Annotated in this window: 43 protein-coding genes and 1 riboswitch (1 of these 44 running past the window's edge); of the genes, 19 read left to right on the forward strand and 24 right to left on the reverse strand. The window is 57.4% G+C overall.

Features of this window, described 5'->3' with window-relative positions; translation table 11 throughout:
- Positions 1 to 338: 338 nt before the first annotated feature.
- Entirely contained in the window at positions 339 to 1,676 is a 1,338-nt protein-coding gene (locus LPC22_RS07080; protein ID WP_229133287.1) for an ABC transporter substrate-binding protein, read from the reverse strand.
- 554 nt (positions 1,677 to 2,230) lie between these two features.
- Between LPC22_RS07080 and LPC22_RS08530 the strand changes: the two genes are divergently transcribed.
- From LPC22_RS08530 to LPC22_RS07100, 7 genes are all read left to right on the forward strand, one after another.
- Positions 2,231 to 2,347: a DUF8813 domain-containing protein gene (locus LPC22_RS08530; RefSeq protein ID WP_505661129.1), complete on the forward strand. Its 117-nt coding sequence runs from the start codon at positions 2,231 to 2,233 to the stop codon at positions 2,345 to 2,347.
- Complete coding sequence (locus LPC22_RS08490) at positions 2,344 to 2,562, forward strand: DUF4411 family protein (protein WP_373312917.1); 219 nt, start codon at positions 2,344 to 2,346, stop codon at positions 2,560 to 2,562. The genes LPC22_RS08530 and LPC22_RS08490 overlap by 4 nt, the downstream gene beginning before the upstream one ends.
- Before the next feature lie 128 nt (positions 2,563 to 2,690).
- Entirely contained in the window at positions 2,691 to 2,783 is a 93-nt protein-coding gene (locus LPC22_RS08495; RefSeq protein WP_373312921.1) for a DUF4411 family protein, read from the forward strand.
- Positions 2,784 to 2,991: 208 nt separating this feature from the next.
- Positions 2,992 to 3,387: a VOC family protein gene (locus LPC22_RS07085; protein WP_373312918.1), complete on the forward strand. Its 396-nt coding sequence runs from the start codon at positions 2,992 to 2,994 to the stop codon at positions 3,385 to 3,387.
- A 272-nt stretch (positions 3,388 to 3,659) separates the two neighbouring features.
- Complete coding sequence (locus tag LPC22_RS07090; RefSeq protein WP_024627040.1) at positions 3,660 to 4,553, forward strand: 3-hydroxyacyl-CoA dehydrogenase; 894 nt, start codon at positions 3,660 to 3,662, stop codon at positions 4,551 to 4,553.
- A gap of 101 nt (positions 4,554 to 4,654) precedes the next feature.
- Positions 4,655 to 5,548 carry a 3-hydroxyacyl-CoA dehydrogenase gene (locus LPC22_RS07095; protein WP_024627041.1) on the forward strand — a complete coding sequence of 298 codons (894 nt, stop codon included), beginning with the start codon at positions 4,655 to 4,657 and terminating at the stop codon, positions 5,546 to 5,548.
- A 474-nt stretch (positions 5,549 to 6,022) separates the two neighbouring features.
- A complete protein-coding gene (locus LPC22_RS07100) occupies positions 6,023 to 7,681 on the forward strand; it encodes an MFS transporter (protein ID WP_229133288.1) in 1,659 nt (552 codons plus the stop codon).
- 226 nt (positions 7,682 to 7,907) lie between these two features.
- On the opposite strand, the gene LPC22_RS07105 is transcribed toward LPC22_RS07100, so the two are convergent.
- From LPC22_RS07105 to LPC22_RS07120, 4 genes are all read right to left on the reverse strand, one after another.
- Complete coding sequence (locus tag LPC22_RS07105) at positions 7,908 to 10,055, reverse strand: glycoside hydrolase family 2 protein (RefSeq protein ID WP_229133289.1); 2,148 nt, start codon at positions 10,053 to 10,055, stop codon at positions 7,908 to 7,910.
- Between the two features lie 29 nt (positions 10,056 to 10,084).
- Complete coding sequence (locus LPC22_RS07110) at positions 10,085 to 10,924, reverse strand: carbohydrate ABC transporter permease (protein WP_229133290.1); 840 nt, start codon at positions 10,922 to 10,924, stop codon at positions 10,085 to 10,087.
- Positions 10,921 to 11,658: a carbohydrate ABC transporter permease gene (locus LPC22_RS07115; protein WP_229133291.1), complete on the reverse strand. Its 738-nt coding sequence runs from the start codon at positions 11,656 to 11,658 to the stop codon at positions 10,921 to 10,923. The genes LPC22_RS07110 and LPC22_RS07115 overlap by 4 nt, the downstream gene beginning before the upstream one ends.
- Positions 11,659 to 11,882: 224 nt before the next feature.
- Positions 11,883 to 13,169: an ABC transporter substrate-binding protein gene (locus LPC22_RS07120; protein WP_229133292.1), complete on the reverse strand. Its 1,287-nt coding sequence runs from the start codon at positions 13,167 to 13,169 to the stop codon at positions 11,883 to 11,885.
- 131 nt (positions 13,170 to 13,300) lie between these two features.
- Here LPC22_RS07120 and LPC22_RS07125 point away from each other — a divergent pair, with 131 nt between their 5' ends.
- The 6 genes from LPC22_RS07125 to LPC22_RS07150 all read left to right on the forward strand — a co-directional run bounded on the left by LPC22_RS07125 (position 13,301) and on the right by LPC22_RS07150 (position 20,566).
- Positions 13,301 to 14,341 carry a LacI family DNA-binding transcriptional regulator gene (locus tag LPC22_RS07125; RefSeq protein WP_229133293.1) on the forward strand — a complete coding sequence of 347 codons (1,041 nt, stop codon included), beginning with the start codon at positions 13,301 to 13,303 and terminating at the stop codon, positions 14,339 to 14,341.
- 148 nt (positions 14,342 to 14,489) lie between these two features.
- Positions 14,490 to 15,581 (forward strand): LacI family DNA-binding transcriptional regulator, encoded by a 1,092-nt coding sequence (locus tag LPC22_RS07130; protein ID WP_229133294.1) that lies wholly within the window; start codon positions 14,490 to 14,492, stop codon positions 15,579 to 15,581.
- Between the two features lie 26 nt (positions 15,582 to 15,607).
- Positions 15,608 to 16,567, forward strand: a complete 960-nt coding sequence (locus LPC22_RS07135) for an ABC transporter substrate-binding protein (protein ID WP_229133295.1) — start codon at positions 15,608 to 15,610, stop codon at positions 16,565 to 16,567.
- 2 nt (positions 16,568 to 16,569) lie between these two features.
- Complete coding sequence (locus tag LPC22_RS07140) at positions 16,570 to 18,087, forward strand: sugar ABC transporter ATP-binding protein (protein ID WP_229133296.1); 1,518 nt, start codon at positions 16,570 to 16,572, stop codon at positions 18,085 to 18,087.
- 93 nt (positions 18,088 to 18,180) lie between these two features.
- Positions 18,181 to 19,170 carry an ABC transporter permease gene (locus LPC22_RS07145; RefSeq protein WP_029676084.1) on the forward strand — a complete coding sequence of 330 codons (990 nt, stop codon included), beginning with the start codon at positions 18,181 to 18,183 and terminating at the stop codon, positions 19,168 to 19,170.
- 13 nt (positions 19,171 to 19,183) lie between these two features.
- Entirely contained in the window at positions 19,184 to 20,566 is a 1,383-nt protein-coding gene (locus LPC22_RS07150; protein ID WP_229133297.1) for a hypothetical protein, read from the forward strand.
- Positions 20,567 to 20,583: 17 nt separating this feature from the next.
- Here LPC22_RS07150 and LPC22_RS07155 read toward each other — a convergent pair whose 3' ends face one another.
- Positions 20,584 to 20,994 carry a DUF4186 domain-containing protein gene (locus tag LPC22_RS07155; RefSeq protein ID WP_229133298.1) on the reverse strand — a complete coding sequence of 137 codons (411 nt, stop codon included), beginning with the start codon at positions 20,992 to 20,994 and terminating at the stop codon, positions 20,584 to 20,586.
- Positions 20,995 to 21,183: 189 nt separating this feature from the next.
- On the opposite strand from LPC22_RS07155, the gene LPC22_RS07160 reads away from it, so the two are divergent.
- A complete protein-coding gene (locus tag LPC22_RS07160) occupies positions 21,184 to 22,473 on the forward strand; it encodes a class I SAM-dependent methyltransferase (RefSeq protein ID WP_024627059.1) in 1,290 nt (429 codons plus the stop codon).
- Positions 22,474 to 22,546: 73 nt separating this feature from the next.
- On the opposite strand, the gene LPC22_RS07165 is transcribed toward LPC22_RS07160, so the two are convergent.
- From LPC22_RS07165 to LPC22_RS07200, 8 genes are all read right to left on the reverse strand, one after another.
- Entirely contained in the window at positions 22,547 to 23,098 is a 552-nt protein-coding gene (locus tag LPC22_RS07165; protein ID WP_229133299.1) for an FMN-binding protein, read from the reverse strand.
- A gap of 1 nt (position 23,099) precedes the next feature.
- On the reverse strand, positions 23,100 to 23,927 hold the full coding sequence (locus LPC22_RS07170) for an ABC transporter ATP-binding protein (protein ID WP_229133358.1): 828 nt from the start codon (positions 23,925 to 23,927) through the stop codon (positions 23,100 to 23,102).
- A gap of 44 nt (positions 23,928 to 23,971) precedes the next feature.
- Positions 23,972 to 25,138 (reverse strand): ABC transporter permease, encoded by a 1,167-nt coding sequence (locus LPC22_RS07175; RefSeq protein WP_183129821.1) that lies wholly within the window; start codon positions 25,136 to 25,138, stop codon positions 23,972 to 23,974.
- A 16-nt stretch (positions 25,139 to 25,154) separates the two neighbouring features.
- A complete protein-coding gene (locus tag LPC22_RS07180; RefSeq protein ID WP_121914906.1) occupies positions 25,155 to 26,465 on the reverse strand; it encodes an ABC transporter permease in 1,311 nt (436 codons plus the stop codon).
- A gap of 21 nt (positions 26,466 to 26,486) precedes the next feature.
- Complete coding sequence (locus LPC22_RS07185) at positions 26,487 to 27,761, reverse strand: DUF2318 domain-containing protein (protein ID WP_229133300.1); 1,275 nt, start codon at positions 27,759 to 27,761, stop codon at positions 26,487 to 26,489.
- 13 nt (positions 27,762 to 27,774) lie between these two features.
- The gene (locus LPC22_RS07190) at positions 27,775 to 28,398 is read right to left on the reverse strand and encodes an iron transporter (protein WP_029678340.1); all 624 of its coding nucleotides are present in this window, start codon (positions 28,396 to 28,398) and stop codon (positions 27,775 to 27,777) included.
- Positions 28,395 to 30,209 (reverse strand): FTR1 family iron permease, encoded by a 1,815-nt coding sequence (locus LPC22_RS07195; RefSeq protein ID WP_229133301.1) that lies wholly within the window; start codon positions 30,207 to 30,209, stop codon positions 28,395 to 28,397. Before LPC22_RS07195 ends, LPC22_RS07190 begins: the two co-directional genes overlap by 4 nt.
- Before the next feature lie 159 nt (positions 30,210 to 30,368).
- Positions 30,369 to 31,859 (reverse strand): amino acid permease, encoded by a 1,491-nt coding sequence (locus LPC22_RS07200; RefSeq protein ID WP_229133302.1) that lies wholly within the window; start codon positions 31,857 to 31,859, stop codon positions 30,369 to 30,371.
- A 302-nt stretch (positions 31,860 to 32,161) separates the two neighbouring features.
- On the opposite strand from LPC22_RS07200, the gene LPC22_RS07205 reads away from it, so the two are divergent.
- The gene (locus LPC22_RS07205; protein ID WP_229133303.1) at positions 32,162 to 33,619 is read left to right on the forward strand and encodes an amino acid permease; all 1,458 of its coding nucleotides are present in this window, start codon (positions 32,162 to 32,164) and stop codon (positions 33,617 to 33,619) included.
- An 82-nt stretch (positions 33,620 to 33,701) separates the two neighbouring features.
- Here LPC22_RS07205 and LPC22_RS07210 read toward each other — a convergent pair whose 3' ends face one another.
- A complete protein-coding gene (locus LPC22_RS07210) occupies positions 33,702 to 34,712 on the reverse strand; it encodes a LacI family DNA-binding transcriptional regulator (protein ID WP_229133304.1) in 1,011 nt (336 codons plus the stop codon).
- A gap of 120 nt (positions 34,713 to 34,832) precedes the next feature.
- Between LPC22_RS07210 and LPC22_RS07215 the strand changes: the two genes are divergently transcribed.
- Together LPC22_RS07215 and LPC22_RS07220 are read left to right on the forward strand one after the other, a co-directional pair.
- A complete protein-coding gene (locus LPC22_RS07215; protein ID WP_229133305.1) occupies positions 34,833 to 36,092 on the forward strand; it encodes an MFS transporter in 1,260 nt (419 codons plus the stop codon).
- Positions 36,093 to 36,134: 42 nt separating this feature from the next.
- Positions 36,135 to 36,998, forward strand: coding sequence for an alpha/beta fold hydrolase (locus LPC22_RS07220; RefSeq protein ID WP_229133306.1), 864 nt, complete (start codon positions 36,135 to 36,137; stop codon positions 36,996 to 36,998).
- Positions 36,999 to 37,066: 68 nt separating this feature from the next.
- Here LPC22_RS07220 and LPC22_RS07225 read toward each other — a convergent pair whose 3' ends face one another.
- The 7 genes from LPC22_RS07225 to LPC22_RS07255 form a co-directional block, all read right to left on the reverse strand.
- On the reverse strand, positions 37,067 to 40,453 hold the full coding sequence (locus LPC22_RS07225; RefSeq protein ID WP_229133307.1) for an endo-alpha-N-acetylgalactosaminidase family protein: 3,387 nt from the start codon (positions 40,451 to 40,453) through the stop codon (positions 37,067 to 37,069).
- A 39-nt stretch (positions 40,454 to 40,492) separates the two neighbouring features.
- On the reverse strand, positions 40,493 to 41,965 hold the full coding sequence (locus LPC22_RS07230; protein ID WP_229133308.1) for a UDP-glucose--hexose-1-phosphate uridylyltransferase: 1,473 nt from the start codon (positions 41,963 to 41,965) through the stop codon (positions 40,493 to 40,495).
- Positions 41,965 to 43,050 carry a phosphotransferase enzyme family protein gene (locus tag LPC22_RS07235; protein ID WP_229133309.1) on the reverse strand — a complete coding sequence of 362 codons (1,086 nt, stop codon included), beginning with the start codon at positions 43,048 to 43,050 and terminating at the stop codon, positions 41,965 to 41,967. Before LPC22_RS07235 ends, LPC22_RS07230 begins: the two co-directional genes overlap by 1 nt.
- A gap of 28 nt (positions 43,051 to 43,078) precedes the next feature.
- The gene (gene gnpA / locus LPC22_RS07240; protein WP_229133310.1) at positions 43,079 to 45,244 is read right to left on the reverse strand and encodes a 1,3-beta-galactosyl-N-acetylhexosamine phosphorylase; all 2,166 of its coding nucleotides are present in this window, start codon (positions 45,242 to 45,244) and stop codon (positions 43,079 to 43,081) included.
- A 66-nt stretch (positions 45,245 to 45,310) separates the two neighbouring features.
- On the reverse strand, positions 45,311 to 46,246 hold the full coding sequence (locus LPC22_RS07245) for a carbohydrate ABC transporter permease (protein ID WP_024627072.1): 936 nt from the start codon (positions 46,244 to 46,246) through the stop codon (positions 45,311 to 45,313).
- Positions 46,243 to 47,199: a carbohydrate ABC transporter permease gene (locus LPC22_RS07250; RefSeq protein WP_229133311.1), complete on the reverse strand. Its 957-nt coding sequence runs from the start codon at positions 47,197 to 47,199 to the stop codon at positions 46,243 to 46,245. Before LPC22_RS07250 ends, LPC22_RS07245 begins: the two co-directional genes overlap by 4 nt.
- A gap of 143 nt (positions 47,200 to 47,342) precedes the next feature.
- A complete protein-coding gene (locus LPC22_RS07255; RefSeq protein ID WP_229133312.1) occupies positions 47,343 to 48,668 on the reverse strand; it encodes an ABC transporter substrate-binding protein in 1,326 nt (441 codons plus the stop codon).
- 314 nt (positions 48,669 to 48,982) lie between these two features.
- Positions 48,983 to 49,161: riboswitch (Lysine riboswitch) on the forward strand.
- Between the two features lie 96 nt (positions 49,162 to 49,257).
- Here LPC22_RS07255 and LPC22_RS07260 point away from each other — a divergent pair.
- Entirely contained in the window at positions 49,258 to 50,733 is a 1,476-nt protein-coding gene (locus tag LPC22_RS07260) for an amino acid permease (protein ID WP_229133313.1), read from the forward strand.
- A 204-nt stretch (positions 50,734 to 50,937) separates the two neighbouring features.
- On the forward strand, positions 50,938 to 52,443 hold the full coding sequence (locus tag LPC22_RS07265) for an amino acid permease (RefSeq protein ID WP_229133314.1): 1,506 nt from the start codon (positions 50,938 to 50,940) through the stop codon (positions 52,441 to 52,443).
- 85 nt (positions 52,444 to 52,528) lie between these two features.
- On the opposite strand, the gene LPC22_RS07270 is transcribed toward LPC22_RS07265, so the two are convergent.
- A complete protein-coding gene (locus LPC22_RS07270; RefSeq protein WP_229133315.1) occupies positions 52,529 to 56,242 on the reverse strand; it encodes a family 43 glycosylhydrolase in 3,714 nt (1,237 codons plus the stop codon).
- A 29-nt stretch (positions 56,243 to 56,271) separates the two neighbouring features.
- Positions 56,272 to 57,671, reverse strand: the 3' end of a protein-coding gene (locus LPC22_RS07275) for an immunoglobulin-like domain-containing protein (protein ID WP_229133316.1). Its footprint extends 1,774 nt past the window's final position; 1,400 of the gene's 3,174 nt are visible here — the last part of the coding sequence; its start codon lies off the right edge, out of view; its stop codon occupies positions 56,272 to 56,274.

Consider the following 57,671-nt stretch of genomic DNA (forward strand, 5'->3'; position numbering starts at 1 on the left):
CGATAATTCGCCAACCCCACAAACACCGTCCCACCAACCATCCGATGCTGAAACAACGAAATCCACACCGCATACACCACCGGCACCACAAACACCACCACAAACACCACCGCAAACGGCCCCATAAACAACCAACCACGCCAACGAGCGGCCGTCCGCGAACGATGCGGCACTGATGCCGTATGACCGCTTGCGCTTACAACTCCCCTACCCATATCTTGACCCTTTTCAACAAACTCAAAATATCAACGTGGTTGGCCGTCTCTCGACAGAAATGTTTGCATGCGGGCAAACGCTTCTGTCGAGAACGGCAGAATATTGTTTACGTGTGCTAATAGCTATTTAACTGTGAAGCCCTGCTGACTTGCATATTTCTTCAAGCTATTCTGCCAATCAGTAATTGCTTGCTTAAAGGTAGATTGGCCATAATAAGCCTTAGAAGCATAGTCGCCATAGATGCTGCTTGCATAAACATTAAACAGTATATTCTTGAAATTAGGATCGACATCTTTTGCTGCCTGCGACAATACTTCATTGAACTTTTGCCCGCCAAAATACTCAACGGCCTTACCGTCGCCTCCCTTGACGGATGTTGAATCCAAAAACTGCTTGTCCGCCAAAGTCTTGGTATCCGCAGGGAATGCCCCAGCTCCAACACGCAATTTAATAGCTTCACGGTCGTGAGAGGCATATTCCACGAATTTGTAGGCGGCATCAGCCTTAGCGGTCTTATCAATCACAGCCAATACCGACCCGCCATTTTCAGAATTATGCTTATCGCCTTCATGCAGCACAGGCATGGGAGCAACTCTCCATTTACCAGCGGCTTGAGGAGCCGAGGAGAGCAAATTCGGCGGCATCCAAGCCCCGATCAAAAGCGCCGCAGTAGAGCCATCTCCTAAGCTCCTATTCCACTCATCCGACCATACAGACAGCTTTTTGTTGACCAGATTTTCATCAGACATGCGCTGCCAAAACTCCAAAAAACGCTGAGTACCTTTGTCGGTGGACAAATTAATCGTTATATTTTGCCCATCTTTTGAATAATCATATGGATGACCGCCAAAGGCCCATATCATTGATTTGAAGAATCCAGCATCGCCGGAATCAGCCTCAATGTATGATCCGGCAGCCTTTACTTTCTTGGCTGCCTCATAATACTCATCCCAGGTCTTCGGTGGTTCGTTCACGCCGGCCTTGTCAAAAACTTCCTTGTTGTAGAACATAGCCATGGGGCCAGAGTCCATTGGCAGCCCATAAATACCACCATTAATGGCTGATGAAGCCCATGTTCCCTTTGTATAGTCATTCTTGAAATTACTGGGAACATACTTGCTGATATCTTTGACGATATGCTTAATCTGGAACTCGGGAAGATCTTCATAGCTGAATTGGGCTACATCCGGCAAACCTGAGCCAGCCTCCGAGGCATTATTCAATGCCTTGTACTGATCATTGCCAACCCCAACATTGACTAATTTGACTTTAATATTGGGATACTTGGCCTCAAACGGCTTTATTACAGTTTGATATGTCTTTTCCCAAGCCCAAACGGTAATTTCCGTAGGCCCTTCGGCATTTGACTTTCCTCCGGATTGAGAACCGCCGCACGCAGCCAAACCCAATACCGACAACACAACTGTTCCACTCGTCAGTATCTTTTTTACCGATACCATTGTTCCTCCCGCAATCTAGCGGCAATCACATGACGCTTATATGAACGACATCACTTTTGACTTCACGAGGTAACTTCAACATCAACGTTGATTTGACGTTAAACCACACTTTAGCACTTGCCTGCTAATACGCAACTACGCCATCCGATTGAAACAACGCTGAATAACACACCTCATTAATGAGAACAAAGCCAATGCAGGACACTGGCTTTCTGCACAGAACAAACAAAGAATAAATAACCAATACCGTGTTCTTCTAGCGGTAATTCAACAGAGGTATGCGTTATTTAGGCTGTCAACCTCTGAAGCCAGTTGCTCCAAAAACTTGTCGTCCTCAATCGCGACATTTGACTGAGCTGATTCAAAATGCAGACTTCCCCGGCGCCCTTAGGAATCTAGGGGGGGGGGGGGGGTAACAACTTGCGGACATAGATAAGCCTGAAGACACCCAATATTTTCATATGGACCGGCCTGATCTGATTGTATTTTTCAACAACGCAGTCTTCTAAAAGTACTTTTACAACGCTGAACTGAGCAGATTCGATTCCCGATTCCTGGAACAACTAGCAAGCAGCGTGGCCAAAGGGGGAACCACATATTTAGATGCCTATCATCTCACAGGTATCACAGACGACACTTTCACTAAGCTCATGAAGAGGGTCGTCTCATGATACAAGAGCAACTTATCAGCCCTCCCTTTCTAGACGATGCAAACTGCCTGATCGAACCCTACAACCCGTATTACAACCCTCAGTTCGATTTGTCAGCACCTTTTTGGCAGCATCTGCAGGATTTGGTTAGCAAGGACCAAGTGGCAATCATCGACAAGGTAACGAGGTATACGGCCACAACTGCCCGGAGATCGATACCTGGTTGGACGAAGTAAAAAATACTATGGTTATCTGCGAGGAAGTGGACGGCATTGTAGAAGCGTATAGGACAGTGCTCAACCAAATCACCCACCCTGAAAACAGTTACCAACCCACAGCGGTACGTGAATGAGCCAACAAACATATCGCTGATCCCTGGTTAATTGCTACGGCCAAGTTTTATGACGCTACTATCGTGACTTTCGAGCAACCTCAAGCTGAATCGGATCGCCCATAGAGACATTCCAAGATTCCGACTGTCGCCTCCCAGCTCTCGATTAATACTGAGAGCCTGTTCACTTTCATGCAGAACGATGGAGGCTTCTAAAAATTCAGACTACGAAGTTTGTTGCACTTTTTATCTCGCCACCATCTCCAGACGCACCACCGCCTAGAGTAGATGCAAGGAAGCATCGCAGGATCAAGGTACCAAAGGAGCGGCCATCATGAGACCAATGTCGGACTACGTCAAGGATTTGCAACACTCGGGCATGATTGCCCGCGATCTGGACGAGACCATCGACTTCTACACCAACAAACTCGGGTTCGAGCTGGTCGGCATCTACCCCAACGGAGAGAACCGCTGCGCCTTTTTGCGTCTGGGCCATCTGACCATCGAAACCTGGGAGGGCGAGCCTGCGCCCATGCGCACCGGGGCCATCAACCACTGGGCGCTGGATACGCCAGACATCGATGCCGCATACGAGCATGCCCTGGAGATGGGATTGAAGATCAGAGAGGACTCCATCCAGTCCATTCCCACCTTCTGGCAGCACGGAATCCGCTACTTCAACGTCATCGGCCCCAACCAGGAGACCATCGAGTTCTGCCAGATTCTCTGACCGCCACCCGCCCAGGCGAATCGTGCATGCAGCGAGCGCGCGGTTCGCTGCCCGGATGTTGCCCCAAGCTCGGGCAGAACCGCTCCATACGGGCAATCCCATGTGAGCAATGCAACATATTTATCTGCAACCGGCAAGGCACTGAACTCACCCCAATTTCCCTAGAAAATAGCCATTTTTGACACAAAACTCCTTTCAATTCCGCCTGTTTCTCTCCACTAGAATGAGCATTGCGTCCAATGCGGGGCGCCCGATAATGAAAGAAGTTTCTCATGACGAACATTGAGAATGTCACGGTTGCCGGCGGCGGGGTGCTGGGCAGCCAGATCGCCTTCCAATCAGCATTCAAGGGCAAGAAAGTCACAGTCTACGACATCAATGATGAGGCCATTGCAGCGGCTGAGCAGCGGATCAAGAACCGTCGAGACCTCTACAAGCGGGACATCAACGCCACCGACGAGCAGTTCGATGCTGGGCTGAACAATCTGACCTACAGCGCAGACCTCGCTGACGCCGTTAAGAATGCCGACCTGGTCATCGAAGCCGTTCCCGAGAAACCCTCCATCAAGCACAACTTCTACCAGAGTCTGGCCAAGGTAGCCCCCGAGAAGACCATCTTCGCCAGCAACTCCTCCACCTATGTACCCAGCACCTATGCTGCCGACACCGGTCGTCCGACTAAGTTCCTCTGCCTTCACTTCGCCAATCACGTATGGCGCATGAACACCGCAGAGATTATGGGTTCCAACCAGACCGACCCCGACATCTTCAACGAGATTGTGGACTATGCCAAGGAAATCGGCATGGTTCCCATCCCTCTCCATAAGGAGCAGCCCGGGTACATCCTCAACAGCCTGCTGGTTCCCTTCCTGGAGGATGCCGGCTACCTCTGGGGCAATGACATAGCAGACCCTGAAACCATCGACAAGACCTGGATGATCGGCACTGGCTCGCCAGTTGGCCCCTTCGGCGCCTACGACGCGGTCGGCCTGCGGACCATCTACAACATCATTGAGGAACAGAAAGGCGACGACCCCGGCTTCAAGCCCTTCCTGGAGAAGGTCCGGAAGATGCTTGACGAGGGCAAGACCGGCAGTGACGCAGGCCACGGATTCTACGACTATCCGAACCCGCGTTACAAGGATGAGGACTTCCTCAAGGCCTGATCGTCTGTCTGCCGAATCTGTGAGCCAGGCCCCGTTCAAGACCTGGCTCTACTATGGAAGAGCGTATCCGAGGATGGATACCACGAATGAAAGAGGTTTCTATGACGAACATTCATAATGTTACGGTTGCCGGCGGCGGGGTGCTTGGCAGCCAGATCGCCTATCAGTCAGCCTTCAAAGGCAAGAAAGTGACGATCTACGACATCAACGACCAGGCTGTGGCGGCAGCAGAGGAGCGCGTCAAGAACCTGCGGGATTCCTACAAGCACGATATCAACGCCACTGATGAGCAGTTCGACGCAGGCCTGAACAACATGTCGTACAGCTCGGACATGGCCGAGGCTGTCAAGAACGCCGACCTGGTCATCGAGGCTGTCCCCGAGAAGCCTTCCATCAAGCACGACTTCTACCAGAGCCTGGCCAAACTGGCGCCCAAGGACACCATCTTCACCAGCAACTCGTCCACCTACGTGCCCAGCACCTTCGCACCCGACACGGGCAGGCCGGACAAGTTCCTGAACATGCACTTCGCCAACCAGGTCTGGCTGAACAACACCGCAGAGATCATGGGCTCCGAGCAGACCGACCCCAAGGTCTTCAACGAGATCGTGGACTATGCCAAGGAAATCGGCATGGTTCCCATCGTCCTGAAGAAGGAGCAGCCAGGATACGTCCTGAACACCCTTCTCATCCCCCTGCTCAACGCCGCCGCCCACCTCTGGGGCCACGACATCGCAGATCCGGAGACCGTGGACAAGACCTGGATGATCGGCACGGGCGCCCCCATGGGACCCTTTGCCATCTTTGACGTTGTGGGGCTGCGGACCGCCTTCAACATCACCAAGGAGCAGCAGGGCGACAACCCTGACTTCAAGCCCTTCATGGATAAGATCCAGAAGATGATGGACGAGGGCAAGACCGGCAAGGACTCTGGACAAGGCTTCTACACCTATCCGAACCCCGCCTTTGCTGATCCTAACTTCCTGAAGGCCTGATAGGACCGCTTTCCGCCAAACAGAGCCCGCCCGTTCTGAGGGACCGCGTTGCGACGCACCTCCCCCTCAACCGGCGGGCCCACTTTTCATCAGTCATTCTCGATCGGAGCCTATCGTCACGCAGCTCTCAGGCGTACCCAAGGGCTCCTTCGGACCGCCTACAGCATCCTCTGCTAGCACAAGGGCGGCAATCTTCGAGCCAAGCCCTTCCTGGACAAGCTGTGAGAAGAGACTGATAGGACTTCTTCCACTTCCCAGATAACGACTACCGGGGTCCCGGATTTCTCAAGGTCTGAATCGAATCCTCCCAAGTGAGCTGTGAGGGCGAAGCTTGGCCTTTCACAGCTCACAACAGGGGGCGTGGTAAGCTGTGTATTTATGGCATTTTTGTGAAAACCGCTAAAGGAAGAGGCAGACAGGGAAATCACAAAGGCGGAAAAGACGAACAACGGCCTAGTGGCCGGAGAAGGAACAATGGCAGAGGACGATAAGATTTCGGCTGCATCCAGCAGCCAACATGAGCAGAAACAGCGTGATCGACAGACAGCCAAGCAGATCAAGAAGCAGCAGGCCGCAGCCAAGCGCAAGGCCCGCAAGCAAAATCCCAAACCCCATCGGGGCTGGAGCGAACGCCTGCATCTGACCGACATCAACGTGGTGGACAGGTCCACCCTCAAGCGGGCCATCGCCGGCACCGTGGTCGGCAACTTCATGGAATGGTACGACGTGGGGGTCTACGGCTACCTGGCAGTGACGATAGGCCGTGTCTTCCTGTCCGACGCATCCGATGCCGTGCAACGACTCTTCTCCTTGGGTGTCTTCGCTGTCACCTTCATCGCTCGACCCTTGGGCGGCGTGGTCCTGGGCCAGCTGGGCGACAAGATCGGCCGCCAGCGCATCCTGGCCTTTACCCTGCTGAGTATGTCCGCAGCCACCCTGTTGATCGGCCTTCTGCCCAGTTATGCGGCCGTCGGTCCCCTGGCACCTATTCTTCTCATCCTGCTCAAGCTGATCCAGGGCTTCTCCACCGGTGGCGAGTACGCGGGCGCCTCGACCATGGTCACTGAATACTCCCCTGACCGGCACCGCGGCTTCTTCGCCTCTCTGCTGGATGTGGGATCCTACCTGGGCTACGCCTTCGGAGCAGCTTTGGTCTCTTTGCTTGAGTTCTCCATCTCCCCGCAGGCCATGCTGGCCTGGGGCTGGCGCATCCCCTTCATCATTGCCCTGCCGCTGGCCGCCATCGCAGTCTACTTCCGGGCCAAGGTCCAGGACACCCCTGCCTTCCGTCAGGCCCAGGATGCCAGCGACGAGAAGACCAAGAGCCAGCACAAGAGCCTGCTGGATCTGATCCGGGGCTATTGGCGGGAACTACTCATGGCCTTCATCCTGGTAGCAGCGGCCAACACCCTGAGCTACACGCTGACCGCCTACATGCCCACCTACCTGTCGGGCACTCTGCACTACAACACGGCCCAGGCCAACCTGCTCTCCCTGCCGGTTTTGCTCCTAGTGGCCTGCTGCATCCCCATCACCGGGGCTCTTTCCGACCGCTTTGGCCGCAAGAAGGTCTTGTTCATGGGAGCCATCACCGGACTATGCCTGTCTCTGCCGGCCTTCCGACTGTTGGAGCACGAGACCACGGGTGCCGTCTTCGGTGGACTGGTTCTGCTGGCCATCCCGGTCATCTTCTTCGTGGCCAACCTAGCCTCCACCCTGCCAGCCCTCTTCCCCACCGCTTCCCGTTACGGCGGCATGGGACTGTCATACAACCTGGCCGTGGCCGTCTTCGGCGGAACCGCGCCTGTCATCATGGAGGGACTGGTGACCGCGACCGGCAAGTCCCTGGCACCCGCCTATTGGATCATGTTCACCTCAACTTGCGGTCTGATCACCGTGCTCTTCCTGGCGGAGACCGCCCGGCGCCCCATGCCCGGCACCCTGCCCACCGTGCTCAACCGGCAGGAGGCACGCGACCTGGTGGCCACACAAGACCATAACCCCGACCTGGACGTGAAGACCATCATCAAGGATGCCGAAGAGAGCGGCGTGCGCAAGACACCGAAAAAGCTGGTTGCCGAGACTCGCAAACTTCTGGGCATTCCCCGCTCCGGAGCCAAAAACAAGAAGTAGCTACCACCGTCAAGTCGCGTAAACATCCAGGCTCTGCTTAGGCGACTATGTCTGAGCTGCATACGGGAGATCTCTTTCTCCTTTGAGAATAAGGCGACAGCTTAGCTGCTTCACTGTCGATGTGTCGAGAATACGACAGGCAAAGTATTCGGCCGGCGACTTGAAAAGAAAATTATTTCAAGCCACCGGCCGATTCTCGATTCCATCACCACTCTCTTACTGCCGTTCAGGCAGAATATAGGCGGACTCCAAACTCATGGCTGAGCCTTACAGGATGGCCAGACGGATGCTCAGGATGGCTGAAGACACTGTCATAGCTGTTTGATGCCAGAACTCTTTTTTCTCCATCACACAGGGTCAGGTAAGCCGATAAATCGTCGCCATCATTTTGCTGTGAGGCGAGTGAGACCTCCTGTATCTGAACGCTTGAAAAAGGCGCGAGTGAAATAGATGCATTTCCTTTCAGCACCTCGCGCCCTTGCAAATTCACGAATCGCCAGGTAACGGAAACCTGACCTAGATCCTTGGGGGAGTCATTGGCAACAACCAATCCAGAGACCTTTTTGCTGCACCTATTCAAGAAAACACCTATGGGTTGATTGATCCTGGCAACCACCTCGTATGCAGGTTTCGGCTGCCCCCACCAATCCAACAGCCCATAGAAGCTTTGCGGGCACAGGTCTATGAACATGAACTGTACATATCCCCAATTGGGTGCAGCTCTTTGACAGCGATAGTGCTCGATGTAATACTTGAGCAGCTCAGTCTGATAACGTTGCAATGTTCCTGTCAAAGGCTCCAAGGCCGCTATACGCTCTGTCAACGTCCCGAGATTCCTCAAATTTCCAAAGTAGCCGGGGGCGTCGAAACCAAATTCTGTATTGAACTTCTCTTTCGTGCCGTCAATCAACGTATACGACGTGGGAGGAGTATCCAGCGATCCCGTATAGTTGTGGCTGTCTCCACTGGTCAGATCATCAGCGCAATACGAGCCTTTGATAACTGGACGAGTCGGGTCTGTCTGAGTGACCCGTCGATAGATGGCAGGGCCTGGACTCACTTGCATAGCCGTGCCCTGTGTGCCCTTCGGCACATCCACCACGCCTGGTTCATTAAGACATATCCAGCTAAAAATACTGGCATGTCTATCGAGGGTTTTGACGGTACTGACAAACAACCGTACAAACGTTTCCGCCCACTCAGAAGTCCTGGGCTGGTTCCAGTTGTATTCTGAATCCTGGATCACGGCAATGCCCATGCGGTCGCATAAATCGTACAATTCCGGCTTCTCGACATGCACATGCACCCGGATCAAGTTGAATCCAGCCATTTTGATAGCCTGCAAATCACGCAGGTACCGCATTCTGTGCATTCGAGATATATAGACATCAGGGAAATAGGATGTCCCACGCACATACAGGGGCTTTCCATTAAGCACGAACCGGGTTGTCGATTCATCACGATCAAGTTTGACATTCCGGAATCCGATCTTCCGGCTTTCCACCTGTTCGCCGTCCAAGCTCAATGTCATGTCATAGAGCTTCGGCTCTCCCAGATCCCAAGTGAACCAAGGCGTCACGTCATCAACGGCAGCTTTGAACTCGAAAGGTCCCTGGACCTGCTTATCCGCGTCAAGCAGCACACGGCCATCAGCTGGATCCCGCACCAGGGTTCTCAGCACAGATGGATGATCATTACCGCAACCGAGTGCTTTCCCTCTGACGATTATTCTTCCACGACCCTGATCATCCATCCACACGCTCAGGCGCGGATCTTCAGCCAGACAAGCAGACTCATGAATCGATAGGGTGACCTTGCCATAAATGCCCACGGGATTCACGTCACGGGCTATAAGGCCGTCATCATGCTCGTAGGTTCCTTTGACCAATCTCCTTTCAACCATATAGGTACGGTTCTCAACGTCATCATTCCTTATCTGCCTATCCCAAGGTGACCAGACCTTGACCATCAGGATATTCGTGCCGGAGTGTACGACATTGCTGACATCAAAGACGAACGACTCACTGTAGCCCTCATGGGAGCCAAGGAGTTGCCCGTTCATCCACACCTTGCAAAAGTAATCGACATTGCTGAACCGCAGCAGAATCTTGCCGTCCGTCTCAGAATTATCAAGCTTAATGAGCCGACGATACCACCAAGGTGCCTGATTGAAATACCGCAGCCGGCGTCCCCAATAAGGCTGTTCATCCAACAGACACTGGAGATGCTCCAGAGCCGGCAACGGCTCCCACTCTGATATCTGCGGTCCGACCTGCGTACAGTCGCGATCCTCATAGAGTTTTAATTTTTCACCGACATCATTGACGTCCTGTAGAACGCTCCAATCACTACTGATGTCCAATTGCTTGTTCATTATTTTCCTTAATTCTGTTCCCAGTGCCTTTACCCACGGACCGCTCCGGCCACCATGCCGGAAATAACCTGTCTGTTCAGGAAGAAGTAGAGTATAAGGGTCGGAATCATAGACACGACTATTGCTGAGTATGTGGCTCCCAAGTCGGTCTGCCCATACATACCGACAAAGTCGTTCAAACCTATCGGGAGGGTTTTCATATCGCTGCGAACCATAAAGGTGTTGGCAAATACGAATTCATTCCAGATGAAGACAAAGTTGTAGGTCGCCACAGTCACAGTGGTGTTGCGGGAAAGCGGCATGACGATCTTCGAAAAGATCTGCCAGGTTCCGGCTCCATCGATACGAGCGGCCTCCAGTAACGAATCCGGTATCTCCTTCATGAATCCTGCGTACAGATAGACGCACATCGGCAGATTGAAAGCCAATTGCGGAATGATAAGGGCCAGATAGGTGTCCGTAATGCCGATTTTGTTAAACACTTCGAACAGAGGCAACAAAGCTGCGAATGAAGGCACCAGAAGTCCTACCAGCAAATAGGAAAGCACCTTATCCGCACCCCGGAACCGCAGCTTTTCAATGGCAAACGCCGCAGGAGCTCCGACCATGACGGTGACCAGAATGGTCAGCACCGCAACTATGGTGCTGTTAATCAAATATCGCAGTAGACCCGATGTGGCAAAGGCTCTCACGTAGTTACCCAGATACAGACCCTTGGGCAGTTGATAAGCCAAGCTATCTGCGAGCTCATCGGGGCTTTTCAACGAAGAGAGTGTGACCCAAAGAATCGGGTATATCTGCACCAGGACGAAAACTGCGATAATCGCATATACCAATCCCCTGGTTTTCCTGCCTGGCTTCGTAGTCATGCTTTGTCCCCTCTCCCGAACAGGCGGCGCAGAATAAGAAGCGTTACCAGGCACTCCACCGCTAGGAAGATGCTAATAGCGCTACCGTAGCCAAAATTCCCGGATATGAAGATTGTCTTGTACAGGTAGGTAGACACCAGCTCGCTGGACGAACCGGGACCACCTCCAGTAAGCACATAGGAGACATCGAACCCCTTCAAGCATCCAGAAACCAGCATCACCAACGTCACCTCCAAGACCGCCCTGATTAGAGGCACCCTTATGTAGACGAGCTGTTGCCACCAATTGCAGCCGTCAATCAATGCCGCTTCCAGCACTTCGGCATCGACTGACTCCAGAGCTGCATAGTAGATGACCATGTATATGCCGGCGAACTTATAAGCATCTATGAGCGTCACCAACACCAAGGCCCAGTGAGGATCCGAGAGCAAAGCGTGAGGGGCCAGCCCGAACAGGCTGCCTACCGCCGGCACGACCCCCGGCGGATTGACAGCCAGCATCTGGGCGAAGATCTGGCTGATAGCAACTGAGGAAATGACGCACGGAATGAAATAAACCGTTCTGATGATGGTCCGAAATCGGTCAATGCACAAGACCAACAGGGCCATCACCAAACCCATAAGCATCTGAACGCAGGTACCTAGAAGGGTGAAGAAAATGGTGTTGAGGAAAGCCGCGCGGAACACCTTGTCGGTCAGCATCAGTTTGAAATTCGCCAAGCCCGAGAATCGCATGGCTCCTATCCCATTCCAGTCAAACAGACTCGCGCCGAACGACCAGATGATAGGGACAACCACTATGAGCGTAAAGATGAGGACCGCAGGCAGGTAATAGGGCCACGCCGCTCCCGAACTGATGGCCCTGTTCCCCCTGGACGGATGACCCGGCCAGAACCGCCTCCGACGCACTATCCGTGGCGGGATGGAATCCGCTGGATTAGATCTTTGCATATCCGCCTTCACTTGGCCTTGTTGTATTGAGCGATGGCTTTGTCGACATTGGCCGCAAACTCATGCGTTGAGGTATTGTCCACTAGCAGGCTTTGGCACTGTCGTCCAAGTACACTGACCGTATTTGCATCAAGTTGCACATCCCAAACTTGTGCATAATCGTTGACCTTGGCTATGTCGGACAGGACGTCCTGATATATGCGGGGGGTCTTGACGCTGCCCTTGGGCTTGACTGAAGGGATGACTCGATAATCATTCAAAGCCACATCACCGTATTTGCCAAATAGATATTTGAGAAAATCCTTCAGCTGGGGAGTTAGCTTGCCCTTGCTGACGGCAGTACCGATGCCCGAATTGGCAAAGAAGTCCGAGGGTGCAGTCTTGTCCCCCTTACCAAGCATGGGTAGACGGAAATAGCCGATATCCGATTTCAGATTGCCGGAATCGTCAACGTAGGACGGGAGGTTCCAAGTTCCGTCATACGTTATCGCAGCGCGCTTGCTCTTGAACAGATTCAAGGTAGCAGTGGCATCCGAATTCGTGAAGCCAGGCTGGAAATATGTAGACATTTTTTGTAAGAAGGTAATTCCTGCTTGACCAGTCGGACTGGCCATAGACTCCTTTCCGACCTTGAGCTTGGCCAGGAACTCATTGCCGGTTTCCCTGTATGGAATCATCCCCAGGAACCTGTAAAAAGGCCACTGGTCCTTGCCATCAAGAGCGATCGGAATAACGCCCATGTCCTTAAGCTTCTGAAGGTCAGTCAGCAACTCGTCGAAGGTCTTAGGTTCCTCTGCAATTCCTGCTTTGCGGAAGGCATCTTTGTTGTACCAAAAGTACTCCGCATTAGCGTTGAAAGTCATTAGGTGCAGACTGCCATCAGCCATTGTCGGGTATTTGGTGGATATGTTATAAAAGCGGTTGGTTACGCCAATGTCCTTGTAGAGTTTTCCGATATCTTCGGCACGGCCGTCCTTGACAAGCTTGGCGAAGTACGGGTCGGGATCGGCATCCCATAACTCCGGCAAACGGTTACTGGATGCCAGCACTTTCAACTTTTGGTTATATGACGGCCGATCAGAGATATTCTGAAACTCCAACTTGAAACCCTGATGCGACTTCGCGTACTCATCAGCGATCTGTTTGATTGCTTTTATGCTTCCTTCGCTGGCGGGCCTCGCACTGAGCCAAGTAATGGTACCCGACTGCTGGGAAGAACCGCACCCCCCAAAACCGAATAAGGACAGGACAGCCACTGCACAGGTGCATGCCCTCTTGGCGAACGATAGTTTCATGGTCTCTCCTTCATTGGACGTAACCAACGCCACCTCATAGTGACATATGTCAACGTTGTCTGACAACGTTGACATATGTAAAACTATACTAATTACAGACCGTTGTCAATTCACGGGGGACAATGCTAGATATGACACAGAACAGTGGCAATGCGAACAGCCACCCCACGATCAAGGACGTGGCGGCCCTTGCACAAGTCGCGCCAAAGACGGTATCCCGCGTGATCAATGAAGAGCCCTATGTATCTTCGACAACCAAGGAGCGAGTCCTTTCGGCCATTGAGGAACTGCACTATCGGCCCGACGTGCATGCAGCCGATCTGAAACGTGGCAAAAGCCACAGCAGAACCCTCGGGGTTCTGCTGGGAGCCAGACCCAATCCCTTCTCCTCATCGGTGCACTGGTCCATTGACAGCGTCGCCGTGCAGCACTCCAGTCTGGTTCTGGCCTCGGCGTTGACCGGTAATCAAGACAGGGACTCCAATACCGTAGACGAAATGCTGAGCCGGCGGATAGACGGACTGATCCTGGTCACAGCCGCCAGCTCACAGGACTACCTGATTCCCGAAATGCGTCGTGGACTGGCCGTCGTCTTTGCCGACAGTACTTCTATGGGATTACCTTCAGACACCGTCATGTCTGACAACTATGCCGGTGCAATCAGTGGAACCCGGGCGCTTTTATCCATCGGGCACAGGAACATGGCCTACCTAGGGGCCAAGAAAAACGTGTATACCGTAAGCCAACGGAGAAAAGGCTTCCTCGCTGCCATCAAGGAGAGCTACCTGCCGATGGACAATATTGACCTCGTTGACGACATGGATGAACGCAAAGCATACACCGTCACATGCAGACTGTTAGACCGGGCACGAGCCAAACGGCCTACCGCGATTTTTGCAGGACAGAACCTTATCGCCCGAGGTGTGATTCGCGCCCTAAGAACAAGAGGATTGGAAAAGAGCATAGCAATCATCAGCTTCGATGACGCCGATATGTTTGACATGCTTGATCCCGGAATCACGGTCATCAAGCAGAATCCTGAGAACATCGGCCGAATAGCCGCAAACATGGCGTTCGAACGCATCGATGGCTTAACTGCCGAACCCCGCCACATCCTGCTTCCTACTGAATTGATCGCCAGAGGTTCAGGCGAGATACCCCCGAGCCAGTAAAGCACTTCGTTAACAGCAAAAGGCTACAGGGCCCGGCACCATTAGAAAGATGCCATCATCGCCCATCGCCTCCGGATATAACTTGACCCGACAAAATTAACCTGATAGTATTCTTATATTGCTAATAATAAACGTTTAGGATTCGATGATGAAACACACTGGCGTTACCTTGAAGGACATTGCGGACGAGCTGAACCTTTCCGTGTATGCCGTGTCAAGGGCCATCAACGACCTAAGCGGGGTCTCCAAAACCACACGTGCCGCCGTACTGAAAGTCGCTAAAGAAAAGGGCTACATTCCCAACGTCAATGCCAGGGATCTGCGCAAGGGACTTCACCACTCAGTCAGTCTCCTTACAGCAGGAATGTCAAATCCCTACTATCTGGATCTGATTAGCGGAATCGAAAGCATATTCCAAATACGGGGCGAAAACCTGCTCATATCAGACATCGCCATTGACGGCCACTACTCAGAGTCTGCCGAGAGCCTGCTGCTCCAGCATGTCTTGGAAACGCGACCCGGAGGGATAATATCAACCCTGGGACTGAGCGACTCATCCCGGCAGCGGCTGCGGGAGTGGAAGATGCCTGTAGTCTTCGTCGATTCGACTCCTGGATCAACTCACGAGGACTTCTCCTATGTCACAACAGATAACAAGGATGCCTCGAACAAACTGGGGAGCCATCTGGCGGGGCATCACTTCAAACGATGGTTGTTGGTCATCTACCCATCAGTCTGGAACAGCCGATATATCAGAGAATCAGGACTCCGCCAAGCAGCTGCGCGATGCGGAGCCGCCATCCGTGTTCTAGAATGCGGCAACGATCAGTTCTCCACACGGAAAGCACTCGACGGGTTTTTGGATCATGACAAATTCCAGCCCGATGTCATTATCGCCGGCAACAACCCAATACTGTTGGGGATCATGACTGCCTTGCAGGCAAGGGCAATTGAAGTTCCCGACGATTTGGCGCTAGTGGCGTTTGACGACTTCATATGGTCCGATCTGCTAAAACCGCGCATCACCCTGGTTGCGGAAGACAGCTATGGAATCGGCGCCAAGGCCGCTGAACACATTCTTGCACTGATTGATCAGAAACAAGACAGAAAAGGAGGTGACGACGATTCGAAACCGGATGGGAAACCGCAAATGACGATGGGGCCCATCCATCAAACGATTGAAGCATCACTGAAGATCAGAGAATCGTGCGGTTGCAGGTATCCAACGGGGGCTGCCTGACCGTTTTGCGAAAGGTAAATTAAATTATGAGATCCAAGAAAATCATCACTGCGATGGTGGCAATTCTGGCCGCATCGCTCGCTCTAACCGGCTGCAGCAATGGCGATGAAGACAGACAGTCTGCACCAAAACGCACAGAAATCAAAAGCATTGGCCTGATGGTCCAAGATATGTCGAATCCCTTCTTCTCCTCCATGGACAAGGAAGCAAAAAAGGAGGCAAAACGAATCGGGGCACGTCTGAACGTTCAGGATGCCCAACTCGATTTGGCTACCCAGGATAACCAAATCTCTGCTTTCATCGAGCAGAACGTGGATCTGATTATCGTATCCGCCGTCGATGAAAGCGGCCTGCAACCGGCAATCAAGAGAGCTAGAGACGCGGGCATAATCGTTGTGGCTGTTGACACCCCAGCCAAAGGAGCTGATGCGATCGTGACAACCGATGGCGTACAGGCTGGGCAACTTTCCTGCTCTTACCTCTCAGAGAAGCTGGAAGGCAAAGGTAACATCCTAATCGTTGATGGAACACCCATTCAAACCATCACTGATAGGATCAAAGGCTGCAAGCAAGCGCTCAAGAAATACCCTGGAATCAAAGTGGTAGCCCAGCAGGCCTCAAAGAACGACAGAGCCACAGGGTTGACAGTGACCACTGATATGCTCACCGCCAACAAGGACGTGCAGGGCATCTTCGGCATGAACGACCCCTCTGCCCTCGGGGCAGCCCTGGCTGTGGAACAAGCCGGGCGGCAGGACCAGATCATCGTCACAGGCATCGATGCCAGCCCACAAGGAGTGGACGAGCTCAAGCGGGCAGGTTCGCCTTTCATCGGTGCAGCAACCCAGAATCCAAGGGCCATGGTTGATCAGGCCGTGAAGTTCGCCCAGGACAAGGTCAAAGGAAAGACACCCAAGAAAACGACCATCCTGATTCCCAGCGAAATGATCACTCGCGATAACGTCAACAAGTACAAAGGGTGGTGAGCATGTCTGAGAATAAAGCCGCCTTGTTAGAGCTGCGGAACATCTGCAAGAGCTTTTCGGGTGTAACAGTCCTTGACAATGTCAGCCTAAACCTTTATGACCATGAGGTTCTGGCTCTAATGGGTGAAAACGGAGCAGGAAAATCGACACTGATGAACATCCTGTCAGGCAACCTCAGTCTCGATTCCGGCTCCATTGCCATCGAAGGCGAGCCTGTTGAAATCCGAACCCCCAAGCAGGCAACGGATCAAGGTATTGCCATCATCCATCAGGAGCTCAACGTCGTGCCAACCATGACTGTCGCCGAAAACCTGGCCTTGGGCCAAGAGCCAAAGACACGGTACGGTCTGATAGACAAAAAGCGCCTCAAGGATGAAGCCAGAAGCAAGCTTGAGGTCATCAAGGCGGACATCGATCCAAATACGGAGTTGGGCAAACTAGGCGTCGGCGAACAGCAAATGGTCGAAATAGCCAAGGCCCTCGCCCAGAAGGCCCGAATACTCATTCTGGACGAGCCCACTGCTTCCCTATCGAAAGCAGAATCGGAGCAGCTGTTCACCCTGATCAGCACTCTTCGCGACGAGGGCACTGGACTGATCTACATCTCGCACCGCATGGAGGAGGTCTGGCGTCTGGCTGATCGGATTACCGTGCTCCGCGATGGCCAGACTGTGTTGACCGACAAGCTCTCCCAGGTCGACCAATCTCAGGTCGTGTCCAAAATGGTCGGCAGAAAGGTTGAAAAACTCTATGAGCACGATGCCCGACAGAAAGGCGCCGAGGTTCTGAGGGTCGAAAATCTCAGAATCAAGGAAGACGACCAGCCCGTATCATTCAGCGTCCACGCCGGCGAAGTTGTGGGCATGTCCGGGCTGGTCGGCGCCGGAAGGACAGAAATGGCACGTGCCATAATTGGCGCCGACCGCTGCGCCTCCATCAGCGTCCAGCTTCAGGGGAACAAGGTTCTTTTCCACTCTCCAAAATCAGCAATCAATCATGGAGTGGCCTACCTGCCGGAAAGCCGAAAGACCCAGAGCATCTTCCCCGTCATGAGCGTCGAAGAAAATATCGCCATCTCATCACTGGATCAGTTCCAATATCTGCATCTTCTACGCAAGGGCAAGATGCGGGCATCCGTCCGGAACATCATGCAGGAGGTCAACATCGACCAGACCATGGAGCATACCGAGATCAACAATTTGTCCGGCGGCAATCAGCAGAAGGCCGTTCTAGCCCGATGGCTGCTCAAGCAATCGGACTTGCTCATCCTTGACGAGCCGACCCGTGGAGTCGATGTGGGCGCCAAGCAAGAGATATATGGCTTGATCAATTCCCTCGCAAAAGCAGGGAAGGCAATCCTGATGATTTCCTCTGATCTGCCTGAGGTATTGGGAGTCAGTGACCGGATTCTGGTAGTCCGGCAGAACGAGGTGGTAGCCAACATCCCGGCCACAGAAGCGACTGAGGAAAACGTGATGTCATATGCCACCGGGGTGAGCAAACCGCAGTTGCTCGACTGACTCATAAGACAGCAAACACATGGTTCCGCTCCACCGTCCGTATGCATCGTCCGGGAAGCCGGCAACCGTAACTTGAAACATGAAAGAAGCATCATGAAAGGCAAAAACGTCAATATTGCGGCAATCTGGGAGAAGGTTGGCATGCCCTTCGTCCTTTTGCTGCTCATACTCTTCATGCTGGTAAAGGCACCGAATTTCGGCACGTTGAGCAATTTGTTCAACGTAGCCAGGGCCATATCCATCAACGCCATTCTGGCGGCAGGCATGACGCTGGTGATTATTACGGCCGGCATCGACCTGTCTGTGGGATCGACAATCGCTGTCAGCGGATGTGTGGCTGTACTGGCAGCCCGCTCAGGCATGAATCCTTTGATTGCCGTTTCTCTTGGCATCATCGTTGGGGCAATAGCAGGACTAGTCAATGGATTGCTGATTGCCTATTGCAACCTGGCCGCTTTCATCGTCACTCTCGGGACCATGACATTCCTGAGAGGGCTGGCATACACGATCACCGGCGGACTGCCGATCGTTGACAATAATCTGTCTTTTAGAGCGATCGGCAACGGATACATCTGGCACATACCGATCCCCTTCATCATCATGGTCGTCGTATATCTGGTCATGTGGGTGGTCCTGGACAAAACTCGGTATGGAGCTCATGTCTACGCAGTAGGAGGCAATCCAGAAGCCGCCCGTCTGGCAGGCATCAATGTCAAGTCAGTCCTTATGTCCGTCTACCTGATTGCCGGGCTGTGCGCCGGTCTGGCAGGCTGCATTTTTGCCGCCAGGGTCGTATCAGCACAACCAACGGCTGGCAATGGCTATGAAATGGATGCCATCGCTGCAACGGTGCTCGGCGGCACCTCGCTTGCCGGAGGCAAAGGACGCATATCAGGCACTGTCATCGGTTCGGTCATCTTCGGAGTCTTAACAACCGGTCTGGTGCTCATGAATGTGCCATTCTTCACTCAGCAGCTGATCAAAGGCGTAGTCATCATCATTGCAGTCCTGATTGATGGAATGAAACAGAATTCCTTCTCATTCTCCTTCTTGAGGAGAAGAGCAGCCAGCATAGACGCATAAGGAGGCAACAGCCATGAATATATCCGCTAGCTATCGGATTCATTATTCCGGACCAGCACACTCGGGCCCCAGACCGATTCGCATACGTCTGCCTAGCTCAATCAACCAGCCGATTCTGACTGCTCAAGTCGAGCAAGAAGGTGCTGTCCCCTTTCAACGCCTGGCTGGGGAGAGCACACCCGAAAAATCGGTCTATCTGGGCATAGTAGAACCGCATGACGGCCAAATTATAGTCTTTGACGATTCATCGTCTGAAGCCACCGGAGGTATCAAGTCATTACATTCAGTTCACGAGCGTGATGCCGTATGCAGACTGGATACTGGATACTTCGACCTCGAACTGTGCAGAGGTACAGGATCGGGAGAAGGCGCATCCAAGTGGGGAATTCGTCACTTTATGAGCAAGGAGGAGCAAGTCGACCTGCTTAAGAGCGGCAACAACGCCATGGGCGGTTTCTATGGGCCATTCTTCACCCCGGAAAATGGGCTCATCAACCCGCCCGAACATGTGGTGGCAAACGTAACGGTTGAGGAATGCGGACCGGTCATGCACCGCTATTTGCTGAGCGGACGCATTCCGGATGGTCTCCGTCCAGAGCTGCGTGGCAAGTCCTTCTCGGTCGAATTTACTTTCTACCGTGATGTCGACTTTTTCGACCGCCGATACCAGGTGGATCACTTCGAAACCGAGGTCAACGGCCGCTGTGCTTTGGATCGCATCACCGTTGGGGATGAGTTTGAAGGCGGCGAAGGAGGACTGGTCTTTGACCGCTTTGATTCCTATAACCGCTCCCCCTACAGAGAAGGCGACCCCTATGCAACTCTGTTGAAGCAAGAGGTGGCTTCCATCATCAACGAGGCCAAGAACCCGGAAAACCACCAGGAAGAACCAGAAAGATTCGCATACTTCCGCAATCTTCTGGACAGGGATTTAACCAATGCACACTGGGATTTGTACTGGCGGCTGTTCTCATACTGGGAGCACGCTCTCACCGATGTGCAGATTCGAGAGCATCTGGCTCAGGTGACCGACCAGGCACACGTGGCCGCCGATGCGAATGAACGTCCATGGCACATGCCAAGTCAGGCAATTGATGTCTCATCCCTGCAAGACCAAACCATCTTCCCCGGGGCCGCTGATTGCACTGCAGAATTCAACACCAGCAATGGGCGATGCATGATCTGGCTGACATCACAACCATCAGGCGGTTTTCAGATCGTCCAACGGCCACAATCTGGCTGGGTTAACTGGGGAACCAATACAGAGAACGAATCTCCAGCCCTGCCCGTAGGTACTCGGATCCGCACCATCTATGGTAACTATGCTCAATCTTGGCGGGAAAGAGCTGATTTGGAGACTCAGACAAACATACAAGTCCAGAAGCAAGCCTCCTGACTAAATCATCCGGTCCGTCAGGCCGGACGGACCGGATGATTGACCAGGTCGCGCTCGATCCAGGCCATGACCAACTCGGCCAGGGCATCCACCTCGACATCGGTCAGAGCACGGCCGCGCGGGATGTGATGCCAGCGCTCGATGCATCCGCGGCAGCAGGTGGCCGTAGCATGCTGGGCTGTGAAGACCGGATGCCCGCGGTAGGGGGTCTGCTTGCCGTCCTTCAAAGGGTTGGCAGGCCCCACACGCTTGGCCAGCATCTCATGGGCATGGCGGTCGATGGTATCCCTGCCCTTGGCCCGGGCGTAGGCGCGATCCTTGGCCGATAAAGAGAATCCAGCGCGGAAGCGCGAATGTCCCAACCTGGCAAGCGTGTCCTGAATCCAGGCCTCATCTGCCCGGGCCGACGCTGATCCGCTGCTGGTCATTTCCTGCTCGCCTCCATGTTCAGCCTTACCAAAGAGTCTGTACCCAGGCAAGGTTTCCCATGCGGAATAATTCACCGAACATGACACCGATAGGGACCAGTGTCAGGGGTAGGGTGAAGACAGTACTTGTATCCACTAACTACCAGACCCGCCATGTTCGGTCATGTCCGGGTCACACAAGGGGGCTTCATGGCCAAAAGCAAGATGACTGTAGCCGAGATGATTGGGCTCTTCCTCACCCCTGACGCGCCTGTGCAGGTGACCGCCTTCGACGGGTCGGTCTTCGGGCAGGACCAGGCGCCGCTGCATCTGGAAGTCAAGAATTCCCGTGCCATGTACTACATCACGGAAAATCCCAACGACCTTGGTCTGGCCCGCGCCTACCTGCAGGGTGATCTGGATTCTCCCGAGCTGCTGCCAGGCAACCCCTACCAGGTCCTCAAGGAACTGATGGGGCTCAAGCACTTCGTCAAGCACCCCAGCAAGATGGAGCTGGCCCGGGCAGCTGCGGCCGTCTTCTCACACGGAGTGCGCGTGCCCGAGCCGCCGGCCATCGAAGGACCTTCCCTGGCCAAGCGACTGACCGAAGGCATCCGCCCCCACACCCGCCGGGGTGACGCAGCCACCGTCAGCTACCACTACGACCAGTCCAACGACTTCTACCGGCTCTTCCTGGGTTCCTCCATGACTTACACCTGCGCCGTCTTCGAGAAGGCCGACGGCAGCCTGGAGGATGCTCAGTGGCATAAGCTCAACATGGTCCTGGACAAGATGCACCTGAACAAGGGTGACCGTCTGCTGGACGTGGGCTGCGGCTGGGGCTCCATGGAGATCGCGGCCGCCCGCCGCGGCATCCACGTCATCGGCGTGACCTTGGCTGAGGAGCAGGTCGAGTGGGCCCAGAACTGGATTCGCCAGGAGGGCCTGCAGGATCTGGCCGAGGTCAGGCTGATGGACTACCGCGACGTACCCGAGTCCGGATTCGACGGAATCTGTTCCATCGGCATGATGGAGCACGTGGGCTACAAGCAGTACCCCTCCTACTTCAAGGAGATGATGGACAAGCTGCGTCCGGGCGGCATCCTGCTCAACCACCAAATCACCCGCACCAACTCCCACGACCACAAGCGGGCCGGCGGATTCATCGACCGCTACATCTTCCCCGACGGCGAGCTGGCCAGCCCGGCCGAGATCGAACTGGCCATCCAGGACACCGGCTTCGAGGTCATCACCCAGGAGAACCTGCGTCAGCACTATGCGCTGACCCTCAAGCACTGGACCGAGAACCTCCAGGAGCATTGGGACCAGGCCAAGCCCATGGTGGGCGCGCCCAAGGCGCGGCTCTGGGGCCTGTACATGGCCGGAGCGCGGCTCAACTTCGAGCTCGACAACATTCAGATACACCAGTTCCAGTGCATCAAGCCCGATCCCGAGACCGGCACGGACACCTATCCGCTGCGGCCCTGGTGGGATCGGTAGTATAAAGATCTGAAAAGGGGCGAGGAGTTGAATCCTCGCCCCTTTTTGTTTCCGCCGCCGTACAACCCAGTTTTCAGGACGACCTATCCGCCGAAGCCTCCAGCCGTGCCAGGTCCAGGGCCTTGTTGAAGGCGTCCGAGGTCCAGCTGGCCCCAGCCACCTTCTGCACCTTGAGGTCCCTGAGCGGGCGTCCTTGGACTACACCAGGCACAGCCTGAGCGAAGCGTTCCATGTGACCCCGCGAAATGGGCGAGTCCGAATGTCCCTGAACCTGGACCCGGGTCACCTGGCCTCCCGACAGATCCAGATCCACATCGATGCTGTCAGACCCGTCATGGCCGTACTTGCCCGTCAGAGCGTAGGTGCCGTCGTGATAGTTGCCCGTATCAGCCGGAGCGGTCGGCAGTCCATCGCGGGAGACGGCCGTGGGCTTGCCCTCGCCCGCCTCACCTGATCCTTCCGCTGACCCTGGAGCAGAGCTGGACTCGGCGCTCGATCCGGCGAACTCGTCGTCCATGGGTTTGGCCTGTTGGCTTCCGCAACCGCCTAGGAGGGAGCCGACCGCCACCAGGGTTGCCAATGTTGCCGAGGCCGTGACCAACCCCCGAGACTTGCTTGTGGCCATCTCAGCGTCCTCCTTCTGATTCAGCGGTCGATCCCGGCAGAGACCCACCTGTCTTGGCCATCTTAGTGGGGTCATGGAAGCCCACGGGAATATCCTGATCCTCGGTGTCGCCAGGAGCCCCACTGAAGGCCGGACGACCTCCGGCTGCCAGGTAGGCCCGCTTGGCCTCCTCATCATTCCACTGCTCGCCGGCCAGCACACCGTGGTTGAGCATGATCTCCCGCTGAGCACACGAGGCCACCAAGGCATCGTGGGTGACCACGATCAGGGAGGTCCCCTGATCATGCAATTGCCGGAAGAGGTCCAGCACAATCCGCTCATTGGCCTCGTCCAGGTTGCCAGTGGGCTCGTCAGCCAGAATCAGCTTGGGCTCGTTGATCAGCGCCCGGGCCACGCAGACCCGCTGCTGCTCGCCGCCCGAAAGCTGGCTGGGCAGATGGCGGGCTCGATCCGCCAGACCCACTCGATCCAGGGCCTTCATGGCCTGGTCCTCATCCACCACCGAGTGGTAGTACTGAGCCACCATGACGTTCTCCAGGGCGGTCAGATGCGGAACCAGGTAGAACTTCTGGAAGACCAGACCGATCACGTTCTTGCGCACATCGGCCAGCTGGGACTGGCTCAGATCCTCCAACGGCCGCCCCTGCAGGCGGACCGAGCCCCGGCTGGGCGTGTCCATGCAGCCCAGAATGTTCATCAGCGTGGTCTTGCCTGAGCCGGAGGACCCCACCACAGCCAGCCACTGACCCTGCGGGACGCTCAGATTCAGATCATCCAGGGCGTGCAGATCGCCGTAGATCTTGGAAACATGGTCCAGATCCAGCAGCATGTCGCCGCCCGACTGGGACTCGCTCGCCTTTGCCTGCGTCATTGTCATTCCTCCCTCAAAACCAGGGCCGGGTCGATACGCGAAGCCCGGAGGACCGGCCGGATGGATGCGATCATGGATATGGCCACGCTCAGCAGTACCGTGCCCAGGGCCAGCCACCAGTTGAAGCCCAGCGGCCGCTGGAAGACGGACAGGCAGAGCAACCGGGCGAAGCCATAGCCCAGGGCGGTACCGATCAGGCCTCCAGCCAATCCGTAGCAGGCCGACTCAGCCAAAAACTCCATGGCTATCCCCCGCGATGAGGCACCCAGGGCCTTGCGCAGGCCGATCTCGCTGCGCCGCTGGGAGACGATGGATGCCATGGTGGTCCCCACACCAACAAAGGTCAGGACCAGCACCACCACCGAAACCAGCCAGAAGAGCGACTGGAGCATGGCGATGGTGTGGCTGTCGCCTGCTGTGATCCTGGTGACCGGTCGAGCCTTGACCCCCATGGAGGTCATGTCGTTGATGCTGGCAGCGATGGTCTTCAGCCCCGAAGTCATGGTGTTGACCGAGTATTCGATGACATCAGTGCCCCGCTTGGCCCCGGTCAGGAGCTCCAGGTCAGCCAGGTCGGCGTAAATGATCCGATCTTCAGAACCGCCAGTATCGACAATGCCTCCCACACGAAAGTCACGACCCTGCCCCCCGGCCTTGCCTGTGGCGGTGACCTTTCCAGCGGGGTAACCAATAGTTATCTGCTTGCCGGTGGTCAGCCCCAGTGAATCTGCCAGATCCCGCCCTACCATGACTGAACCGGACTGCGGCCAGGATCCCTCAACACTCCAGTGGCGGTTGAGCTGACGCACCTGGTCGGGGTGGATGCCGGCCATCTCGCGGGCGCCGGCATTGACCTGCACCGTCTCATATCGATAGGTGGCGTACCGGGCCGGGGCCTTGGCAGTCACCATGTGGGTGGTGTGATCCACCATGCCCTGTTCGATGCCGGAGCCGGACCGGTTGCCCCCCTGAATGGGCGAGACGACCAGATTGGCCCCGTAGGAGCGCATCTCCTGGTTGATCTGCCTGGGAGCCTCGATACAAACCGCCGCCAGGCAGAAGAGGGTGGCCGCACCCACCAGGGAGGCTACAACAGCCATCAGGGCCCGGCCCCGACGACGGAAGACGGCCCCAAAGAGCATGGTCAGGAACATGCGGGTATTGGTCATATGGCTTGTATGGCGATCAGCGGCCATGAAGCACCTCCGCCGGCCGAAGCCGCAGAATCGATCTGATGGACGAGATGGATGCCAGCAGCACGGTCAGGGCCAGCAGCACGAAGACCAGCACAAAGACCATGGGCCTCATGGTGATACCCGAGCCGAAGACCACCCTGCCTACGATCTGGGCCACGCCGGAACCCAGCAGAGCGCCGACCAGAGCTCCGGCCAGGGCGATCAGGGCCGTCTCGGCCAGCACCAGTCTGGACACGGCCCCATCGGTGGCGCCCAAGGCCTTGAGCAGGGCGAACTCCGAGGACCGCTCGCTTATGGAGGACGCCATCAGGTTGGCCACGGCGATGGCTGCCGCCAGCAGGCTGAGCACGGTCATCAGGATCATGACTGCCTGGGTCTTCTGCAGGACATCGCCCTGCAGGGCTGCCACCTGTCTGACCTGCTTGGCCATGGACCCGGGGATGGCCTCCTCGATCTGGTAGGCGATGGAGGACGGATAAGCCGTGCAGTACCAGGTCTCCCACTCGTCCTGGGAGAGGGCAGCTGGGTTTCGTGCGGCCTTGCGGGCCAGGTCGTTCTCGGGCGTGGTCAGGGCCTTGACTTCCACCTGATCGATCTGATCGGTCAGGCCGGACATCTCCTGCAACGCCTTGGTGGGCAGGTAGAGGGAGGAGGCATCAGCATCACCGGAGTCGAAGATGCCCACAATGGTGACGGTCTGCTGTTTACCATCCAGACCCACCTTGACCTGGTCGCCGACCTGACGGCCACCCAGTCGTGCAGCCAGCTCTTTGCCCATCATGGCCTCGGTCCTGCCGCCGGACCCAGCCTCGTCCTTGGGCCAGCGTCCTTGAACCTTCCACCAGGGCCGAAGGCCTTTCAGACCTGCGGTGCTGCTCTCGCCGCTGTCTACCTTGACGGTCCGGCCGAACCAGGTGCCCACCAGGGGGGCGCCGACCTGGTCTACGGTGCCGCGCAGATCCAGGCGGGGGGCAAAGTCGGTGATGTTGTAGGCCCAGAAGATGGTCTTGATCTTGGGCACCTGGGACTCCTTGAGGAAGGCTGTCGGCGTTGACTCGTCGCCTGATGGGCCGCCCTCCTGGTCGCCGTAGAGGTCGGAGACCACGGCATCAGCCTTGGCCTGGACCGTGATGTTGGATCCGTAGGTGGACAGTTCTGCGTTGAGCTTGTCGCCAACGTCAAAGACCACCCCCAGCATGGCCGTAGCCACGCAGGCCGACAGGCAGACCGTGACGGCAATGAGCATTCTTCGCCCGAACTGGCGGCTGAATGACCGCAGCATCATTCGCATGAAGAACATACCAACCGCTCCTTCCCTTTTTCAGCTCTTGAAGTGCGAAGACAGCGCATCCAGATCGGCGGTGCTGATCAGTATGGCGCCCCGGCCGGTCTTGTAAGGCAAGGGAACGGGATTGCAGCCGCCCTTGAACCCGATGGTGGCCAGGTTGATGGCTACGTCGCACTTCTTGCAGATGATCTTGCCGTCTTTTTCGTAATAACCCGCATCCCCGCAGTTCTCGCAGGCATCCAGCCCGACTCCGTAGGCCGCGCCATTCTTGCGGATGATGATAAAGCGCATCTCGGTGCCATCCTTGGCCCGGTAGCTGAATCGATGCAGGTGGCCATCCTCCACCTGGGAGAAACGAATGGTGGCCGTATCGGAGGTCAAGGAATACTTCTCCGGAGGCGAGAGCACAGGCACCTGGTGGGCCTTGGCAGTACCCACCGTGAGGGCCAGGGTGACACCGATCATGGCCACCAGGCTCCAGACCGCTGATGCCAGGGCCCTTCGGCGGAAGGCCCGGTGACTGCGGTCGTCGGCTGTAGAAGCTCCGGTCACCGGCATGCGCCAGCCTGCAACCAGGCAGGCGAAGACTGGAATGATGAAGACCAGAACCTGGGCAAGAACCAGGATCAGGTCGGCGTTGTATCCCAGGGCCATGACCCGGAAGGCCCAGCCGTGCAGAAGAACCAGGCCGGTGGTCTGCATCAGGGCCACCAGGGCTACGCCGTGCCGAAGCAGCAGCAAGACCACCATGAGTAGGGCGGCCAGACGGAAGGCTATCCGGGGGCAGGAAGTATGCATGGTCCTCAGAATGGCAGCCACTATCACAGCGGCAGCCAGACCAAGCAGGAAGCCCAGGGCCCTCAGAAGCATGGCCGAGGTCATCACCGGCTCCCCCGGCTCCACAAAAGCCGTAAGCTGCAGGATGACATCGGGCAGGGCACGGAAGGTGGTCAGGGCTATGGCCAGGGCCGCCAGGGCGTTGGCCAGATCCATGGCCCAAGGGCGGCGGTGCCAGTCTGAAACCAGCCGATCGGCGACCAGCACCACCGCAATAGCCGCCAGATCGGTCAGAACGCAGGCTACCAGGGTCGGGTAGTTGACCATGGTTCGCCGGTTGATGATCACGGTGGCGCGCAGGAGGGCAAAAACTAGCGCTCCCAGCACGCCAACCCCCAGGCCAATCAGCCGCCAGGAGGAGGAACGCGGCCGATCGCGGCCCTCGCCCACCCCCAGCAGCACGCTGAAAACCATGACCAGGAGGGCCGGGGCCAGCGTCCCCGGCAAGACCGTGACAAATTGCTCAAGCATGGTGCATAGCAGCTTACCACTGGTGGGGCGTGTAGTCCCAGTCCCAGCTGACCACGATGGGCTCGGTCCAGAAGTGTCCCTTCACGCCGGTCTCCGGGTCGACGTGCAGCATCCAGCCCTTCTTCTCAGGAGAGTCGATGGAATAGGTCAGCTTGTAGGATCCGGCCTTCTCCATCTTGATGTTGGCTCCGTAATGCGGCCCGTCCGAGGCGTTCATCTGCATAAAGGTGCCGGACTGCTTGTCGTTGGGGTCATCCTTGTTCTGGATGGTGTAGTTGACGGTCAGATCCGGAACGAACTCCCCCTTGGCATAGCCCAGGTTGTTGTTGGGCAGGGCGTGGATATCAGCCTCCAGATGCAGGCTGGCATCAGCAGCCTTCAGCCCCATGGATGCAGGCTCCATGTCGATGGGCTGGAAGAAGACCGTGCCGATGTTCAGAGGGCCCTTCTGCTGATCGTCGGGCGGGATGGGGATCTCTTCGAACCCGGCCCCCTTGCCCGCCGAGGACTGGGAGGCACCGGAGGCCTCAGGCGCGGGCGCCTCACGGGTGCCTGACCCGCTGGAGCCGCACCCCGCCAGGGCCAGGGTGCCTGAGAGCACCAGCGCGACCAGGGCGGTCAATTGTCTCTTCTTCATGATTGTCCTTCGCTCTTTGGTGTTTGCATGGATGCCGTGACCTCAGAGGGCACAGCCCCTTCGGCAGCCTGCTCGGTTTCCGCCTGGTGGGCGGTTGCCGACGTTGACCTGCCGGAGTCCTGATTCGACTGCGCCTGCTCCTGCTTGTGCAGGCGGTGGGTCGACACAATTGCCAGCACGACCACGACCAAGGCCGCCAGGATCTGGGCGCCGATGGTCTGCGTGTATGGATACAGCCCGATCCAGTCGCTGGTGGGCACCCCGGGCAGGTAGGTGGCCGGCACCAGGTCGCCCTCGATCAGGGCATGGACGCCGCCCCCGGCGAAGATGACCACCATAACCGCCATGAGCAGGCTGGTGATGATGAAGAAGGGCCGGATGGGAATCTTGACCGAGGTGAAGCGGATGAGCACGAAGACGATGACCAGGACCACGGCGGCTGCCGCAAAACCGGTCCAGATCTCCCGTGAGCCGCCAGGGGCCATGGCGAAAATGGCCTGGTAGAACATGACCGTCTCAGCCCCCTCCCGGAAGACCGCCAGGAAGGAGAGCAGGGCCAGGGAGATCACACTGCCCTTCGAGATAGCAGCCACCGTCCGGCTTTGAATGTAGTGGTTCCAGGATTCCACAGAGGACTTGGACAGCATCCAGTTGCTGGTGTAGAGCAGCATGAGCATGGCCACCAAGGCCACCACGCCCTCCAGGATCTCCTGCTGGGGACCGTTCCCGTTGAAGAGCAGGGTGAAGAGCAGGGCCACCAGCCCGCTGGCCACCAGACCTGCCGCAATGCCCCAGTAGATGTGCCGAACCTTGTCTTTATGACCGGACTTGACCAGGTAGGCGATAATGGCCGCCACCACCAGGATGGCCTCCAGCCCCTCCCGCAGCAGGACCACAAAGGCCTGGCCGAAGGCGGAGGTCAGGAAGGACGTCCACCCATTGACCTGGTCCGCGGCGCCTCCATCCAGAATGGCTGCATCCTCGATCAACATGCTTTTCAGGTCGTTCACCAGGGTCTTGGCCGGCTTACCCGCCACCATGGCCATCCGGGTCTCCTTGAACTGGTATTCCACCTGAGAGACCCTGTTGCCGCTGATGGCGTTCATGACGTTTTTCTCGAAGCCCAGCTTTTCGTAATACTGGTAATAAGCCTTGTTGACCAGGTCGGATCCCGCCTGGCCCTGTCCCTTGGATGCTTGCGCGAGCGCCTGATCCAGAATGGGCGTCATCTCGTGGGCCACCTGGGTCCAGGTCCGATTGCCCTTGCCGGTGTTCCGATGCTTCTTGGCCGCATCCAGCCGTCGACGGTCAGCCTTGATCTGCTCCTGCTGAGCCTTGGCATAGGCGCGGGGATTGGCCAGCCCCTGGGTGGCATCCAGCTGGGAGGCCGCAGCAGCCAGATCGGCCTTGAGCTTTTCACAGCCCTGGGTCAGGGCCTGCCCGGCATCAGGGGCGTAGGCCTGGCTCTGCAGGGCCTGGAACTGCCCGTCCAGAGCATTGCGTCTGTCCTGCCCCAGGGTCGACTCCACGACCGAGACGAATCCTGAACCCACGTAGCCCACGTTGTAGGCTCCCATGAATTGCGAGGCCGCCCCGGCACGATCCCCCCGGGCGTAGTCCTCACACCCTCTATCCAGCTGGCGAGATACAGAGCCAGCCACTTGGGCCCAGTTGTCATAATCCGTGGCTCCGCTCGCCGCCATGGCCGACTGCGGGGTCTGCAGGAACAGGAATATCAGAGCCAACAGCAGGTATGAGAGCAGGGAGCCAGCGGTCCTGGCCACTCGCGTCCTGCAGACCTGTGCAACCATGGGCGATGATCTCCTTCGTCAGTCCCTCGTTATCAAGCCTGCGAGAAACGAAGGCCGATTTGACAAGTACCGAAAATCAATCTAGCCCAAGCACAAGCGGAAAAACAGACTTGTTTATAGTGTTTTGAGGCCATATAATGCGCCCACGCTCGCAGACGGTCAGTCGACCGACAACGGCTCACCCCTGTGCTTCCACAGGCAGATGCCGCCGAAGACCAGCAGCCAGACCAATCCCAGTATGGCCGGATACCGGGTGTCGGGAGCCAGGAAGAGCGAGAGATAGATCAGGACGAAGAAGGCGATGGTAACGGCTCCAGTCACCCGGTAGGCCGGCATGAGGAACCCATCAGGCATGAAGTCCGGGCTGGTCCGGTAGCGACGGTGAGCCAGCAGGGTCAGGATGTAGATGAAGATGATGACCGCGCTGGAGCAGGAGGTGAACAGGACGAAGGTGTCCTCGAAGCCGGGCAACAGATGCAGCACCGGGGATAAGAGGATCAACACCCCGGACAGAATGATGGCCCGGGCAGGCACCTTGCCGCGGCGTGAAATCGTATGCAGGCTGCGCATCACCGGAGAGTGGCCGGCGGCGGCCAGCTGGAAGAGGTTGCGGCCGGCGGAATAGAGCAGGGAGTTCAGCGAGGAGCTGGCTGCCGTGATAACCACGAAAAAGACCAGGGCGGCCGCCCAGTCGACCCCGGCATAGCGGAAGACCATGACGAATGGCGAGGTGAAGCTGCCGTCGGCGTTGGGACGGAAGGAGCGCCAGGGCACGATCAGCATGATGGCGACCAGGGCGCCCACGTAGAAGATCAGCACCCTCAGGATGATCTGATTGATGGCCTTGGGCAGGACCTTGCGGGGATTCTGGGTCTCGGAGACGGTGACCCCCACGAATTCGATCATCTCGTAGGCGAAGAAGACCATCTGGAAGCTCATGAAGAAGGCCATCCACCCGTTGGGCGCCAGGCTCAGACCGGTGGTGATGTTGTCCAGGCCCGCATGGCCGGCCGGGCTGATCCGATCCTGTCCCGGCATGTGAACCGCCGGATAGTGGAAGCCTGTGATGACCATGACCACGGCCGTGACAATCATGGCCAGGATCAGGGTGATCTTGATCATGGAAAACCAGAACTCGGTCTCCCCGAAGACCCGCACGGCAATCAGGTTGATGCACACCATGGCCGCCAGGAAGCAGAGCTCGATCAGGCCCCGCCAGGCGCTCAGATCGATGCCGAAGGTGCCGAAGAAGGTGACGAAGTAGGTGCCCACGGCAGTCAGCTCGGACATGCCGATCAGGATGAGCACGATCCAGTAGGACCAGCCGGCGAAGGATCCCCACCCCTGGCCCAGGTAGCGGCTGATGAAGGCGATGAAGGTGTGCTGGACGGGGCTGCGATACATGAGCTCGCCGATGGCCCGCATGAGCAGGTACATGATCACGCCGACACCGATATAGACCAGGATGATGGAGGGACCGGTCAGGGCTATGGACTTGCCCGACCCCAGGAAGAGCCCGGTGCCGATGGTGCCCCCGATGGCAATGAACTGTACATGACGGTTGCTCAGACCGCGTTCCATGCCGTCGCCTGCCGAGGCGCTGTCACCTTGATTCTGCTGCGCCAAAGGGCCATTGCCCGTACGGTTCATGCGACTGCACCTCCTTGTCTTCACAACCCATTAATCATCGCCGTCCAGGAAGGGGTATCCCATCAAGGCCGGTAGGACAGCAATACCACAGAGGTGTCGATAACCGGGAGCAGACGGCAGGCACCGACGCCCATGGTAGGACCCAACGGTCACGATTCGGTGAATTGACCGTCTCATATGGCGGACGTCTCTGTTCCACAATGCAAAGGCATGCTCATTCCGCTCGGACCGGCTCCTATAGGGTTGGCCCTGTCAGCCGGTCACATTCAGCTGACAACTACCACCTAAGGAATGACATCCCCATGGATCAACCCAAGGAGTCGCAGGGCAAGAACCTGCGCAAAACCCTGAAGAACAGGCACATCCAGCTCATCTCGCTGGGCGGCGCCATAGGGACGGGACTCTTCTACGGGTCCGGGGAATCCATCTCATTGGCAGGGCCGGCCATCATCATCGCCTATCTGATAGGCGGTCTGGCCATCTTCATGATCGTCAGGGCCATGAGCGAAATGAGCGTGGAAGACCCCAAGTCCGGCGCTTTCAGCTACTACGCCACCCGCTACTGGTCCAAGCGTGCGGGCTTCGTGTCGGGATGGAACTACTGGATGAACTACGTCCTGGTATCCATGGTCGAACTCTCCGTGGTGGGCACCTTCGTCAACTTCTGGTTCCCGGCAATCCCCGCCTGGGTCTCTGCGGCCTTCTTCCTGGTGGTCATCACAGCGGCCAATCTGATGGGAGTCAGCAAGTTCGGCGAGTTCGAGTTCTGGTTCGCCATCATCAAGATCGCGGCCATCGTCGCCATGATCATCGGCGGCCTGGCCGTCGTGGTCATGGCCCTGCCCACGGCCAACGGACTGCGGGCCTCCTTCGCCAATTGGTTCACCGTGGGCGGCGGGTTCCTGCCCAACGGACTCATGCGTCACGGGGCCAATGGCCAGTGGACCGGTCTGCTCATGTCGCTGGCGGTGGTCATGTTCAGCTTCGGCGGCACCGAGCTGATCGGCATCACCGCCGGGGAGGCCTCCGATCCCCGTCGGACCATCCCCAAGGCCACCAACGCCATCATCTGGAGGATTCTGGTCTTCTACATCCTGACGCTTGGGGTGATCATGGCCGTAGTCCCCTGGAATGCCATCGGCAAGCCCAACGCACAGGGCATGGTCGTCAGCCCCTTCGTCCAGATATTCGACTCGGTGGGAGTCCACGCGGCCGCAGGCATCCTCAACTTCGTCTGCCTGACTGCGGTCATGAGCGTCTACAACTCGGCCCTCTACTCCAACTCCCGCATGCTCTTCTCCCTGGCCCGGCAGGGCAATGCCCCCAAGTACCTGAGCCGCCTGTCCAAGGGAGGCGTGCCCTACGCAGGAGTGCTGACCTCGGCCTGCATCATCGCCCTGGCCGTGGTCGTGGTCTTCCTCTGGCCCCAGTTCGCCTTCAACTACCTGATGAGTATCGCCACAATCTCAGCCATCATCAATTGGTCCATGATCATGGTGACCGAGATGCTCTTCCGGCGCGCCGTAGCCCGAGGCGAGGGCCCCGGCGACTTAGAGGGCAAGACCGGCGACAGCGCTCTGAACGCCCTGCACTTCAAGCTGCCCTTTGCCCGGGTGACCCCCTGGGCGGTTCTGGCCTTCCTAGCCATGATCGTCGTGCTCATGTGCTTCTCGCCCAGCTACCGGGTGGCCGTCATCGCCGGGCCCATCTGGTTGATCGTCCTTCTGACGGCCTATCAGCTGACCCAGCGGCGAGCCTAAATGACAGATCAATAAACAGAGGCAACTGTCACCCCAGTATGAACGGTTGCCTCTGCTCAGCATTGAGCACAATTCGCTGATATCATGCAGATTCTCGTTCGACTACCCACAAGGTGGCATCGTTGCGCTCAACTGGAGCCGGTCTTGCAGACGAGTTACATGCCGCAACAATGCTATCGAGATATGCAGGGATGATGCTGTCGTAATCGATGCTGGTCAATGCAGGCTGCAGATAAGCACTGATTGGCTCATTGTCCACTCCAATTATGCGCATATCTTGAGGAACCCGTATACCTTGCTTTTGTGCTTGAGCCATAATCGGAGCAGCATGCTCATCATTGAAAGCACAGACCCCGTCACATTCTGCCTCTCTAAGCCTCTCGACCATCAATTTTGCCGACTGGCCGTTGTCGTGAAGAGAAATACTTCCATTGGAGACCAGTTCAAGACCTGCTGCCTCCAGGGCTCTACGAACACCCTTTATACGATCGTTCATCATGGCGCTACTACTCGGAGTCGCAGTCCCTACATAGGCAATCTTGTCACACCCTTTATTCAATAAATAATTCGCTTGAACTGTACCGAGCTGGACCTGGAAATCGGCAAACAACTGAATGGGTTGGCCCTTTATTTCCTCTTTATTCTGCGGCCTAAAAAACTCTACAACAGGTATACCCATTTGCTGTAGCATGGCTTTGTCGTCGACACTCAGATCAAAAAAAGGCACGACTACGCTCGGAGTTATCTCCCACAAGAGCTGACGGAGCGGAGTGGTTGAACCCGCAGTTCTCGAGAAGATGCAGACCAGGCCTCGATCATGAAGTTTCTCGCTCAAGGAGCTCCATGCTTCATCCGCACGGGAGGAAGGCTCAGCATTAACTGTCAGACAGAGCACAATTGATCCTTTGCCCTTTCTCAAGGTCCTTGCTGCTGCAGATGGAATGAATTCAAGCTCCTTAGCTGCCTGAAGAACCTTCTTGCGGGTCTGCTCAGGAATGTTAGCGGCGTGGTGATTAAGCACCAAGCTGACCGTTGTCCTGGAAACGCCAGCTCGATTTGCCACATCCTGACTTTTCGCCTTTCGTCTGCTCATACGGATGCCCCTCTACACCTCTATTTGACAAAATCCTAGATTAGTTTATTATAACTTAGTAACACGTGTTACTAATACGTGTTACTTGCGAGGATGCAAGATGAGCGAAGGAGATCAACTGTGAAAAACGAGGAAGCGGTCAGCGTCAGACGCCCCGTAAGCGTCACACGGATTCTTGTACTTCTGTTCCCAGCCATAGTTGGACTATATGGGGTGTACCAAGCAATCAATCAAGTTCTATTGCCTGCTCAGATCGTCAGCATCAATGCGACCAATAAGGTCCATGACACAGCCGTGGCTTCACTGGTCGAGTCAATCGTTGGCACTGTGATCCTTCCCATTGGCGCTGCTATTTCAGACAGAACACGTTCGAGGTTTGGGAAGCGGACGCCCTGGCTGATGTTCTCCGCAATAGGCACAGCACTCATGTGTGTTGGAATGGGCATGATGACCAGCATCGCCATGGTTATTGTTTTCGCGGGTTTGGTCTGGTTTTTCGCCAACTGGTTTCAGGGCGTTATCTACGCGGTAATTCCCGACCGGATTCCTGAGGAGAACCGCGGAGTGGCTTCTTCGGTCACTGGCTTGGGTCTTCCGTTTGGCATCCTAATTTTCGTCAACGTGGTATCGCGAACCGGCCAGCACTGGGGATATGTGATCATCGGAGCTTTCATTCTTCTCGCTTCACTTCTGTTCTGCCTTTTCGCCCCAGAAGCCCCGTCCTTGGATATGCCTAAACCAGCAAAAAAGCAACGTTCCAGTTGGAGTCTCAATGCTGTAGGACATTTCTTCTCCGCATTTCTCCACTGGGACTTCTCTATGGCTTTTCTGTCAAGGTTCGCTTTCTACTTTGCGTCTTTTGCAATATCCAATTTCACATTCTTTATTCTGACTGACTACATTGGCACTAAAAACCTCCCTGGCAATAACGCCACGGCAGGGGTTGCCACGGTTTCGACCATCTCCACCATTGCCCAGATAATCGCAATTGTGGTCTTCGGCAAGGTGGCAGATCTCCTCAACCGCAGAAAACTGATTGTCGCACTATCCTCATTAGTCTTCATGGCTTCATTCATCGTCCCACTGGTCATGCATAGCTGGACAGGAATGCTGATTTACGCGGCCATCAATGGGGCGGCAGGTGGTGTCTACTTCGCCGTAGATATTGCGGTTATGTCCTTGGTTCTGCCCAATAAGGCCAACGAGGGCAGGGACCTTGGCATCCTAGCCATTGCCACCTCGGTGCCGGCAGCAGTAGCCCCCCTGATAGGTTCCACGCTGATTAATGCCACCGGCTCCTATGTGTCTGTCTTCGTGTTTGGCATCGTGACTTCGTTGCTCGGCGGAATTTTTGCGATGCTGATTCGCTCGGTTAGGTGACTGTAGTACTTAAAAATTACTGTATGAAAGGAAGCAAATATCATGCCCTATGCTCACAATGGTGACATATCCATCTATTACGAAAAGTATGGTCCTGTCGATGGACCTGCCCTGATCATGATTGAAGGATACACAGCTCAATTAGTTGGCTGGGACAAAGGATTCGTGCAGAAACTGAACGATCTGGGTATTCAGACAATTTTACTTGACAACAGGGATGTCGGCCTATCCAGCCAGACAGGAACGCCCGACCAGACCGACAAGGCCTATGACATTACCGACATGGCCAATGATGTCTTGGCGGTTGCAGATGCAGAAAAGCTCAAGACTTTCAACATCATGGGCGAATCGATGGGTGGAATGATCACACAAGAAGTTCTGGTCGATTATCCCGATCGCATTAGCTCAGCCGTCATCATGTTCACGGCCCCATCCTGGGGAAAGGAATGGATGTCGACTGCTGGCTCTGCCGAGTCGGGTAACAACGCCGGTCTCGATGTCGCATCGAACCGCGACCAGGCCATCGATCTTTTCGTATCACGAGAAAAAGCCTGCCATGCCAATTCTGCCTATCCCTTCAATGAAGAGAAAGCCCGCCAACTGGGAGCGCTGACATATGACCGCTGCTATCGGCCCGACGGATGGAGGAGGCAGCAGGCTGCAACTAACTCCTTCGGCTTGGACCAAAACAAGCTTGGCAAACTGACCCTGCCAGCAGCAATCATTCATGGACGCCGCGATCCCTTCTTCAGCCCTAAAGCCGGCATTCGGATTTCCCAGCTACTCAGGAATTCAGAACTGCATATTTACTCTGGAATGGCTCATGAAATACCGGAACCACTCTGGGATGAATTCGCACAGATTGCTTCACGGACCATTCAGAGAGGCGAATCTAGTCGAGGCTAATAATCAGCCCTGATTGAAGAATTTCGATGTCCTAGTAGCCCCCTCCTTCTTGACTGAGGAATCTTTGACTACAGACTGGTAATCCGCAGATTATCGACAACCAGATCCTGGTAGCCAGCCATGTTGGCCTCCGAGCCGCTGCTGCCTTCCAGATCTGGTTTTCTGTCAGTGGAGTAAATGCCGAACCAGGTATCGCCATTCGGATCGCCAGTCAGCTCGAACTCGCATTTGGCGGTGACCCCCAGAGCCTTGTGCAAGGGATGCAGATGCAGGTTCGAGTTCTCACCGGAATACTCGCCTCTTCCTGTTGCCAGGGCGTATATGCCGTCTGATCCGCACTGGTAGTCGAACGAGACCCTGTAGCGTCGACCCGGCGCAAAGGGGACGTTCTGGGGAATGGTCTGGAAGAGGAGAGCACGTCTTCCAGTCAGACCGTTGACTTTCAGAGACCAGTCACCCTGGAGGACATCGTCCATCCTTTTGACATCCCACCCGGCCTGAGTGAAGGGCTCATGCAGCTGGGCCAGGTGGATTCGGTTGTCTTCCACCCCTTCAGCTCCAGCCACCACAAAGGGCCAAACCCCCTGGACGTTATCCTCGAAGTCACAGGTAAGCTCAGCCAGATGACCATCCTGGTCCAGGCTGATACCGTCATAGTCGTTCTCAAACAGGCGAATGTCGTCAAAGTAGGCGATACCATCTCCTTCATGGGCCAAGGCCAGACAGGTCTGCCCACCCTTGGGAGCCGTGAAGAAGAGATAGGCATTCTGAAAGTAGCTGCTGCCGTCAGTCGTTGGAGCATCGGCGTTATGGGCGTAGGCCTTGACATAGTTTTTGGCAATGCTCGGGCCGCTCATATTGCGAGCCAGCACCCCACCCTGGTCCGCCTCCACACTCAGCTCCACCCGACCGCCACGGTTGTCAAGCCCTAGATAGAGGGCATACCGTCTACCTGGCACCAGGCTGGTCAGGGGTTGCACAGCACAGACCGAACCCTCAAGCCTAAGCATGGGATTGGCGCACTGACCCTTGGTGATCGAAGCACGTCCGGGCCCCTTCACGGACCAGACCGACTGGAACAGCCTTTCGCCGCCGTTGAACCCTGCATCCACTAGATGCTCTCCCGACCAATCCACCTGGACTCCCTGGCCCGCATGTCGGCAGACCAAGTAGGGTGTCCTGGGCTTGGCATCCAAGGTGAGGCTCCCCTGCACCACCGGAATCTCCCTTGGCTCCGACCTGCCCTGGTCGGTCAGCCGGTAGACGATGACAGTAGAGGCATCACTCCACGATTCCGGGAGCTCCCAGGTGGTTGAGCCGCCAGCAGTATTCCAGTGGTAGAGCTTCTGCTCATCTGGACCAAGCAGATCCCCCGTATTGGCATTCCAGACCCAAGGCAGCAGATATGCCCCTTCGCCGGCTCCGGTTCCAGTTTCAGACCCAGGCTTGTCGGCCTTGAGGTCGTTGGCCTCCAGATCACCAACAAGCACTACGCGGCCATTCAGTTTCATCGTGCGCTCGCGGTAGGCGGGTGATGCCTGCTCATTGGAACCTCTGGAGATGACCAGCCTGTCACCTTGATCATTGACCAGCTCAATCTGTTCGTTCCCCTGATTCTTGGTCAAGTCACAGACTGAATCGACATTGATGGGGTCGTTGTACCAGGCCATGATTCTGAAGTGCTGGATGAACTTGGTCGAGAGGTCGCAAGTGTAGAGGTTATCCATATAGGCATCGAAGTCGTTGCGCCCCTGCCAGCCCTCGAAGTCCTTCATGCTGTAGCCGCCCAGGAGCGGGGCGTTGGCTGCGCCTCCGAAGGCTCGGTGATCACCTATCCAGCTGTCCTTCTGGTGGTTGCGCAGAAAGCGCATGACCTGGGAGTTCTCACCTTTGTCGTGGGGGGATCCATAGGTCAAATCCAGGGACCAATGCTGGAAGGCAGCATCATACTCATTGGCCGAAGCGTACTCCGTGCCAATCCCCCACCCGTTATCGGTTAGGATCTTTGAGAGCTGCCGGGTTTGCCAGGAATCCTCCTCCCCCGAGGTCCCATCACCCCAGACATCCACGTACACGAAGTCCATCCTGTCACCGACCTCACGGGCAAGGGCGGCAAAGCGTTCCCTCCTGGCGCCCGAGGCCAGGTCGTAGATGCCATCGATACCCACGGTCTGGTCCAGCCAGTTCCAGCCGTAGCAGAGGCCGCCCTTGCCGTCCCTGCGGATCATGTCTTCGGAAAAGGCCTTGGCCTCGGGAAACATCTCGTCCACATTGACGTGGACTCCGAACCGGGCACCATAGGCCTTGCCCCTGTCCATCAAGTCATTCATATCCTTGACTCCGCCCATTCGTCGACCGATGTCGTAGTAGTCCGGATGGCCGGAGTCGTGGCCCTCGTTGCCATATCCCTTGAGAAGGACGGACTGACCCAGGCCATCGGTAGCCAGGGCAACCCGCTTGACGTTATCCAAGGTCGTCATGAAGGGATTCTGGGCCTGAGAGCCGAAATTCATGGCTATGCGTCGTGCCACCTGGTCCGGGATGTCATCAGAACCATACGGATTGTTCATGATGCGCCTGAAGGCGATGGCACCATCCTGCCAGTTGACCACCCCGTCATCATTCAGGTCTCCGGCCAGAGCCACTGCCATGGCGGGCTTGTCCGTCTCCCCGACCGTATAAGAACGCCCGTGGGAATCCTGAACCACCCGGTTGTATATCCAAGGTGCGCTGGTCAGGCCGAGGATGGTGACTCCGTCCACCTGGTCGCGAACAGTCATAACCCTGGTGTTCTGCGCGCCACCGGTTCCCGTTTTGCTGGCCGTGGTCCCATCGTGCTCGGAGTTGCTCCAGAGGCCGGCACTGAGACCATCTGCGGAGAGGAAGCCATACATGTAGTCCTGCCCGATAGGATCCTCCTCCATCTGCTCGGTGACCGCCCGGTGCACATCACCACTGATGGAGACGTCCGCAGACATGCGAGCGCCAGTAAACTCCGCATCCGCCTGGGTACTGGCCACGGAAATCAGACATTGACCGGGGAAGGCCACCGTCTGGACTGGATGGTCGGGGCCGGCCTGGTTCCCAATCGAGATCACTTCGAATCTCAGAGAGGCGTCCTCGACTGAAATGCGGACCGCCAAAACCGCATCGATCCCCTGACCTGCAGCAATCACATGAAGTCGATAGACCAGACTGGTCTCATTCTCCCGCTCCAGCTCCACCCGTTCAGGACCCAGCTCGATCTCGATGCCGTTGATGGCCACCAGACGCAGATCCCGGACCTGCCCAAGCATGGCTCTTTCAGCCTGAGGCGTCTTCAACCGATAGTCAATCACCGAAGGAAAGTCGGGCCTGAGACGCACTTCCATTACTTTGGTGCGCAGAGTCTCCCAGGAGTCCGTGGCGCCCGGCCTCGCGATCGGTTGGTTTCCGCCCATGATTGTTCCGCCCATCGGTCATCCCCTGTCATTGGTGTTATTCATCTACGCCACCTACCGGCAACCCAGCCCCCGCAGGAACTCCTCGGTCTGTTCGGGCCGCTTAAAGACTGCGGTGTTGCCCAGGATCCGGGCGCAGACACTGCCGATCTCACTCTTAAGGGCCTCATGGACCTGGTCCGGATCATGCGAACCCTGCAGAGTCTTGGTAATTTCGCCATACTCCAAGCTGAAGTCGGCTACTTGTTCGGGAAGCCCGGTACCTGCCACCAGGGCCTCTTCCAGGCAGGCAAGCTGGCCGACCAGCCTTCCGGGCAGGACGAAGAGCCCCTGGGCCTCGATCAGCCCGATGGGTTCCTGCTTGACCGGATAGAACTCCGGGTGCACGTGGAAGATGCCATCCGGAAACTCCTGACTGACACCGTTATTACGCAGGATCAGGCTCATCTCGTAGCCTCGGTCGGTCTTGACCAGGCTGGGAGAAAGGGCTGATTGCCGCCCTTCTGGCCCCTGGCTGGCGATGTTTAGGTCCGGGTTGTCGTAATCCACCCAGGCCTGCCTGACGGTCTCGCTGACCTGAATAATCTCCTGCCGTGATGGCGAAACCACTCTGACCACGGTCCCCGGCCAGTCCAGAATCTCGATAGGGGTATCAGGGTGGCCGTCCAAGTGCAGGGTCCGCCAAGCCCCGGCCTGATGCATGGGCAGGCGCTCTCCTCCGCCCTGATAGTGGTCATGGGCCAGAACGGATCCGCCAATGCGGGGCAGGGCGGCGTTGCAGCCTAGGAAGTAGCCGGGAAAACGGTCCACAAAATCCAGCAGGTTCCCGAAGGTGTCCCGGTCAACGTGCATGGGGGTGTGATCAGCGTTGACACAGATGCCATGCTCGCGAAAGTACCCATAGGGCGAGAACTGCCAGAACCAGTCATGCCCGCCCAGAGTCAGGGGGATGGTCCGCAGTGTACGCTTGTCACGCCCGGCGAAGCCCTCATTTTCATGGCAGATGGTGCACTTGGGGTACCCTCCTGCGGTGCTGTTGCCCGCCGCAGCCTTCTTCATATCCTTGAATTCCGGCTTGGCCAGGTTGATGGTGACCACCACGCCCCCGGAGGAGAAACGAGGGTTCCTATCCAGACGGGACTTCTTGATGTAGGTGTTTTTGACGCAATAGTCATAGAACCAGTGCATGGCGGCCATACCACCCTGGGCCTCCTCCACCTGCATGAAACGCCGCTGCAGATGGGATGGCCTGGAGGACAGGATTCCCATAACCGTATCTGCCATGGAGGGGGCATCATCCTGAGCCATAAGTCCGGCGCCAACCAAGGCCTGCATAAAGGACTTCAGGAGATCATCGACGCCACCGGGAGCGGGATCAGCAGATCCATCCCCGGAATCGTAGGAGTCCAAGGAGAAAAGCGCCAGGATCTGATTGCGAGCCCAGTCGATGTCGGACGGGTCCAGGTCCAGACAGGCACAGGCGTACCCGATCAGAGCGTCAAGGCTCCGGTAAACCCGGTTCAGCATCAGCTCCTCACCTCTTCGACCACCTGGGCGGTCATCTCCTGCATTTGGGCATCGTCAGCCTCCATCTCCTCCACCAAGCGCATCTGGGTATGGGTCCGCACCAGATTGTGCTCCGGATAGGCGGTGGCGAAATAGGTGTCGCCCTGAAGATAGTCGGTCAGGAAGCGCATGCCGCACTCCAGAGTCATAATCCTGCAGGAAGCCGGGAAGAGAGCTAGCTCCCGGTCCACGGCCTTGCCGGCCACGGCTCCCAGGAACCCTTGAGCATAGGCACGGTAAAGATCGGGGTTGAAATGGACCTTGTCCAGATCCCGCTCATCCTCCAGGGCTGTCGAAGCGCCGAAACGGATGGAGTCGCCAAAATCGAAGAGCATGGATCCGGGCATGATCGTGTCCAGGTCAATGATGGCCCTGGCCTTACCGGTGGCGGCATCCATCAGGATGTTGTTGAGCTTGGTGTCGTTATGGGTGACCCTGAGTGGAATGGACCCGTCGGCCAGCCCTTCCATGATGACCGGGTACTGGTCGGCACGTTCCATATACCAGTCGATCTCGGTCCGGCAGGTGGATGCCCTACCTTTGATATCTTCCTGAACAGCCCGTTTGAAGGTCTCGAACCGTTTGGGGGTGTCATGGAAGTGGGCGATGGTCTCGGTCAGCTGAGAGGCATCGAAGAGCGCCAGAGAGTTCTGGAATCGTCCGAAAGCCTGGCCCGCCTCCTTGAAGACCTCTGGGCTGGGGACCAGATCGTAGGAAATCGTGTTCTCGATGAAGGCATAGACCCGCCAAGCCCCACTTGCCAGCTCACAGTAGGTATTACCCTCTCTACTGCGGATGATATCCAGAGTCTCCTGGCCCTGCGAGCGCAGGAATTCGGTCACTAACTCGATGTTGCGCATCAGGGAGGCCGTATCAGGGAAAACCGAGGTGTTCATTCGCTGCAGAATGTAACGACGCTTGTCCGTCTGTATCAGATAAGTCTGATTGATGTGCCCGTTGCCATAAGGCGCAATGCTCTCCACACGCCCTTCGAGGGGGTAGTGGGCGGCAACCGCGGCCAGCTCCTGATCCTGAACCGTCGTCATAATAGCCCCTTTCCTGCCGAACCTGCCCTTATACCTGCTGCCAGACCATGGCACTGGGTTCCAGGACGATGTCTCTGACCTGGCCGTCCGCCTGACGAACGCTGGTCTCCTGGGGCAAGTCGGTGTTGTTGACGACGCAGTAGACGCCCTCCTGCGGGAAGTAGGCCACCTCACAATGAGGGTTGGTGCAGCTCCAGTCCCCGTACCGGTCCTGTCGCCCACTGGCGTAGAAGAGGATCCGTTCAAGAAGCCTGGCATTGACGGCCGAATAGGGCAGTCCGGAAAGGTAGACCCCACGGCCCATGCCATACTGGTTGACCGCCAGCTGCACCTGACCCTGGTCGGCCCTGAGCAGGGTGACATCCTCGTTGATGGGGTAGGTGTTCACCACTGGCTCTCCGAAGTCCGCCTTGCCGTCCTCGGGCAGATCGGCGGTGATGAAGTGCCCCTCGGTGACCTTCGGGAAGTACTTGTCTACCGAAAGGGTGTGGAAACGCTCCTGATCAACGCCGAAAACGTCGGCCAATTGGAAGAAGCGCCCCTCTCTTTCCAGAGCGGTCGGCTGGCCTATGCCGACCAGAGCCCCTCCCCCGTCGACCCAGGATCGCAGGGTCTCCAGCAGGGCAGGATTCTTCCAGACCCCGCCACCGCTGAAGGCCGTATCGGCCGGACCACCGGTGATGATCACATCCAGGTCATGATCCACGCCGTGGGCCAGAATGTCGTCGAAGCTGACGAAGCGGACGTTCACCCTCATGCCCGACAGTGCCTCCAGAACCCCGTAGTAGGAGTAGGTCTGCTTGTTGGGTAGGGCGTGCGCCACCGTGTAGGCCATCCAGGACCGCATGGCGCCCCAGGAATTCAGCACCGCCACATTGAGCTGGCCCTGTGCCGCCCTCCCCTTGGTCCTGTCATGCAGATCGCGGAACTCGTCTGCGATGCGGGCCACGGTCTGAACGAACTTGGGGAACTTGGCCGCTAGGGATGGGTAGCCGCCGTAGCCCATGCGCGATATGGGGCTGCGCAGGATGGCCCTACGGGCCTTGCGCCAATTGTCCAGCCCCTCGATGCTGGGATCGTTGCCCTCATGGAAGGTATCTGGGAAGAAGTATGGCAGAAAACGACCTTCGGTGTAGCGGACCCCGGGAATATCTGAGATCATGCGCAGGGTGGTGCCGTCGCCCACGGATCCGACCACAGCATCCAGACCCAGCTTCTCGAAGCCCGGCTTGTAGGGCTCGGTGCCGATCCACTGGTCTCCCAGGAACATCATGGCTTCCTTGCCTGCCTGGTGGGTCATGTCGACCATGGTCTTGACATTCTCCCGCACGAAATCCGAGAGGAAATCGATCCAATCACGCTGTGCCCTGCCAGGAATGCAGAAGGAGGAGTTGTAGCTGCCCTTGTTGATGAAGTCCTCTGGACGCAGACGGTAACCGTACCGAGTCTCGAAGTCATCCAAGGCCTGAGGGGAGACCGTGCAGGCATATCCGAACCAGTCCACCAGCTTCTCCCGGTGGAGCTGGTCGAAGATCAGCGTGAACTGGTAGAAGAAGGTGGTGAACCGGACCACGTCGGTCGCCGGGTTCTCATCCAGCCACTGCCGATAGGCATCCATGACGAACTTTCGGGTGGCAGGGTGGTAGATGTCCAGGGGAATTTCGTGTTCCTTGTCGCCCCAGTCGTTGGTCAGGTGGTTGTACATCTCGACAGGATCCCAGATGATGTAGGCCAGGAAGGATGCCGTGTATTCGTGCATGGGGGTGGCCCCGGTCACGCGAACCAGGTCCTGATCCGGATCCAGGCTCCACTCCGACTGGTCCAGGACCCGTCCGGCGGTGCGGTCGATGACCTCCCAGTACCGATGGGGGTCGGCATCCCTGTTGGGCCTGAGCTGCTGGTCGAAGTAGCGGTCCATCAAGGGAATCTGCACTTGGTCTTCGTGGGCCAGTATGCGCTCAGACATGAGGTAGACCTGCGGGGTCTCGTCCATGTGCTGGCTGATCCACTCGTTGTGGGCGCGAGTAGGGAAGTAGGCGCTGTACACCTTCATCCCTAAGTTCAATAGCTCCTGGTCCAAGCGGGTGCCGTCCGAGTTACGAATAGCATCCGCACCCCAGAGCTTGGCCAGTTCCTTGGTCTTTTCGGCAAAGTTCTCTTCGCCCGGCAGGGTAAAGCGCCCGGTCGTGGTCATTGAATCAAATCTCCTTGGAATATCTCGTAACAGAATGACTGAAAAACTGTGTGCAGCCTTGGACCCTTACTCCTTGACCGAACCGGCGGTCAGTCCAGCCTGCCAGAACCGCTGCAGGCAGAAGAAGAGGATGATCACCGGCAGAACACCCAGCAGGGACCCCATCATCAGCGCCCCTCGATCGGTAAAGACCGGCAGAGAGACCAGACCATAGAGGCCCAGGGTCACCGGGAAGAGGTTCTCGCTGGAGAGCATCATCAACGGCAGGAGGAAGTTGTTCCAGGTGGCCACGAAGAGGAAGAGGAAGATCGTGACCATGGCGGGCGCAAGAATCCTCAGCACAATCGTGAAGAAGATCCTGGCCTCACCGGCACCGTCGATCCTGGCGGCCTCCAGAAGCTCGGTAGGGACCGAACTCTGGGCGTACACCCTTCCCAGGAAGAAACCGAAGGGCGAGACCGAGCAGGGGATGATCACTGCCAGCATGGTGTTACTCAGATGCAGGGCGTTGAAGATGGAGTACTGGGGGATGGTCATCAGCGCCGAGGGCATCAGCAGGGCGGACATGGCAATGGTCATGACGACGCCCCTGCCCCGGAACTGGAACTTGGCTGTGCCATACCCGGCCATGACCGAAACCACCGTGCCGATCAGGGCGGATACCCCTGAGTAGATCAAGGAATTGAAAACCCAGTGCCAGAACTGTGAGTGTGTCCAGCCCAGGAGGATCGAGTAGTTGGTGGCCACCGCCTGGGGAATCTTCTTCAGGTCAACCGCAAACCAGAGGCCGTTGCTGCTGACCAGCTGGGAGGGCGACTTGGTAGAGGCGATGATGGCCCAATAGATGGGAAAGAGGAAGTAGATCAGGGCGAAGACCAGGACCACGATGGTGGTGATCTTGACCACCTTGGTGGGCCTCATGGAGCGGGGCAGTTCATCGGCCTTCTGCTTGAGGAGCTTGTCCTGCTTTTTTGCGAGGCGTGCGGGATTGGCCGAGGTCATGATTCGTTCACCTTCCTCTCGATGTATGCGTAGAGGGCGGCAAGGACCCCGGCAATCAGCGCCATGACGATTGCGATGGCTGAAGCCGGACCGTCACCCTTGGGGGTGAGGATGCCTCGTGATGTGTTCATGGCCATCATCATGGGGGTGTAGGAGTTCGATATGCCCTTGTCGACGGTCTGCATGACCTGGGGCTCGTTGAAGAGCTGGATGCTGCCGATGATGGACAGGAGCATGGCCAGGAGGGCGGCCCCCCTGACGTTGGGGAGTTTGATCCTCATGGCGATCTGGAAACCGTTGGCTCCGTCGATTCGGGCAGCCTCATAGAGGTCACGCGGGATAGCCTGGAGGGCCGCCAGGAAGATCAGCATGTTGTAGCCCGTGAAGGTCCAGGTGGTGATGTTGGCCATGGAGGCGATCAGAGCGTTGGGCGCGAAGAAGTTGACATGGATTCCTATGGCTGCCAGGCCCTTGACGATGGGCGAGAACTGGTCGTTGTAAAGGAAAACCCAGATGATGGCCGCGATCGCACCGGGAATGGCATAGGGCAGGAAGTAGCCCAGCCGATAGGGAGTGACATGCTTGACGATGAAGGAATCCAGAAGCATGGCCAGGGCCAGGGCGGCGATGATCATGACCGGGACCTGGATGACCGTGTAGATCAGGACCCTGCCGATGCCGGTCCAGAAGGCTGCGGAGGTGACTGTAAATCGGAAGTTCTCCAACCCGACGAACTTATTGATCATCTCGCCCCCGCCGTAGGCGCCACCGCCCGAGGCCACCTGCTGGAAGAAGCTCATATAGACGGCATAGGCAATGGGGATGATGAAGACAATCGCAAAGAGGATGCAGAAAGGCATCATGAATGCCCAACCCGTCCGTTCGTTGCGTTTGACGATCTCGGATCTCCCCTTCTTCTGAGCCCCTGCCTCAGCTGCTGTTCGATGGCTCATGTGAATAACCCATCCTCTCGGAACCTATAAGGCGAGCGACCTTCCAGCAGGCGGGGAACACGGGCCACAGACCCGGGTTCCCCAACCTGGAGAGATTGTCAGGGAAGGCCTCCCTGCTGTATCCGCCGAAGAGCGGTTACCGATCAATCCTTGGCGATCGGAAGGCCATAATCCTTCAGTGTGGCAAGGGACGTCTTCTGTGCCGCATCGAAGGCATCGGAAACCTTGGCTTGACCCTTGCCAGCCTTGTCGGCAGCCTCGCCGACAGCGCTGCTCACCGCGGAGAATCCGGGCATGTAGTTGAAGGAGCCCATGTTGGCGTTGGCCTTGGCGAACTCCGCCATCACGTCCTGCCCGCCGAAGAATTCGGTCCAGGACTGGGGGGTCTTGGCTTTCTCGGTGGAGGCCGCGACAATCAGACCCTGAGAGGTCAGATCAGGCACCTGGGTATTGAACCAGTCCAGGAACTCCATGGCCTCTGCCTTGTGCTTGGTGCCCTTGATGGCTGCAACGCCCGAGCCGCCGTTGGGTCCGGTCTTCTCACCGTTCTTGAACCAGTCGCCGATCTGGGTGACCCTCCACTGGCCCTTGCCGGCATCACCGATCCAGTCCATCATGATCGGGGCATTCCAGGCGGCGTCAATGGATCCAATGATGGAGCCGTCATGGAAGGCGCCAGCGAAGGAGGGGTCGGTGCTGGGGGTCAGGTTCATCGCCTTGGCATCGAGCAGCTGCTGGTAGAAGTCGGCTGTGGCCTTGGAGCCGGGCGTATCAACGTTGACGACCCACTTGCCGTCCTTGATTTTGTACCAGGGAGATGACGCGCCGGAAAGGGCGGAGAAGGCCATGCCTGCACCATCGGGCTGGTAGGTCATGATGTACTTGCCCTGAGCTGCTGCCTTCTTGGCCGATTCGATGAATTCCTCGGCCGTGGTGGGAACCTTAATGCCCAGCTTGTCGAATTCCGTCTTGTTGTAGTAGTAGACCATGGGGCCGGTATCCTGGGGCAGACCGAAGACCTTGCCGTCCACGCTCATGAGCTTGCTGGGACCCTCTGCGAAGTCTTTGGAGTACTTGCCTGCCTCTGCAGTGACATCCTCAACGATGCCCTTGGTATAGACCTCGGGCAGCTCAGCGTAGCCTACCTGGGCCAGATCGGGAGCATTTCCGGCCTTGACGTCGGTCTCCAGCTTCTTGATCAGGTCGCCGGGGCTGCCGTTGAACTTGGTAGCCTTGACCTGGATGTTCGGGTGATCCTTGTTCCACCTGGCCACGGTGTCCTTGACCATGGTCATGCCCTGCTTGTCGGGAAGACGGTGCAGGTATGTCAGTTCGACCTTGCCGCCCGACTTGGTGTCACCGCCCTTGCTGGCATCGGATCCGCCGGAGGAGCCGCATCCGGCCAATGCCATGCTTAAGGCCGCCACTGCAGCCATGGCCGCCATTATGCGTTTGCTGCTGGTTCTCATCTTGATTCACCCCTTCATAAAAAACAACATTGTCTTAACCTCGAAGTGCACACTCAGTATAGCAGTACTTATTTGCGAGGACAGTTTATTAATTCAATTACAGGAAATGTAGATTTAGCAAAGCGGTGCTAAACCACGGGATTTTCATTTGATTACCTTCATTCACAATTGATATCAACCTGTTGGATCCAACGAACTCTAAGCTGGCGTAGTGCTTTGCGGTAGCAACGCTTTCGACGACTTCGCCCTATGCCCTATAAGGCAAGCGCTCCTACCTTGTCTGAGAATCCCTCTATGCTTACGCGTAATTGCAAAGCCACTGAAGAGGTCGCCGAACCTATCAGTAACCGGGATCAGACAGTGCGGTGTCGCGCATTCTCGGCGAAAGGAGGTCCGGCCGAAACGGTTCGGATCCGCCCATCCGACCCGTTGGGCCCGGGTCGAACAGGTCCGGGACTGTCGCAACCCCATGTTGCGGAGCGCTATGTGCAGTGTCACAGACAGGCAAGGCGTCTGGATTCCGCCTGAGCGGAACTGGCCGGAACCGTCGTCATAGGGCTCTCAGGTCAGTCCAAGGAAAAGAGCAGTTATGGCGACCAGGCAGAGCGGAAAGGCCAGTCCCTCCGCTTCCACCGACCGGGTTCAACGCAACCTCAAAACCCGACACGTCACCATGATCGCCCTGGGCGGCTGCATCGGCACCGGCCTGTTCATGACCTCCGGCTCCACCATCGCCAAGGCCGGACCAGGGGGCGCGCTGGTGGCCTACGCGGCCATGGGCCTCATGGTCTATTTCCTGATGACCAGCCTGGGCGAGCTGGCCACTCACCTGCCCACTTCCGGCTCCTTTGCCGCCTACAACGCCCGCTATGTGGATCCGGCCCTGGGATTCGCCATGGGCTGGAATTACTGGCTGAACTGGGCCATCACCGTGGCTGTGGACATCTCCACCGCCGCCCTGCTGATCCAGTACTGGCTGCCCAACACCCCAGGATGGGTCTGGAGCCTGCTGGTCCTGGTGGTCATCTTCCTGATCAACGCCCTGACCGTGTCGGCCTTTGGCGAGGCCGAGTTCTGGCTGGCTCTGATCAAGGTGGTAACGGTGATCGTCTTCCTGGTCATCGGTCTGGCCATGATCTGCGGCATCATGTTCCGTCCAGCCGTGGGCCTAGGCAATTTCACCTACAAGGACGCCCCCTTCGTGGGAGGATTCCCCGCCATCCTCAACGTTTTTCTGATTGCAGGCTTCTCCTTCCAGGGCACTGAGCTGATCGGGGTCACGGCCGGCGAGTCCGAAAACCCCGGCAAGGCGGTTCCCAAGGCCATCAACGACGTCTTCTGGCGGATCCTGCTCTTCTACGTGCTGTCCATCTTCGTCATCGCCGCCCTGATCCCCTACACCAGCCCCAATCTGCTGAGCTCCGCCGATGGGGACATCGCCATGTCACCCTTCACCATGGTCTTCCAGCGGGCGGGCCTGGCCTCGGCAGCCAGCGTCATGAACGCCATCATCCTGACCTCGGTCCTCTCGTCCGCCAACTCGGGTGTCTACGCCTCCACCCGGATGCTCTACGCCCTTGCCAAGGACCATTACGCCCCCGCCTTCTTCGGGCACACCACCCGTCACGGCATACCCATGGCCTCGCTGATCGCCACTCTCGTGGTCTCCCTGGCCACCTTTGCCGCCAGCATCTTCGGCCAGCGGATGTACATGTGGCTGGTGGCCGCCTCGGGGCTGACCGGATTCATCGTCTGGGTCGGCATCGCCCTGAGCCATTACCGCTTCCGCCGCGCCTGGGTGGTCCAGGGCCACCGGGTTGAGGAGCTGCGCTACCACGCCAAGCTCTTCCCCCTGGGGCCTATCCTGGCCCTGATCCTGTGCGTCATCGTCATCGGCGGACAGAACATCGAGGCCTTCGTCAACTGGAACTGGCAGGAGATCGGCATCACCTACATCAGCGTGCCCCTGGTGCTTGCCCTCTACCTGGGTTACAAGATCCGGTACCATACCCGGATCGTGCCCCTGAAGGAGATGGACTTGAGCGGGGATCCGGAATCGCTATGACAGATCCGTCAACTACCATGACACATTGTGACCACGGGAGCCGAAAGGCCATACCAATGGCATAGACTCCCTAAGCGTTCGAGGACCGGCTCAAGGACCCGGCCATATGAATCCATTCCGGCATCCAGCCGGCATATCAGGAATCGCAATTTCAGTACGACCCCGGACTCCCCGGTGCGTCGCCCAGCCAAAAGGAGGAGGATCATGACGCAGAACACCAGCAATGCAGCGTCGAACACCAATCAATCCGACCGGGCCGGGCAAGAGCATCATGGCTACGGCAGCGTCAAGCGCAACCTCAAGACCCGCCACATCTCCATGATCGCCCTGGGCGGCTGCATCGGCACCGGCCTGTTCATGACTTCCGGCTCCACCATCTCTACAGCTGGTCCCGGCGGCGGACTTCTGGCCTACATAGCCATGGGCGTCATGGTCTACTTCCTGATGACCAGCCTGGGCGAGCTGGCCACCCACCTTCCAGTGTCGGGATCCTTCGCCGCCTACAGCGCCCGCTACGTGGATCCGGCCCTGGGCTTCGCCATGGGCTGGGACTACTGGCTGAACTGGACCATCTCGGGTGCCGTGGACATCTCCACCGCCGCTCTGCTGATCCAGTACTGGCTGCCCCACACCCCAGGATGGATCTGGAGTCTGCTGGTCCTGGTCATCGTCTTCCTGATCAACGCCCTGACGGTCTCCGCATTCGGCGAGACCGAATTCTGGCTCTCACTGATCAAGGTGGCCACCATCATCGTCTTCCTGGTCATCGGCATGGCCATGATCTGCGGCATCATGTTCCAGCCAGCGGTCGGTCTGAAGAACTTCACCTACAAGGACGCCCCCTTCGTGGGAGGCTTCCCGGCCATCATGAGTGTCTTCCTGATCGCCGGCTACTCCTTCCAGGGAACCGAGGTAGTGGGCGTGACTGCCGGTGAATCCGAAAACCCCGGCAAGGCGGTCCCCAAGGCCATCAACGACGTCTTCTGGCGGATCCTGCTCTTCTACGTACTATCCATCTTCGTCATCGCCGCCCTGATCCCCTACACCAGCCCCAACCTTTTGGGAGCCTCTGACGGGAACATCGCCATGTCGCCGTTCACCCTGGTCTTCCAGCGGGCCGGCCTGGCCTCAGCGGCCAGCGTCATGAACGCGGTGGTGCTGACATCCATCCTCTCGGCCGTCAACACCGGAGCCTACGCATCCAGCCGCATGCTCTACGGACTGGCCAAGGATCACTATGCTCCGGCCATCTTCGCCAAGACCACCAAGCGGGGCATCCCCCTGGCGGCCCTGGTGGCCACGGTATGCATGTCCCTGGCGACCTTCGCCTCCAGCATCTTCGGCCAGTCCTTCTACATGTGGCTGGTGACCGCCACCGGGCTGACTGGGTTCATCGCCTGGATCGGCATCGCCCTGAGCCACTTCCGCTTCCGGAGGGCCTTCAAGCTCCAAGGGCACGACCTGAGCGAGCTCAAGTACCACTCCAAGCTTTACCCGCTGGGCCCGGTCCTGGCCATGGTGCTCTGCGTCATCGTCATCGCCGGACAGGACATCCCCTCCCTGCTCAACCTGAACTGGTCGCACATGGCCATGACCTACTTCAGCGTGGTACTGGTCCTGGTCCTCTACCTGGGCTTCAAGTTCGTCAACCACACCAAGATCGTGCGCCTCAAGGACATGGACGTGTCCGGCGCCGAATCCGCCCGCTGAAGCAGCAGGTACAGCGGACACCTTGTAAAAGTGCCCCGCAGATGGTCTGTTCCATCTGCGGGGCACCGTCAGGCCAAGCTCAAGCCTAGGTCAACGACGATGACATCGACCTTCTGACCGGAATGGCCACCATCAAGGCCAGCGAGACCATGAGCAAAGCCGCCAAACTTACTGCAGCAACATCCGCCCCGGTGGAGGACAAACCACCGCCCCCGACCGATGCATCACGGCCAGGGTCGTGACGACCATGTCCGTTGGCACCGGCAGAGATCAGACTGGTGCCTTGTCCCAGACCACCACCCTGCGTCCCGTTTCCGCCCGGTCTGCTGAGGGGAACCAGGGCCTTGATAGCCTCCTGAAGACCCTTCAGCGCCTGATCCACTGCAGCCTGGTCGGCATTGGGATCGTCATAGACAGCCTGCGCCTGCATTCGAGCCGCAGTGAAAGCCGTCCAGGAACCGGACTCATATTTGCCCTGGTCCAAACCATCGGCCTTCTTCAAGGCAGCAGAAAGACCGAATTTGTCGACCTTGACCGCAGAATCAACCACCTCGACCCGGACTTTCACATCAGGGTGAGCGAGTTCTTCATCCGCATCCATGTCCAGCACAGGCAGACCATCCGCTGCCCAATGGACTCGGCGCACGAAAGTATCCCGCCCGGAATAGTTGCGGTAGCCATCCGTCTTGTTGGCGTATGCGTGGAAGACGTAGATCTGATTGCCGTCCTCGTCCTCGCTCCACATGCCATGGCCCGTGCCCAGCTGCCACTTTCCGTTGAAAATGCCTGAATTCTGGATGGGGTAGTTGAGATTGCTCCAACTGGCTGGATTGGTCAGATCGGTATTGCCCGATCCGTCGGCCACAGCCATGCCCGTGGTGTAGGTCTTGCCGACTGAGGAACCGGAATACATCATATAGAGCTTGCCCTGGTGCAGGGTTACATTAGGCCCCTCGGCGATTGTGGCGTTCCAGGCGTAATCCGGGGCGACAATCCTCACCGGGTCGGTGGTGACGTGAGCAGGGTCGGCAGGATTCATCCTGGCCAAATAGGTGGCGCCCAGCTGCTGCCAGACATAATAGGATTGTCCCTTCTGATCCTGGAAGTAGCTCATATCCAAGGACATGCCGACACTTCCATCAGCGGCAAGGGCCAGGGGACGCCCGTCGGAACGAGTCACAGCTTGCGGCCGCTCCCAGTTGGAAGCGACGGTCGGGTCGAGATCATGACCTCCGGCATCCTGCTTGAGCTGCATATAGACGGCCTTGCCATTGGTCCACTGGTTTCCGTATCCCGCCATGAACAGGACTGTCAACCTGCCGTTGATCTCGTGAATCTCGGGCGCCCAGAAGCTGTGCATGATCGGCTGCCCCTCTGCATCAGGATCCCCCGCCTTAAGGATGATATGTTCCTTGGCGTTGTACCCGTTGGCATCAATCAACCCGGAATCCTGACCAGGGGTGTCAGCCAGATCGGCGATGGCATCGGCCATCCGCAGGGGCATATGAGGACTGCCATGCTGCCAGGTGCAGTCTCCTTCAATGTCATTGGTGGCAATCATGAGGTACTTGGTATCCACCCGTTCATGACCGTCCACCTGCCGCTTCCACTGCCACTTGTAGATGGAGGGATCGGCACGCTCCTCAGCAAAAGGAACCTTGTAGGAGGTCTGGCCGATGGTGCCGGTGACCTCGTATTCCCCGACTTTGTTCAAGTCAAGATGCGAGGTATCCCAGTCTTTGATGGGCAGCGACCCCGTGGAACCATCGGAATAGGTCAGTCGAGCGGTTTTCGGCAGCTTCAATCCGTTTGCTGAACTCCCCTTGGTCACAGTGATGTCCTTGAAATCGTCCACGCCGGTGTTGTTCAGACGACCGAATCGGGTTTGCAGGGCCTTGACACGGTCCTGATCAATGACGATGGACGAACCGTGGCGATAGTCATCGATGCCCTGAACCTTTGACGCCGGTTGGCTACCACCGACTGTGGCGAACCGCCCAACATGAACAGGTCCATGCGCGGAATCCTTGTCCCTGAGCTCAGCGAAACTGGTGTACTTGGGCACTCCGTTGTCGTCATACCACCCGATCATGGTGGTCTTGGATGCCGTATCGTATACCCCGTAGGGGCTGTTGACCCCGTTGGTTTCGCCCAGGTCAATCAGGCCTGCGGAATTCGGGGACTCCTCATAGGCAAGCAGGTCGGTGGACCGGGCAAAAAGCAGATGACCGGGACTGTCCGGCACATCCGTCCCCCGGTTGGTGCGCACGGAGAGGATACCGTAGGACCCATCCCCCATCATGAAAATCGAGGGATCCTTGAGGCTGCGCGCGTAGTCCCTGGTGTTCTGGTTGACGGGCTGCGAGGCGTAACCCAGTGGGAAGAAGATGCCATAGTTGCCGTTGTAGGGCTGGTACCGCCCCGAAGCTTCGTCCTTGAGGGCCAGATGCATGCTGTGCGCAATATCGCCGTTGTTGGCTGTATCCGCCGAGGTCGCATTACGGTCGTAGGCAAGGAGGGTGCTGGCCTTCGACTTGGGAAGGACTTTCACCTCGAAATCTTTGACAACAGGTTCGGCAACTCCCGCAGCGGTGATTGTGGCAGTGATCCGTCCAGAGACAGGCTTGTCGCCAGCTATGGAGACCAATCCCCCGTCTTGGATGGATATGCCGGAAGCGGCCTTCAGCTGCAGAGTCGTATGATCCGGAGCCACAGGAAGTTTGGTCCCCGAGGCGATCAGGGGCGGGATGACGTAACCGTCAGCCGCCTCCTGCAACCTCTCGGCCTTGGTCTTCGTGCTCGGTTTGACAGTGATGCGGTAGCTCTTGCTGCCGGTCAATCCACGCACTGTGGTGGTAGCCGTCATGGTTACCGTTTGATCCTGAGCGCCGGAGGGCGGCTGGTTGACCATACCTGTATCAGTGATGATCGAAGGATCCGATGAGGACCAGGTTACCGTGCCTCCTGCTGTGGGAAGTGCCAGGTAGTCACCGTCCACGCTCTGGTCATGGAAGCCCAGGGCATCGATGCGTCCGTCCACCAGTTCGCTCCTGTGGATGTTGGCGTCGACAGTGCTGATGCTCTTGACCTGTCCAGCGTCCAGAGCCCTGCCGTAGACGCGGAAGTTGGCCACCTGGCCCTTAAAATTCACATCCTTCCAAGGCGAGTGGCCTATGGTGTTGAGGCTCTGGTCGCCAATGTCGGCAGTGGTGACGGGAACCTTGCCAGAGGCGACCTCCTCGCCATCGACGTAGAGCCTGGCCATGCCGTCCGATCCGTCCAAGGTGGCCGTCACCGACATCCACTGGTCGGCCCGGACTGCACAAGAACCCGACTGGACCAGATGCTCGGTTCCCTTCGCCTTGATGCCTACCAGGGGCTGGCGTCCGAAGGCGCAGTTGAGGGAGCTGAACAGGTATTCCTGGTTGGAGGCGTTGCCGATGTTCCACATGAAGTGGAAACTCTTCAGCATGTCGGGATCCGCCTTGACCTCCATCTGGACGGTAGCGGAGGACTTGCCGGAAAGCAGATCCGCAGGCAGCCGAACCCAGCTGCCCCCTCCGCTCCAGTCCCCACCGGAAAGAACCAGCGATTGATCCTTCCACAGATCGTCTCCCGGATTCTGCACCTGGGCCTCGCCAAAGGCGCTGCCAGGGGCGGTATTGGCGACCGTGTGCCCGTCCGATGGCTTGCTGGCGAAGGAGTACTCGGCCAGCAAATCCTCGGTGGGCAGGGTTTCAACAGCACTTGCTGCTGCGGGGATGAAAGCCAATCCGGCCAAGGCGGTCGGAATCGCCATCATCCAGGCGATCATTCTTCCACATCGTTTCACTTCTGCTCATCTCCGTCCATGGCTGATGCCGGCCCCTGTCGACGGACGAAGAACCTGCAGACGGCAATGAGAACCAGCCCCAGGCTTGCTGCCAGCAGGAGACTCGGAACCTTTGACAGGTCCACACCTGTGGCGGAGAGGGAGGGGCGAGCCTGTGCCTGCGGGTTCGCAGTACCGGATGGATTGCCGGATGATGAATGCCCCGGCTTCTGGGTGTTGTCCTTGTCGGGTGCAGGCTGGGCGCTGCGAATCTGGGTCAGTTTGACCTTGTAGGTCCTTGTGGTGGCCTTATCGGCTGCTGTGACCGTGACCGTCAGCATCCTTTCAGCTGATCCGGAAGAATCCAAGGTCAAGGCGACAGTAGCCTGATCATCCGTGGCGAGAGCGGCGATGTCGGCTTCAGTCAGTCCGGACAGGTCGGCGAGCGCCAGCGTGGCAGTACCCGCCAAGGCCTGCGCCAGGTCCACTTGTTGGCCGACCACGGTCAGAGACTTGAGGCTGGCGTCATTGGAGAGGACCTTGACCGTGACCTCCACGGGCATCCGAGAAGCATCCGCAGCGATTCCGCTCACTCGGAAGGTTCCGGGGTGGCTGTAGGAGGACGGATCCACAGCATCCCAAGCAACCTTCACCTGCTCCTTGCTTCCGTCAGCCTTGGTTAGCTCCACCTGGGCAGGAAGATTCGGCGTGGGATCCTGACCGACCTTCGTCTCTACAGACATGGCCGGAACCGAGGCGACCGCCACATGGGGCGCATAGGCCTCCAAGACCTTCTGATACTGAGCCCTGGTCACTGGCAGGACAGTGCCGTGCCGTGGTTTGCCGCCGTCCGTATTGGTCGGGAAGTTGGCCTCGGGCATCTTGTCGCCGATCACCTTCCACTGGTCGGCCTTGGATATATTGTTCGTGGCCATCGGCACATAGTGGTTGGGGCCACCGTGGTAATTGGGTTGATCGGCAAAGAGGTAGTACTGGTATCCGTTGACATCCCCATCGTTCGCCCGGAAAAGCGATGGGCCTTCGCCGGCGCTGAAAGTACCGCCGTAGCCGTTGGCCTGCCCGCCACCGATGCGCTCCCCGACCAGAGACCAGCCGTTGGCATCACCGGATGCGGCAGTCGGATAGGATCCGGCAACCTTGGCCAGAAGGTCCTTGGACTTCTCCTGACGCAGGGTCATGGTCTTCTCGTCCTTGTAGACGCGATAGTAGGTGCCATCCTTCTTCTGCACGGTGGCATCGATGGATCCCGAGCCGGGCTGACCCCTGCGGTCTACGTCGATCCAGACCTGGGGCTTGGAGAAGTTGATGAAATCGTCAGTGGTGACATACATCATCCGGTTGTAAGTCAGCGCGGTCCTTTCAACCGGATCGGTGCCCGGATACAGGTTGGAGGCCC

Origin of the sequence: Bifidobacterium mizhiense (assembly GCF_020884755.1) — a bacterium.
Lineage (GTDB): Bacteria > Actinomycetota > Actinomycetes > Actinomycetales > Bifidobacteriaceae > Bombiscardovia > Bombiscardovia mizhiensis.

Coding starts and splice junctions, on each gene's coding strand:
- LPC22_RS07200 (WP_229133302.1), bottom strand. CDS start 31,859: ATGAACCGTACGGGCAATGGCCCTTTGGCGCAGCAGAATCAAGGTGAC.
- LPC22_RS07260 (WP_229133313.1), top strand. CDS start 49,258: ATGGCGACCAGGCAGAGCGGAAAGGCCAGTCCCTCCGCTTCCACCGAC.
- LPC22_RS07225 (WP_229133307.1), bottom strand. CDS start 40,453: ATGGGCGGAACAATCATGGGCGGAAACCAACCGATCGCGAGGCCGGGC.
- LPC22_RS08490 (WP_373312917.1), top strand. CDS start 2,344: ATGATACAAGAGCAACTTATCAGCCCTCCCTTTCTAGACGATGCAAAC.
- LPC22_RS07080 (WP_229133287.1), bottom strand. CDS start 1,676: ATGGTATCGGTAAAAAAGATACTGACGAGTGGAACAGTTGTGTTGTCG.
- LPC22_RS07130 (WP_229133294.1), top strand. CDS start 14,490: ATGAAACACACTGGCGTTACCTTGAAGGACATTGCGGACGAGCTGAAC.
- LPC22_RS07170 (WP_229133358.1), bottom strand. CDS start 23,927: ATGCTGCTGGATCTGGACCATGTTTCCAAGATCTACGGCGATCTGCAC.
- LPC22_RS07155 (WP_229133298.1), bottom strand. CDS start 20,994: ATGACCAGCAGCGGATCAGCGTCGGCCCGGGCAGATGAGGCCTGGATT.
- LPC22_RS07145 (WP_029676084.1), top strand. CDS start 18,181: ATGAAAGGCAAAAACGTCAATATTGCGGCAATCTGGGAGAAGGTTGGC.
- LPC22_RS07135 (WP_229133295.1), top strand. CDS start 15,608: ATGAGATCCAAGAAAATCATCACTGCGATGGTGGCAATTCTGGCCGCA.
- LPC22_RS07270 (WP_229133315.1), bottom strand. CDS start 56,242: ATGGCGATTCCGACCGCCTTGGCCGGATTGGCTTTCATCCCCGCAGCA.
- LPC22_RS07095 (WP_024627041.1), top strand. CDS start 4,655: ATGACGAACATTCATAATGTTACGGTTGCCGGCGGCGGGGTGCTTGGC.
- LPC22_RS07195 (WP_229133301.1), bottom strand. CDS start 30,209: ATGGTTGCACAGGTCTGCAGGACGCGAGTGGCCAGGACCGCTGGCTCC.
- LPC22_RS07165 (WP_229133299.1), bottom strand. CDS start 23,098: ATGGCCACAAGCAAGTCTCGGGGGTTGGTCACGGCCTCGGCAACATTG.
- LPC22_RS07245 (WP_024627072.1), bottom strand. CDS start 46,246: ATGACCTCGGCCAATCCCGCACGCCTCGCAAAAAAGCAGGACAAGCTC.
- LPC22_RS07220 (WP_229133306.1), top strand. CDS start 36,135: ATGCCCTATGCTCACAATGGTGACATATCCATCTATTACGAAAAGTAT.
- LPC22_RS07205 (WP_229133303.1), top strand. CDS start 32,162: ATGGATCAACCCAAGGAGTCGCAGGGCAAGAACCTGCGCAAAACCCTG.
- LPC22_RS07250 (WP_229133311.1), bottom strand. CDS start 47,199: ATGAGCCATCGAACAGCAGCTGAGGCAGGGGCTCAGAAGAAGGGGAGA.
- LPC22_RS07105 (WP_229133289.1), bottom strand. CDS start 10,055: ATGAACAAGCAATTGGACATCAGTAGTGATTGGAGCGTTCTACAGGAC.
- LPC22_RS07120 (WP_229133292.1), bottom strand. CDS start 13,169: ATGAAACTATCGTTCGCCAAGAGGGCATGCACCTGTGCAGTGGCTGTC.
- gnpA (WP_229133310.1), bottom strand. CDS start 45,244: ATGACCACGACCGGGCGCTTTACCCTGCCGGGCGAAGAGAACTTTGCC.
- LPC22_RS07115 (WP_229133291.1), bottom strand. CDS start 11,658: ATGCGATTCTCGGGCTTGGCGAATTTCAAACTGATGCTGACCGACAAG.
- LPC22_RS07180 (WP_121914906.1), bottom strand. CDS start 26,465: ATGTTCTTCATGCGAATGATGCTGCGGTCATTCAGCCGCCAGTTCGGG.
- LPC22_RS07100 (WP_229133288.1), top strand. CDS start 6,023: ATGGCAGAGGACGATAAGATTTCGGCTGCATCCAGCAGCCAACATGAG.
- LPC22_RS07110 (WP_229133290.1), bottom strand. CDS start 10,924: ATGACTACGAAGCCAGGCAGGAAAACCAGGGGATTGGTATATGCGATT.
- LPC22_RS07235 (WP_229133309.1), bottom strand. CDS start 43,050: ATGACGACGGTTCAGGATCAGGAGCTGGCCGCGGTTGCCGCCCACTAC.
- LPC22_RS07230 (WP_229133308.1), bottom strand. CDS start 41,965: ATGCTGAACCGGGTTTACCGGAGCCTTGACGCTCTGATCGGGTACGCC.
- LPC22_RS07190 (WP_029678340.1), bottom strand. CDS start 28,398: ATGAAGAAGAGACAATTGACCGCCCTGGTCGCGCTGGTGCTCTCAGGC.
- LPC22_RS07125 (WP_229133293.1), top strand. CDS start 13,301: ATGACACAGAACAGTGGCAATGCGAACAGCCACCCCACGATCAAGGAC.
- LPC22_RS07085 (WP_373312918.1), top strand. CDS start 2,992: ATGAGACCAATGTCGGACTACGTCAAGGATTTGCAACACTCGGGCATG.
- LPC22_RS07175 (WP_183129821.1), bottom strand. CDS start 25,138: ATGACCAATACCCGCATGTTCCTGACCATGCTCTTTGGGGCCGTCTTC.
- LPC22_RS07255 (WP_229133312.1), bottom strand. CDS start 48,668: ATGAGAACCAGCAGCAAACGCATAATGGCGGCCATGGCTGCAGTGGCG.
- LPC22_RS07210 (WP_229133304.1), bottom strand. CDS start 34,712: ATGAGCAGACGAAAGGCGAAAAGTCAGGATGTGGCAAATCGAGCTGGC.
- LPC22_RS07150 (WP_229133297.1), top strand. CDS start 19,184: ATGAATATATCCGCTAGCTATCGGATTCATTATTCCGGACCAGCACAC.
- LPC22_RS07090 (WP_024627040.1), top strand. CDS start 3,660: ATGACGAACATTGAGAATGTCACGGTTGCCGGCGGCGGGGTGCTGGGC.
- LPC22_RS07265 (WP_229133314.1), top strand. CDS start 50,938: ATGACGCAGAACACCAGCAATGCAGCGTCGAACACCAATCAATCCGAC.
- LPC22_RS07185 (WP_229133300.1), bottom strand. CDS start 27,761: ATGCTTGAGCAATTTGTCACGGTCTTGCCGGGGACGCTGGCCCCGGCC.
- LPC22_RS07160 (WP_024627059.1), top strand. CDS start 21,184: ATGGCCAAAAGCAAGATGACTGTAGCCGAGATGATTGGGCTCTTCCTC.
- LPC22_RS07140 (WP_229133296.1), top strand. CDS start 16,570: ATGTCTGAGAATAAAGCCGCCTTGTTAGAGCTGCGGAACATCTGCAAG.